Raw genomic sequence first — 56,878 nt, forward strand, 5'->3', positions numbered from 1 at the left:
TGTAATACCACATGGCAATAACGAACGCTAAAGAAAGAATCCAAAGGGCCAGATGCGTGCTGCTTTGTGCTTTTAACAGGCTCAGGATCTGCGGATTAAGCAGGGCGTTAACGAACATCAGCAATTGCAGACTGATGCTGAGCAGCGCAACTAACAACCACGCCAGCGGGCCGAGCAACCATCCACCAATTCGTTCTGCAGAATTTGACGACATTTCGTCTCCTGATTATCAGCGTCAGTTATAAATATGGCGGTGGAGTATAAGCAACTGACGCTGATGATAACAATAGTTACTGCACGTAATGCCAAACGGATTTTGGTACGTGGCCGATATCGAACAAACGACCGCCAGAAACCAGTTCTGCCCGACGGTGATCCGCAGCACGATACATATTGATTAATTCATGGGTGTCGGAAAGTGAATAGTTAAGATGGTCATAAAGTTTTTCGAGATTGTCCAACGAGCTGACTTTACGGAATTTCAATAAATAATCCAGGACGGTCATTTGTAGGTATCCATTTATAATGTTAAATCACGCAGGGCCTGAAGGGGCGCAAAAGCACAACACCGCAAGGGCGCATCGCTAAGTCTGAAAACCAGTTTATCGACACCTGTTTTCGTTAAGAGTTCAGCCCGCAACGGGCATACTCTCTTCAGGACGCCGTAATTATTTGGGTTATAAATGACAAATTCAAGAACAGAAAATGGCGTTATTGATATATCGCAGGAAATGACGTTATCACGAAAAGTGTTTGGGCGCCCCAGGGCGCCCGGAGCGGATTAGCGCACGTTGCCGTGGCTGTTAATCACTTCTTTATACCAGTAAAAGCTTTTCTTGCGCTTACGGGCAAGGTTTTGCTGATGATCGACATAAACAAAACCATACTGTTTTTTGTAACCGTTCAGCCAGCTTAGCAGGTCTATGAACGACCACGGATAATAACCGCGTACATCTGCACCCAACGCAATCGCTTTTTCCAGTGCATCAATATGCATCCTTAAATAATCGATGCGCGGTTGGTCAACGATGTTGCCGTCAACAATCGGATCTTTGGCGCCAAGTCCGTTTTCCGTAATGTAGATGGGGATGTCGCCGTAGCGTTCTTTAATCATCATTATGCCGTCGGTCAACCCTTGCGGCCAAATCTCCCAGTCCCAATCCGTATAAATGCCGTTGGGATTACGGACAAATTTGAACAAGCCTTTAAAGCCAAATTCGCCGCCGCTATTTTTTTCGCCACTATGATTGGACTGGGTAAGCGTCTCGCCCGAATTAGCGGTCACGGTCTCGCGACGGTAGTAATTCAGGCCGATAAAATCGCAGCGATAGTTACGCAATAACTCATCATCGCCAGGCACAAAGCGCGGAACGCCCCACAGCGCCTGCGTTTGGGCAAGAAGTTCCGCCGGGTAGGTGCCTTTCAGCACCGGATCGTAAAGCCAGTGGGTGTGAATGGCGTCAGCCAATTCGCTTGCGACGGTATCTTCTGGCGAATCAGAGAGCGGCGTATGCGGTTGCAGTACGTTAACAAAGCCAATTTGACCGTCAATGTTCATTTCACGGAAGGCTTTTACCGCCATGGCATGAGCGATAAAGACCTGGTGGCAAGCCTGAATAGCCCGGGCCGGGTCTTTCACCGACGGCGGATGGCTACCGGTAATATAGCCGTGACCGATAAAAACGATGGTTTCGTTAAACGTCGCCCAGAGTTTGACGCGCGAACCGAAGCGGGTGTAGCACAGACGAGCGTACTCTTCGAAGGCTTCCGCCGTTGAACGGACTTCCCAGCCGCCTTCATCCTGCAACGCCTGGGGTAAATCCCAGTGATAAAGCGTAATCATCGGCACAATATTGTGCGCCAGCAGGGCATCAATCAAATCGCTGTAAAATTTAACCCCGGCTTCATTAACCTCGCCACGACCATTCGGTAATAAACGCGGCCAGGAGATGGAAAAACGGTAGCTTTGCAGGCCCATCTCCGCCATGAGCGCGACATCTTCCTGCATACGGTGGTAGTGGTCTACGGCGACATCGCCGTTGGTTCCCTGATAAGTCGTTCCGGGCAGATGAGAAAACACGTCCCAGATAGACAGCCCTTTGCCATCTTCATCGTGCGCGCCTTCGACCTGATAGGCTGCGGTTGCAGCACCCCAGAGGAAATCTTTTGGAAAAGCAGCCATGAAACTCTCCTTATTTGTGCAATAAGTTGAGTGTAAAGAGGAGAAAGAGGGGGTTGCAACCGGTTTCAGAAACCGGTTACACAGTTGCGATCGCCATCACTGTTCAGCGCGCAGACTTATTTCTTTTGTACCGCCGTAATCGGCTCTGGCGGTTGGTAGTTATCAATGTGATGCGCAATAACAAGAAGAAGAACTGAGACGCTAAGTACGCCCCAACCGATCAGTTCAACGATCCGTGTAAAGACAATAGACATAGTAATTAAGACAATTTCGACAAAATTAATGATACGGACTAAGATCTTACCTCGCCTGGCGCACAACGCAAGTCTTCAGCCGAAACGATTCATGTCTTCAGCTTTTTTTCCGATAATTACCCCTCTCTGTACACCATACTGTTATTAATCTGTTGTTCATCACCGCAATATGTTGTGAAATAAGAAATCGATTACACTGCGACGGGTGCTTCTCCGGGTCGGACAAAAACAGCACAGTTAAGAGGCTATTATGAGTGACAGTATTCGTGTCGGATTAATTGGGTATGGTTATGCCAGTAAAACCTTTCATGCGCCGCTTATCAGCGGAACGCCGGGAATGGATCTGGCCGTGGTGTCCAGTAGTGACGCTGAAAAAGTGAAAGCCGACTGGCCCAACGTCAGCGTGGTCTCTGAACCTAAACATATTTTCGCCGATCCCACTATTGACCTGGTGGTGATTCCTACGCCGAACGATACCCACTTTCCGCTGGCGAAAGCTGCGCTTGAGGCGGGTAAACATGTGGTGGTGGATAAACCCTTCACCGTGACACTGTCACAAGCGCGTGAACTGGATGCGCTGGCAAAAAGCCAGGGTAAATTGTTGTCAGTGTTTCATAATCGTCGCTGGGACAGCGATTTCTTAACCGTGAAGTCGCTGATTAATGAAGGGCGACTGGGCGAGGTGGCTTATTTTGAATCCCACTTTGACCGTTATCGCCCGCAGGTGCGTAATCGCTGGCGTGAGATGGCAGGCCCCGGCAGCGGTATCTGGTACGATTTAGGCCCGCATTTGCTCGACCAGGCGGTGAATCTTTTTGGTTTGCCGGTCAGTTTGTCCGTCGATCTCGCGCAACTGCGTCCAGGCGCGCAGGCGACGGATTACTTCCATGCGGTGCTGGTGTATCCGCAACGCCGTGTGGTGTTGCATGGCACGTTGTTGGCTGCTGCTGAAACTGCGCGTTATATCGTGCACGGCTCGCGAGCCAGCTACGTGAAGTATGGCCTCGACCCGCAGGAAGAACGCCTGAAGAATGGTGAACGCCTGCCACAGGAAGACTGGGGCTACGACATGCGCGATGGCGTGCTGACGCGCGTTGGCGGTGAAGATCGTGTTGAAGAGACGCTGCTCACTATACCGGGCAACTACCCGGCTTATTACGCGGCGATTCGTGATGCGTTAAACGGCGCGGGTGAGAATCCGGTTCCGGCAAGCCAGGCCATTCAGATTATGGAATTGATTGAACTGGGGATTGAATCCGCGAAACATCGCGCGGTGCTTTCTCTGACCTGATGAAGGTAATAAAGAACGGGCGCGCAGCACACGCTGTGCGCCCGTTCTTTTATGCGCCTTGTACGCGTGCGCGCAGTGCGGCTTTTTCGGTTTCCGACAGGAAAGCGATTTCAAGCCCGTTGATTTGCGCCTGACGAATTTGCGCTGGCGTCAGCCCGGCTGCCGGTGCTGCAACGCGATATTCATGTTGAATATCAATGCCCTGAACTGCAGGATCATCGGTGTTGATGCTCGCCAGCACGCCATGTTCCAGGAAGGTTTTCAGCGGATGCTGGGCCAGCGATGGTACGGTGCTGGTCTGGATGTTCGATGTCAGGCAGGATTCCACGCCGATGCGCTGTTTCGCTAAAAATTCCATCAGCGCGGGGTCTTCGACGGCTTTGACGCCGTGACCGATACGTTCTGCGCCCAGCTCCCGAATGGCCTGCCAGATGCTTTCCGGGCCAGCGGCTTCGCCTGCGTGTACGGTAATGCGCAGCCCCGCATCGCGCGCGCGGTTGAAATGGCTAAGGAACAGGCTCCCCGGAAAACCAAGTTCGTCACCCGCCAGATCCAGCGCGGTAATCCCCTCGCGATGCGCCAACAGGGCATCCAGTTCGCGCAGGCAGGCGGTTTCACCAAAGGTGCGGCTCATAATGCCAATCAAACGTGCCTCAACGTTGAAATCGCGACAGCCTTCACGCACACCAGCGATCACGGCTTCCACTACGCCCTCAACCGGAAGTTGATGCGTCATCGCCATATAGCCCGGCGAGAAACGCAGTTCGACATAGTGCAGCCCGTTGTTGGCGGCATCTTCGATGTTCTCGTAAGCCACCCGGCGACAGGCATCGAGGTCGGCAAGGACTTTGACGCCCCAGTCGAGTTTGCTTAGAAAGCTTACCAGGTCAGGCTCATTACTGGTGACCTGCACATGTGGTATTAATGCTTCAAGGCTGGACGCAGGAAGGGTTAAGTTGTGCTGATGGCCAAGATCGAGAATAGTTTGGGCGCGAATATTGCCATCAAGGTGGCGATGAATGTCAGTGAGGGGGAGCGTAGTATCAATCATGGTCGCACTCTTTATTAGATTAAGTGCGCGCTATTATAAAAACATTTCACTGCAAAAAGCTATTTGCGCAACGAAAATTATCATTGCGCAAATTCGTTAACGTAACGTTTTGATCGCTGCGATCAAACGCTCGACGCCTTGCTCTAATTTGGAACGAGGGCAGCCGGCGTTAAGGCGAATAAAACCGTTACCTTCCTGTCCATAGGTATAGCCGGGCATGATCGCCACTTTTTGTTGTTTGATCAGCACATCCTGTAGCGCCTGGTCGTCAAGGTTTAATGGACGTAAATCGACCCATGCCAGATACGTGGACTCCGGCATCGCCCAGCTTAGCTCCGGGAATGCGGTATTCAGCGTCTTTGCGATGTAACGCATATTATCCTGTAAATAGCTGCGCAGAGCATCCAGCCACGGCTCGCCTTCGCGGTAGGCCGCGATGTGCGCCACCAGTGCCGGTACCGAAGGGGAAGAGAGGCCGTCGCGGCTTTTCAGTGCAAACAGATAATCGTTGCGCGCGGTTTCATCGGCTATCAAACCATAGGCCCCGGTAAAGGCCGGAATATTGAAGCTTTTTGAACCCGATGTGAACAGCGCCCATGGGCTTCGCGCCACGTCGCACCACGGAGTATGCTGGTGGTTGCCCCACACCATATCCATGTGGATTTCATCGCTAATGACCCGCACACCATGTTTCTCACACAGTTCAGCCATTGTGTTCAGTTCATCGCGCGTCCACACTTTCCCTGTAGGGTTATGCGGGCTGCACAGCAGCAGAATTTTGTTTTGTGACTGCGCCAGGGCCGCTTCCAGCTTTGCCATATCGCAGAACCACTGGTTATCGACTTTCTCCAGCGGTACGCCAACAATTGTTCGTTGATTACCGGAAATGGTTTTGAAGAAGGCGTCATACGCGGGTGTGTGTACCACAACGCCCTCACCAGGCGCGGACCACTGGCGAATCATCTCTGCCGCCATATAGATGACGGATGGCCCATAAACAATACTCTCCCGGTCGATCACGCTATGAAAACGGCGGGCGAACCAGTGCACGATGGCGGGGGGAAACTCATCGTTTTTCCAGCGACTGTAACCAAATACGCCGTGTGCCAGGCGTTGAGTCAGCGCATCAAGAATACAGGGGGCGGTGGCGAAATCCATATCGGAGATGGTGAACGGAAGGAGGTCGGCGTCACCAAAACGGTCGGCAACATAATCCCACTGGGTACACCATGTGCCATGCCGGTCTATCACCGTTGAGAAGTCAAACATGTGAAATCCTTAACTGTTAGCGAGGATGCTATTTTGCCCCTGCGAGCGGCAGGGGCAAAGGGCGTTTTATGCCTGAACGGTATTCATCAGCACCGCAATCTCATCTTTCACGGATTGCACCTGCGGCCCGATCACCACTTGCAGGTTATGCTGGTTAAGCTGTACGACACCAATCGCGCGGTTCGCTTTCAGCGCTTCAACATCGACTTTTGACATATCCTCGACGGACAAACGCAGGCGGGTGATGCAGTTATCAAGAGAGACAATGTTTTCAGACCCACCGAGTGCCGCAAGAATCGCCGGAGTGTTGTAACCGGATTTGCCGATAGTCCCGGTGACCGCTTTTTCGACGGCGCTGCTGCTTTCAATATCACGCCCCGGCGTTTTGATGTTAAAGCGGGTAATGGCGAAGCGGAAAATCGCGTAGTAGGCGACGAACCACACCGCAGCCACCACCGGTACCATATACCATTTGGTGGAGAGGCCGTGCAGAATACCGAAGACCACGAAGTCGATAACGTTGCCGTCAGTGTTGCCAATGGTGACGCCAAGAATCGCCATCATGGTGAAGCCCAGGCCAGTCAGCAGCGCGTGGATAACGTACAGCACCGGTGCGACGAACAGGAACAGGAATTCCAGTGGTTCAGTGGTGCCGCCCACGACGCAGGCAATGACGCCGGAAATCAACAGACCTTTAATTTTGTGACGGTTTTCCGGGCGAGCACAGTGGTACATCGCCAGTGCCGCACCCGGCAGGCCGCCGAGGAAGGCAGGCATTTTACCCTGCGACAGGAAGCGAGTGGCGCTTTCGGAGAAGCCGTGGGTATCCGGGCAGCTTAACTGTGCCTGGAAGATGGTCAATGCACCGCTGACAGAGTGACCGCAGACATCCATCGTGCCGCCAGCTTCGGTAAAGCGAATCAGCGCGACCAGAATGTGGTGCAGACCAAACGGCAGCAGTAGACGTTCGCCGGTACCAAAGATCATTGGGCCAAAGTCGCCCGCACTGTTGATAACGTGACCCAGCGCGTTGATACCCATCGCGAACACTGGCCAAATCAGCGGGATCACCAGGCCAACCAGCCCCAGGACGACGGTGGTGATAATTGGCACAAATCGGGTACCGCCAAAGAACGCCAGCGCATCCGGCAAGCGGATGGTGTGGAAACGTTCATGCAGCAGCCAGACGATGATCCCGGCGATCACTGCGCCAAGAATACCGGTGTCGATAGACTGAATACCCAGGATATTCTGGATGTTGTTGGCTTTCAGAACTGCGGCATCGGTGGTGGGAAGGATGCCTTTAGCCGTCAGCCAGAAGTTGACCGCCAGGTTCATGACCGCGTAGCCGACAAAACCGGCGAAGGCGGCAACGCCTTTGTTTTCACGCGCCAGCCCCAGCGGAATGGCGATACAGAACATCACCGGCAGGAAGCTAAACGCGAAAGAACCCACTTTGCTCATCCAAATAAAGAGCGCCTGCAGGAACGGGGTGTCGAGCCATGGCAAAAGCGTGAGGACGTCATGGCTGCTAAGGGAGCTGCCGATCCCCAGCATGATCCCACAGAAAGACAGCAGGGCGACAGGAAGCATGAATGTCTTGCCAAGCTGTTGAAAGAACTCCCACAATGTGACTTTTTGTGCTGCTCTGGTCGTCATCGAACGACTCCTTGTACAAAAAATGGGTTGAAGATGTTGTGGAGCGCAAGATAAAACGTTTTACCCAATTTTAGTGCGAGAGAAATCACATAATGAAATGATGATAACGTTTATAAAGTATCTTATTAGGTAAAACGTTTTATCGATCACTTAAAAGGAATCGCCAGTCCTTATGGCAATTGCAAAAAAAGTCACGATCAATGATGTCGCGCTGGCGGCTGGCGTATCGGTGAGTACGGTCTCACTGGTACTTAGCGGAAAAGGGCGGATCTCCAGCGCGACCGGTGAACGGGTATATCAGGCCATCGACCAGTTGGGCTTTGTGCGTAATCGTCAGGCGGTGTCTCTGCGCGGCGGGCAAACCGGCGTCATTGGGCTGATTGTCGGCTCGCTGTCGTCACCGTTTTATGCGGAGCTGACCGCCGGGCTGACGGCGTCGCTGGAATCACAAGGCAAAATGGTTTTTCTGACCCAAAGCGGCCGCAAAGGCGAGAACATGCTGGCGCGTTTTGATGCGCTGGTGGCGCAGGGCGTGGATGGCGTGGTGATTGCCGGGTCGGTGGATCAAGCCAGCGAGCTGCGCGAGAAAGCGGATGCGTCGAATATTCCACTGGTGTTCGCTTCTCGTGCGAGTTATCTCGATGAGGTGGATTTAATTCGCCCCGATAACATGCAGGCGGCGCAGGTGGTGACCGAAGATCTCATTCGCCGTGGGCATCAGCGTATTGCCTGGCTGGGTGGGCAGAGCGCGTCGTTAACGCGTGCCGAACGGGTGGGCGGCTATTGCTCAACGCTCATTAAGTACGGCCTGCCGTTTCACAGTGAATGGGTTGTTGAGTGCGAATCCAGCCAGAAGCAGGCGGCTGAAGCCATAACGTCGTTATTGCGCCATAACCCGACCATCACTGCGGTGCTGTGCTACAACAATGTGATCGCCATGGGGGCCTGGTTCGGCCTGATGCGCGGCGGGCGACAAAGTGGTGAAGGCAGCGTCGAGAGCTATTTTGACCAACGCGTTACACTTGCGGCGTTTGCCGAAGTGCCGGAAAGTGCGTTAGATGACGTGCCGCTAACCTGGGTGACTACCCCGGCGCGTGAGATGGGTGAAAGCGTGGCGGAGCGAATTTTACAGCGTATTGAGACCGGGCAGACGTCAACCCGCAATGTGATTATGCCGCCAAGGCTGGTGGCAAGAAAATAGTACGAAAATGCCTGATGCGCTGCGCTTATCAGGCCTACATGATTTCTGCAATGTATTGAATTTGCACTGTTTTGTAGGCCGGATAAGGCGTTTACGCCGCATCCGGCAAGAACAAAGTGCAAGCTGTTTACTGTGCCGGAGCCGGTTCACTCGGCGTGACTGGCGGCTGCGGTTCACTCTCCTGAATGGCTGGCGCCTGCAAACCAAACATTCCCGCAAAGTCGTCCAGCGGCATTTTATTGCCGTTCAGCGTCACCTGGCCGTTAGCGTACTGCAGGCTTGAGGTCACCTGGTTGTCATTCGTGGTGGTCAGACGGAACATCTGCCCCATCGCGGCAAAACCTTTCACCTGTTGGCTGGCCAGTTTCTCAGCTTCTTCCTGCTGATAACCTTCCAGCTTCGCAATCTGGGTCATAAATTCGGTCGCCATATCCATCGGGATAACCAGTTTGCCATCCAGCGATTTCACCAGTGTGTCCACTTGCTGCGCCAGCGTTTGCACCGGTTGTGTAGCCTGCGCGGGGTCTTTGAGCAGCAATGACAGATTCAGGCTGGTTTCACCTTTGGCGTTTTTCCAGCTCAGCGGCGCAACGGTAATGGACGGATCGCCTTTCAGCAGCAACGGAAGGGCACTGAAGAACGCTTCGGTAATTTTTTCCTGGTACAGTTCCGGGTTACTTTGCAGTTCTGGCTGAGCCAGCAGTGCCTGCGCCTGCGCATTATACTGTTGGCTGAACTGGTGCCACGCCTGACCATCGATATTGCCGACTTTCAGCGTCAGTTTGCCGCTCCCCATATCCTGACTTTGCAGCTTCAGGCTGTTAACGGCGTAATCGAGTTGGCTGTTCACTTTCTTGCCATCAGCAGAAAGGTCGGATTTGCCATCCAGCGTCATACCTTCCAGAACGGTCAGCTCTTTACCTTCTACAGAAACCGCCACTTTATCGAGGCTGATTTTCTGGTTGCCAATGCGCTCGTCGAAGCTCGCCAGTTTGCTGCTGCCTTCGGTTTTCAGGTTGTTAAAGGTGAGTTGAACCTTCTGATTATATTCGTTGACTGCATTGACGAGGCCGCTTTCGGCTTCGCCGGTAAGCGACACAACGTTACCTTCACGGTCTGCTGAAAGCTCAAAATCACCACCGCTGAAGGCCACTTTTTCAGCGTCTTTTTCATAGTTCAGCGGTTTGAGATTGATAGCTGAGTGGGTATCTCCGCCGTAACTGATACGGGTATCTACCACAAACGGCGTTTCACCTTTGGCGATATCAAACAACGGTTTGGTCACGTCATTGTTCACCAGAGTGGTATTCACCGAGGCCATAGACGGAACGAGATTAAATCGTTTTAACGCTGCCAGCGGGAACGGGCCGTGGTCAACATCTTCGTTAAACACGACACTTTGGCCCGGTTTGAGCAGGGCTTTATCTGCGCCGGCAATCGGCTTAACCACCATTTTCAGTTGGCTGCTAAAGATGCCGCGCTGGTAATCCTGATAGCTCAGCTCCAGGCCTGCTTCCGGTGCGGTACGTTTCAGTTGGGCATTAGCCTGCGCCACCATGTCCGCAAAACGACTTTCCAGCTGTTTCCCGGTGTACCAGGCCCCACCTGTCCAGATAACCCCTAACGCAACCACAACCCCAACAGCGACCAGCGATTTTTTCATAGTATTTATCCATAAAATGAAACCGGGCGAAATCATATCGCCCGGTTATGTCATAAGGCTGTGTTTAAGATTAGCAAGCCCACGCTAAAACTTCAGTATTTACTTCAGCTTATTATAGACCCGCGCCAGTTTGCCGTTGCCGCTCACCTGAACCGGTGATTCTGCCGCGCTGATAAACGCGGATTCGCCTGGCTTCAGGGTGAGGGATTCTTCGCCTTTACTCAGGACAGCTTCACCTTCCAGGCAGAACAGGATCGCGGCGCTCTGCTGGGCGATAGCCGTTGGCTGCGTGCTGAGATCGTGCAACGAAAATGCAAAGTCATCGACCGGGATCGGGAAGTCCAGTTCCGGACCATTTTTCACCGGTTGGGTGAGCAGCTCCGCCGCCGGTTTGGCCTCAAACTTCACGTTTGCCACCAGTTCCGGAATATCAATGTATTTCGGCGTCAGCCCGGCGCGCAGCACGTTATCGGAGTTGGCCATTACTTCCAGCGCGGTACCCTGAAGGTAGGCGTGCGGCGTTTCGGCAAACAGGAACATCGCTTCGCCCGGCTTGAGTTTCACCACATTCAGCAGCAGGGGTGAGAACAAGCCACTGTCGTCCGGGTAAAATTCTGAAATGACGCGGATGGTCTGCCACGGCTCGCCTTGCTGGCTCGCCAGCGCGGAGCGCAGGATTGCCAGTGCGCGTGTTTTCTCTTCGCCCTGCATATTCAGCAGGCTGGCGAAAAGGGCGCTCAGACGCTCGCCGCTTGGCTGTTCGAGGAAATGGGCAATGGCGGTATGCGCCCCGGCGACGGGTTGCAACAGTGAAACAATCTCGCTGAATTCGCGAAACGCGTTCATCGCCAGGAAAGGCGTCAGGGCAAAGACCAGCTCCGGCTTATGGTTCGGATCTTTGTAGTTACGTTCAGGCGCATCCATGGCGATACCCGCTGCATTCTCTTTGGCAAAGCCAATTTCCGAGGCGCGTTTATTCGGATGTACCTGAATCGAAAGCGGCTGCGCGGCGCACAGCACCTTAAACAAGAACGGCAGCTCGCCAAAACGATCGGCGACCTTCTGGCCTAAAAGCGTGGCTTTGTCGGCGTCAATCACGTCGCGCAGTGAACGTACGGTTCCCTGATTATCGGTGATTTTTGAGCTGCTCTTAGGATGTGCGCCCATCCAGAGTTCTGCCATGGGCAGATTGTCCGGGTTGGCGATGCCGTAGAGTTCCGTTAACGCACTTTTACTGCCCCAGGCATAGTTTTGCACTGAGTTGATGAGTTTTTGCATTATCAAGCCCTGTATCAATGTGGATTCTTTGGCGGTATTAAAGCAATAAATGCGCTATGGCGTCACCGGAAAAATAAAAAGTCGTACTAGTCTCAGTTTTTGTTAAAAAATTGTGTACGATAAGGTGACTCGCTTTTGAGCCGGGCAAATGGATATGTGCTCTGCATGTTTGCCCTACGAAAACATCACCTGAAGCAGTAAGTGAGAATACAATGTCGAATAAACCTTTTTACTATCAGGATCCTTTTCCACTGAAAAAGGATGAAACCGAGTATTACCTCCTCAGTTCCGATTACGTTAGCGTGGAAGAGTTTGCCGGCCAGGAAGTGCTGAAAGTTGACCCGCAAGCCCTGACGCTCCTCGCCAAACACGCTTTCCACGATGCCTCTTTCATGCTCCGTCCTGCGCACCAACAGCAGGTTGCCGATATCCTCAGCGACCCGGAAGCCAGCGGAAATGACAAGTACGTTGCGCTTCAGTTCCTGCGTAACTCTGATATCGCCGCTAAAGGCATTCTGCCAACCTGTCAGGACACCGGCACGGCGATTATTGTCGGGAAAAAAGGCCAACGCGTGTGGACCGGCGGCGGTGATGAAGCGGCGCTGTCGCGCGGGGTGTATGACACCTTTATTGAAGATAACCTGCGCTACTCGCAAAACGCCCCGCTGGACATGTACAAAGAAGTGAACACAGGGACCAACCTGCCGGCGCAGATCGATCTCTACAGCGTCGATGGCGATGAATACAAGTTCCTGTGCGTGGCGAAGGGCGGCGGTTCCGCTAACAAAACCTATCTTTACCAGGAAACCAAAGCGCTGATCACCCCGGCGAAACTGAAAAATTATCTGGTTGAGAAAATGCGTACCCTGGGTACGGCGGCCTGTCCGCCGTATCACATTGCGTTCGTCATTGGCGGTACTTCTGCCGAAACGACGCTGAAAACCGTGAAAATGGCCTCGACCAAATATTACGATGGCCTGCCGACGGAGGGGAACGAGCACGGCCAGGCGTTCCGCGATATCGAACTCGAAAAAGAGTTGCTGATTGAAGCGCAAAACCTTGGCCTGGGTGCGCAGTTTGGTGGCAAATACTTTGCTCACGACATCCGCGTGATCCGTCTGCCACGTCACGGCGCATCCTGCCCGGTGGGTATGGGCGTCTCCTGTTCGGCTGACCGTAACATCAAGGCCAAAATTAACCGTGACGGGATCTGGATTGAAAAACTGGAGAGCAATCCAGGGAAGTACATTCCGGAATCGCTGCGTAAAGCGGGCGAGGGCGAAGCGGTAAAAGTTGACCTGAATCGCCCGATGAGCGAAATCCTCAAGCAACTGTCGCAATATCCGGTTTCCACGCGTTTGTCGCTTTCCGGCACCATTATCGTAGGGCGCGATATCGCGCACGCGAAACTGAAAGAGCGCATGGACAGCGGTGAAGGCCTGCCGCAGTACATTAAAGATCATCCGATTTACTACGCTGGCCCGGCAAAAACGCCGGAGGGTTATGCCTCGGGTTCACTTGGCCCGACCACCGCAGGGCGTATGGATTCCTACGTTGACCAACTCCAGTCGCACGGCGGCAGCATGATCATGCTGGCAAAAGGCAACCGTAGCCAGCAGGTCACGGACGCGTGCCACAAGCACGGCGGTTTCTACCTGGGCAGCATCGGCGGCCCGGCGGCGGTGCTGGCGCAAAGCAGCATCAAGAGCCTGGAATGTGTGGAATATCCTGAACTGGGGATGGAAGCCATCTGGAAAATTGAAGTTGAAGACTTCCCGGCATTCATCCTTGTCGATGATAAGGGAAATGATTTCTTCCAGCAGATTCAGGCCTCACAATGCACCCGCTGCGTGAAATGAGTTAGCCGCCCTACGGGGCGGTGAAGCTGATGGCAAACGCAATATTGCCTGATGCGCTACGCTTATCAGGCCTACAGGTTTTCTGCAATCTGTTAAATTTGCATAATTTTGTAGGCCGGATAAGGCGTTTGCGCCGCATCCGGCAAAACAACGCGCACGTTGTCAGCAATCTGATCGCCACACGAGGCGGTTCTTTACCATCAAAGACGTAAAACCTTCCATAATTAAAACCTGGTTTGCATGAGCAATGTCACTTCACAATCACTTTGTAATCAAGGAGAAAGTAATGACAACGACACGCCGCGAGAATGATTCAATGGGCCCCATTGATGTGCCTGCTGATAAACTGTGGGGCGCACAAACCCAACGATCGCTGGAGCATTTTCGCATCTCTACGGAGAAAATGCCGGTCTCGCTGATCTCCGCTCTGGCGCTCACCAAGCGTGCAGCGGCGAAGGTAAACCAGGATTTAGGCCTGCTGTCGGCGGATAAAGCAGAGGCCATTATCCGCGCGGCGGATGAAGTGCTGGCAGGCAAGCATGTTGATGAATTTCCGCTGGCTATCTGGCAAACCGGTTCTGGTACGCAGACCAACATGAACATGAATGAGGTACTGGCTAACCGCGCGAGCGAACTGCTGGGCGGCGTGCGTGGTATGGAGCGTAAAGTTCATCCTAACGACGATGTAAACAAAAGCCAGAGCTCAAACGATGTATTCCCGACGGCAATGCATGTCGCGGCGCTGATTGGCTTGCGTGAACATCTGATCCCACAACTCAATGCGCTAAAAGAAACGCTGAAGCAGAAATCAGATGCCTTCCAGGATATCGTCAAAATTGGCCGTACCCATCTACAGGACGCCACGCCGTTAACGCTGGGACAAGAATTCTCAGGCTGGGTGGCAATGCTGGAACATAATCTGAAGCATATTGAGCTCAGCCTGGCGCACGTCAGCGAGCTGGCGCTGGGGGGTACGGCGGTCGGTACCGGGCTGAATACGCATCCCGAATATGCGGTACGCGTGGCGAAAGAACTGGCGGAGTTTACCCATCAGCCGTTTATCACTGCGCCCAATAAATTCGAAGCGCTCGCCACCTGTGATGCACTGGTTCACGCCCATGGCGCGTTGAAAGGCTTAGCGGCGTCGCTGATGAAAATCGCCAACGATGTACGCTGGCTGGCGTCTGGCCCGCGCTGCGGTATCGGTGAAATTGCTATTCCGGAGAATGAGCCTGGTTCTTCCATCATGCCGGGTAAAGTCAACCCGACTCAGTGTGAAGCGATGACTATGCTGTGCTGTCAGGTGATGGGCAACGATGTCGCCATCAACTTGGGCGGGGCATCGGGCAACTTTGAACTGAACGTCTATCGTCCAATGATCATTCATAATTTCCTGCAATCTATTCGCTTGCTGGCAGACGGCATGGAAAGCTTTAACGAGCACTGTGCGGTGGGCATTGAACCAAATCGCGAGCGTATTAATCAGTTGCTCAATGAATCGCTGATGCTGGTTACCGCGCTCAATACGCATATTGGCTATGACAAAGCCGCTGAGATCGCCAAGAAAGCGCATAAGGAGGGGCTCACGCTCAAAGCCTCCGCGCTGTCATTGGGTTACCTCACGGAAGCCGAGTTTGACAACTGGGTTCGCCCTGAAGCCATGGTTGGCAGCATGTCTGCGAAAGCTTAATCGGTCGCCAGCCACAGGTGCAGCCGAGGTATAATCAACTGCAGCGGCTGCGCCTGCGGTTTATGGCGATACTGTACGTTATCTGCATCATAGTTTAGCAACTCGCCTAAATCGGGCACGCTGACGGCACCTTGCCCGGAAACCAACGCAATCAGCGGTGCAGGGCAGGCATACTGCACCTGTTTTTGATCTCCCGCGTACCACACGCGGGCAATCGGTTGTACCTTCACTGGGCGTTTAATTTTGAGCCGTGCCTTTTGTGGCAGCGCCGCCACGTCCTGATACTCCCGCTCCAGCTTCGCCTGCCACTGTTCGCGCGTCCACGGCGGGACGGCGCGCGGCGATTGTAGGCTTTTTTCCAGCTGAGCCAGCACCTCATCGCGGGTTAAATTCTTGATGATATGTTTATTTGCCCAGCCGAATCGTATGGTGCTGGGGTCATCAAGCAAAGTCAGCGTGCGGTAGGCATTGAGGGTGATAAGCCCCGGTAGATGACGATGTACCCAGTCAAAGCGGGCGACAGAAGGGAGTCCGGAATCCACGGTTATGATCTTCTCAAACGCGGCTTTAAGGGCATTCACGCGCAAAATTCGCTCGCGCAGTGCTTCATGTTGTGACGTTGTCACGTGAAGGCAAATGGCACCCGGAAGCCGCACGGCGGCCTTACTGCTGCGGGTTTCCGACTGCTGCTGGATAAACATGTGCCCAAAGTGCGACAGCGCCATGGCCAGCGCCGTTTTACCAATATGCTGCACGACCTGAATTTCCGAAAGCGGGGCGTGCTCGTCCTGTTTACGGACCTCCGGCAGTTCAAAAATGCGGGCGGCCAGCAAACGGCATTCGGCGAGTTGTTCGCGCACTGCGATCAATTCACGCTCAAGCTGACGAAATGTGCTGGTCAGCCGTTCAACAAGATCATAGTCAGCCATTTTACCACCTTAGTTACAACATACTTTTTGATTTTAGCACTATAGCCGGGTATCAGGCTCCGTGCAAATCAGCGTCAGGCAGCGGGGGGAAAGGTGATGTGATGATAAACGGGCCAATGAAAGCTGAAGTTCGCGCCGCCCAGTTCGCTCGCGTCGCAGCGAACCTCACCGCCCATTGCCACCGCAATGGAGTGCACAATTGCCAGACCTAAACCGCAGCCGCCGGTGGCACGATCGCGGCTGGGGTCAAGGCGGACAAACGGCTCAAAAACACGTTCCCGTTCTGAGGGGGCGATACCGGGGCCATCATCTTCTACGCGTAAACAGGCACGGCTGCCCTCAAGCATCAGGCTGATGTGAATCTGCTTCTTGCTGTAACGCAGGGCATTGTTGATCAGATTATCCAGCACGCGCTCCACCAGGCGCATATCCAGTGCGCCATAGTCACCGGGCATCAGTTGCTTCACCGAAAGTGTACGCTCGGGCGTGACAGCCTGAACATCTTCTACATGCGATGCAATCCATACGGGCAGGTTAGGCGTGGTGAGAGACAGCTCGGTTTGTGGGCGGTCCAGGCGGGCGTAGGTCAGCAGTTCTTCAATCAGCGCTTCCAGTTGGCTAATATCGCGATTCAGCGCCTGAGATTCACTTGCGCTCAGGTTCTCACTCATCTCCAGACGATAACGCAACCGTACCAGCGGCGTACGCAGTTCGTGGGCGATCCCGTCGATAAGCTGTTTCTTACTGGCAATCAGCGCGTTGATATTATCAGCCATCTGGTTAAAGGCCACGCCTAAGCGCTCAAAGCTCGACGTACTGTCAAAATGGATGCGTTCGCCAAGATGGCCCTCGCCAAAACGCTGTGCGGCGCTCTCGAGGCGCAACATATCCTGCCAGTGCGGGCGCATCCAAATAAATACCGGGAAGGCCAGTGAGATGGCAATAAACGCCATTAGCGCCACATCGAACAGCCGCATCTCATGCAGAAAATAGAGATAGGGCACCGGGCCGACCGCCAACACATAATGGCTGCGAGGAATACGTTGAATGAAGGTGTACTGATCGTCGAGCGCGACGATATCGCCTTCGCGCAGGTGTTTCATCGATACTTCAGCGAGGTGGAATTTATTCAGTGGCTCAATGCGCAAATCAAAAGAGAGGTTAAGATCCAGCTCTTTTAACGTTTTACTCCAGTCACGCGGCGGGATTTCGCGCAGTTCGCTACGCATCAGATAAAGCGAGCTTTTCATCAAATCGTCCAGCGATTGTCGGCCTGCACGTTCCGCAGTGAATTTATACACCAGCCCAACCAGCATGGTCATCACCAGAAAGCAGACAAACAGTAGAAGGTAAAACTGCACGAACAGTTTTTTCACGATCGGTTATCCCAGGCGTGTGGGGCAAACAAATAGCCTTTATTGCGGACCGTTTTAATCCGATAAGGTTCTGTCGCGCTATCCAGCAACTTTTTACGCAGCCGTGAAATCGCCACGTCAACGCTGCGGTCCATGCCATCGTAGCTGACCCCACGCAGGTTTTTCAGCAGCGCGTCGCGGTCCATAATTTGCCCCGCATGTGTCGCAAGCTCCCACAGCAGGTCAAAATCGGCAGTAGAAAGCGCAATGGATTCACCACTCAGTTCGACCTGACGGTTAACCGGGTCGATGGACAACGTGCCAAAGCTCATCGCTTTATGCGCCGTCATGGCGGGTTGTGGGGCAATTCCGGCAGCGGAAGGCGCATGCTGGCGCAGATGCAGACGTACGCGAGCGAGCAACACGGCGGGCGGGGTCGTTTTCAGAATGTAATCGCTGGCACCCATTTCAAGCGCCAGAATGTGGTTCATATCGCTGTCGAGCGAGGTGAGCAAAACGATCGGGCCCAGATACTGACCGCGCAGGTCACGGCAAAGCGTCATGCCATCTTTACCGGGTAGCATAATATCCAACAGAACGAGATCGGGTTGCTCTCGGGCAATGGCTGCTTCGGCAGTATCGCCGCGCGGTTCGACCACAACATCCATATCGTGCTTTGCCAGATACGCGGCGATCAGGGCGCCAACGTCTGGATCATCCTCTACGAAAACGATCTTGTTCATGTGCTCAGATGTGCTTAAAAGAATTAACATACACCCGCAGTGCGTAGCCTTCCATTAATCATTCATAAACAACATAAATTCAGCTATGCTGCGAACACATCTTGTTGGTTGGCTGAAGAAAAATGGCACTGCTGATTAAGGCGCTGTTGGGGGCGCTGGTTGTCTTGCTGATAGGGATTTTGGCAAAAACAAAAAATTACTACATTGCCGGGTTAATCCCGCTGTTTCCTACCTTTGCGATGATCGCGCACTACATTGTCGCCACCGAGCGCGGCACAGAAGCGCTGCGCGCCACCATTGTTTTCGGCATGTGGTCAATCATTCCTTACTTTATCTATTTGCTGTCGCTGTGGTATTTCACCGGTTTTATGCGACTGCCCCTGGCGCTCGCCGGGGCGGTGGTGTGCTGGAGCCTGAGCGCCTGGCTGTTAATTTTGGTCTGGAGCCGCTTCCATTAAGCAAGCGGCCGACCGCCGTCGACGGCAAAGGTGCGCCCGGTCACGTAGCAACTGGTTAGCAGGTAATCGACCAAATCGATTATCTCTTTCTCGCCAGGGGCGATTTTCATCAGAGATTTATTCAGTGCCTGCTGGCGATACGCTGCGTCGTCGGTTTCATTAAACAGGATCAGCGACGGCGCGATGGCATTCACTTTGACTTCCGGCGCCAGTTTTTTGGCAAACGAACGGGTCATATTGTCGAGCGCCGCTTTGCTGGCAGCGTAAGCGATATGCTTATCGCTGCCGCGTTCCACCACGTAATCGGTAAAGTGAATAATATCGCTGGCGGCGTGCCCATGACCACGCAGCAGGCTTTCCAGCGCATGGTTCAGCAGATAAGGGGCATTAACGTGTACCTGCATCATGGCGTGCATCACGTCGCTTAGTGGCTGGCGAGGGCTTTCGGGTACCCATGCGCTGGCGTTGTGAATCACCGCGCGCAGGCCGCGACAGTTTTTTTTGACCTCTTCGGCAAAAGCGATAATACCGCCATCGGTCGAAAAATCAGCCTGGATACACTGCGCGCCGGCTTTCTCCAGCACATCAATGGCAGGAAGGTGGGTTCGGTAGCTGACAATCACCGGTTGCTGCTGATTGAGCAAATGGTGGGCCAGCGCCAGGCCGATGCGACGGCCTGCGCCGGTAATGAGAATGGGGCGCGAAAGCGTCTCTCCCATCGTCGTCTCCTTATCGTTTAACGATGAGGTACGTCGTTTACCCCACCAATAACCATGTCGCCGGGATAGCGGCAATCAGTAATAAGCCAATCAATGCCAGTTCGCGACGTTTCAACAGCACATTATCGACATGGGTGCGGCGTGCGTAGATAAATACCAGCAACCCCGGCGCGTAGAGCACAACGGATAACAGCAGATGCATCGGCCCTGAAGCATACAGTAACCATAAGCCATAAATGCACGCGCCGATACCCACGGCTTTATGCAGCGGTCGGGTGGCAATTTTCAGCAGAAACGCGCCAACGAGGAAATAGGGTACCAGAATCATCTCGGAGGCGATGGTCAGCAGTGTATTGTAATCAGAGCCTGTCAGCCAGATCAGCACCAGGCTGACCTGCACGCTGATGTTGGTCAGCCAAAGTGATGCCGACGGCGCATTGTTGGCGTTCTGACGGGCAAACACGCGCGGGAAAGCTTTGTGCGTCGCGGCCAGCAGCGGCACCTCCGCCGCCATAATCGTCCAGCTCAGATAAGCGCCGCAAACGGAAACAATCAACCCGGCGGCGATGACGATTTCGCCCCATGAGCCCATCATTTTTACCATCAACCCCGCCATCGATGGGTTACGCATCTCGGCCAGTTCCGGGCGCGCAACCACGCCCAGCGACAGCAGCGTCACCAGCAGATAAACCCCGAGAGCGGAAAGGACCGCCAGTAGCGTGGCGCGACCCACATCCTTTTTGTTACGCGCGCGCGCAGAAACCACCACTGCGCCTTCCACGCCGATGAACACCCACAGGGTGATGAGCATGGTATTTTTCACCTGCTCCCACACCGGTACGCCCAGCTCCACGCCGGTAAAATCAAGGGTGAACGTGTCCATTTTGAAGGCTATAGCGGCGAGAACGATAAATAGCCCGAGCGGTACCAGTTTTGCCAGCGTCGCGACAAGATTAATGCCCGCCGCCGTTTGTACGCCGCGCAATACCAGGAAGTGAACGATCCACAGCAGAACCGAGGCACCGACGATTGATTGCCAGGTATTGCCGTCACCAAAGAGGCGAAGTTCAGGGGTATCGGTAAAGAAACTCAGCGCAGAGAAGACGATAACCAGATAAGAGACGTTAGCGATGACCGCACACAGCCAGTAACCCCATGCAGAGCAAAAACCAATCAGTTCACCGAAGCCTTCGCGGGCGTAGGTAAAAATGCCGCCATCCAGGTCAGGGCGAATACGGGTCAGAATTAACATCGCAATCGCCAGAAACAGGATCCCAACGCCGGTAATGGCCCAGCCAATAAGCAGCGCAACCGGACTGGCGACGCCCGCCATATTCTGTGGAAGGCTGAAAACACCCGCGCCGAGCATGGAGCTTAAAACGAGGGCGGTCAGGGCGCTAAGGCCGAGTTTCTTTTCCATGAGGATCCTGTTGTAAACGACATCAAAGCAGAATATTTATTTGGCGAAATCGCATAAACATGGAAGATTGCGCCAGGCGCGGGATTTTACGGAGTGTGGGGAATGCATGCAATGAGTTCAGACGTAAAAGCGTAAAAAAGGCGGCAAGCGCCGCCTTTCTGCACAACCAGGTTTATTTGTAGAGGTCGGCGCTGATGGTGACGTTACCACCACGTTCCTGCCACTGACGCGTAATATGGTAGTACTTCGCGCCTTTTTTGGCTGCGCGTTTGGCAACCTGATAGGAGACTTCAGACATGTTGCCGTAGTTGCCGGTAAACTTCACGCTATCGAACGGAATCATCTGCGCGGCCGTGATTTTATTCAGCTCTTCAATTTTAGTGCCATCCGGCAGCGTGACAGTGTAACGTCCACCTTTTGATGACTGGGTTTCGAAGAAGCGGCCTACGCCGGTACCTGCGCCCACGGAAGCAGAGGTTGCCACGCCTGGAATTTCCACCGTTTTGGCTTCTTCACCGCCTTTAGCCAGTTTTTCACGCCCGGCTTCAGAATCAGCCGGGATGGCATCCGGGCTTTGCAAAACGCGTTTCTTCGCATCTTCTTTATAGATGAATGCGGTGATGCGCTGGTTGCCGCCCTGGTTGGCATCAACCTGACGCACGATATAGAAGGAATACGCCCCTTTGGCTTTCGCCGCTTTGGTGATGGCGTCGTTCACTTCCGGCTGGCTGCGATAGAAGCCCTGAATAGTGACGGTATCGTACGGTTCGAGGGTGACGGCCTGATCTTTTGGTAGTTCCATCACACCGTTAATGATGCGATTTTTCGGGGCATCGGCTTTGGCGGCATCGTCTTTATAGAGATCTGCCGTCACACGCAAATTCCCCCCATTACCGTAGTCTGAGGTATCGACCACATAAAAAGAGGCTGCGCCTTCTTTATCTGCTTTACGGGAAACAGCCTGAACGGCATCGCCAATGGCATTAAAGCGGCCGGTAACCACGACACGGTCGTAAGGTTTCAGTGCGGCTGCTTGCTCCGGCGTCAATTCTGTCGCTGCGTGAGCGGACACAGCCGCGGCAGACAACAGAGCGGACACGAGGAGAGTGTTCTTAAGCTTCATAAAAATAATCCTTCGCCTTGCGCAAACCAGGTACTGGTGTTGTTGTTGACTGAAAACCCGATGATTATTGCATTTAATTCGACTCACTGTCTGCGTGATTTTTCACATCAGTCGTAAAGCGGATAACGGATTTGCATAACTTTTTGCGATATGTTGAAAAAACAAGCTGTTGACCGGAAAAGCGGGTCATCGATATCACTTTTTCAAGTTAATATATTGTTAAATCGCTTCATCATTGTGGCGAAAAATCATGTTTTGCCGCTTCGCTTAAGCGAATTATCAGGCCTGGCTATCAATTTCAGGTAAATATCCCTGACCTGCGTATGCAAAGTAATTTTTCCTGCATAAAATCAAAAATAGTGTTTTCAGGTTGTAGATCACAACGGGTATTTTCAGTAGGTTATAGAAAGTTTGTTACTGTTTTATTTTTGGGTTGGTGAACCACTGTATGTTTATTGCGCCAGTGGTTCTGGCCTGGTATGACGGCAAACCATCATTAAAAACCGATGGAAGGGAAAACTATGCGTATTGGTGTACCAAAAGAGAGGTGGCCCCAGGAGACGCGAGTGGCGGCAACACCGAAAACGGTGGAACAACTGCTAAAACTTGGCTTCAGCGTGGCGGTGGAAAGCGGCGCGGGTAAACTGGCGAGTTTTGAGGACGATGCGTTTACTCAGGCGGGCGCGGAAATTGTCGACGGTGATAACGTCTGGCATGCCGACGTTATTCTGAAAGTCAACGCGCCGCTGGAAGAAGAAATTGCGCTGCTTAATCCTGGCACGACGCTGATTAGCTTTATCTGGCCGGCACAGAATCCGGAATTAATGGAAAAACTGGCCGCCCGCAGTATTAACGTGATGGCGATGGACTCCGTGCCACGTATTTCGCGCGCGCAGTCGCTGGATGCCCTGAGCTCGATGGCGAATATCGCCGGGTATCGCGCGATTGTCGAAGCTGCGCACGAATTCGGTCGTTTCTTTACCGGGCAAATCACCGCTGCAGGTAAAGTACCACCGGCAAAAGTGATGGTGATTGGTGCAGGCGTCGCGGGTCTGGCGGCAATTGGCGCAGCCAACAGCCTTGGCGCGATTGTGCGCGCCTTCGATACTCGTCCTGAAGTGAAAGAACAGGTGCAGAGTATGGGCGCAGAGTTCCTTGAGCTCGACTTCAAAGAAGAAGCGGGCAGCGGGGATGGCTACGCCAAAGTGATGTCTGAAGCGTTTATCAAAGCGGAAATGGCGCTCTTCGCCGCACAGGCGAAAGAAGTCGATATTATTGTCACCACCGCATTGATTCCAGGCAAACCGGCACCCAAGCTCATCACTCGTGAAATGGTTGACTCCATGACGCCGGGTAGCGTGATTGTTGACCTTGCGGCGCAAAATGGCGGTAACTGCGAATATACGATCGCGAATCAAGTGGTGACCACTGCAGGCGGCGTAAAAGTCATTGGCTATACCGATCTGCCAGGCCGTCTGCCGACGCAATCGTCTCAGCTTTACGGAACTAACCTGCTGAACTTGTTGAAACTGCTGTGCAAAGAGAAAGATGGTTCCATTACCATCGATTTCGAAGACGTTGTCGTGCGTGGCGTGACGGTGATACGCGAAGGTGAAGTTACCTGGCCTGCGCCGCCGATTACGGTGTCTGCTCAGCCTCAGGCCGCCACGAAAACCGTGGAAGCGCCAAAAGAGCCGGAAAAACCTGTCTCCCCGTGGCGAAAATACGCCCTGATTGCCCTTGCGATTATTCTGTTTGGCTGGCTGGCCAACGTCGCGCCAAAAGAGTTCCTCGGCCACTTTACCGTCTTTGCGCTCTCCTGCGTGGTGGGTTACTACGTGGTGTGGAACGTCTCGCATGCGCTGCATACGCCACTGATGTCGGTGACGAACGCCATCTCGGGGATTATCGTTGTCGGCGCGTTGCTGCAAATTGGCGACGGTGGTTGGGTAAGCTTCCTGAGCTTTATCGCGGTGCTGATCGCCAGCATTAATATTTTTGGTGGATTCACCGTCACTCAGCGCATGCTGAAAATGTTCCGGAAGAACTAAGGGGTAACACATGTCTGGAGGATTAGTTACTGCTGCATACATTGTTGCCGCAATCCTGTTTATTTGCAGTCTTGCCGGGCTTTCAAAGCACGAGACATCCAAACAGGGAAACACGTTTGGTATCACGGGGATGGCGATTGCGTTGATCGCCACTATCTTCGGGCCGGACACACACAATGTGGTGTGGATTATTATCGCGATGGCGATCGGCGGGGCGATTGGTATCCGTCTGGCGAAGAAAGTCGAAATGACCGAAATGCCAGAGCTGGTGGCGATTCTGCACAGCTTCGTAGGTCTGGCTGCGGTACTGGTGGGCTTTAACAGCTACCTGCATCACGATGCCGGTCAGGAACAGATTCTGGTGAACATTCACCTGACGGAGGTGTTCCTGGGGATCTTTATCGGTGCGGTAACGTTCACCGGTTCGGTGGTCGCTTACGGTAAACTGTGCGGCAAAATCTCGTCTAAACCGTTGATGTTACCGAATCGCCATAAGCTGAATCTGGCGGCACTGGTGGTCTCCTTCCTGCTGCTGGTAGTCTTTGTTCGCACGGAAAGCGTCGGCCTTCAGGGGCTGGTGCTGGTTATCATGACCGCTATCGCGCTGGCTTTTGGCTGGCATCTGGTGGCGTCCATCGGCGGGGCGGATATGCCGGTTGTGGTGTCGATGCTGAACTCCTATTCCGGTTGGGCGGCAGCGGCGGCGGGCTTCATGCTCAGCAACGACCTGCTTATCGTTACCGGCGCGCTGGTCGGTTCTTCCGGTGCGATTCTGTCGTACATCATGTGTAAAGCGATGAACCGATCGTTCTTTAGCGTGATTGCAGGCGGTTTCGGCTCCGACGGGTCTTCTACCGGTGGCGACGAAGAGATGGGTGAATACCGTGAAATTAACGCGGAAGAGACGGCTGACATGCTGAAGAATTCGCATTCAGTTATCATCACCCCGGGCTATGGTATGGCAGTGGCGCAGGCGCAATATCCGGTGGCGGAAATTACCGAAAAACTGCGTGCGCGCGGGATCAAGGTTCGTTTTGGTATTCACCCGGTTGCCGGCCGTTTACCTGGTCACATGAACGTCCTGCTGGCGGAAGCCAAAGTGCCGTATGACATCGTGCTGGAAATGGACGAAATCAACGACGACTTCAGTGACACTGACACCGTGCTGGTCATCGGCGCTAACGACACCGTTAACCCGGCGGCGCAGGACGATCCGAAGAGTCCAATCGCGGGCATGCCAGTTCTGGAAGTCTGGAAGGCGCAGAATGTTATCGTCTTCAAACGCTCTATGAACACCGGTTATGCAGGCGTACAGAACCCGCTGTTCTTTAAAGAGAACACGCACATGCTGTTTGGTGATGCGAAAGCCAGCGTCGATGCGATTCTGAAATCTCTGTAAATATCATCTCTGGTAAGCCGTCCCTTACGGGGGTAATGCTGGTCAGTTAAGGGTCGATTCACTTTTCAGAGCATCTTCCCGTTGCGCTCCTGTCTGGCTCCATGCCATATAAATCGTGCAGGCGCAGGGAGCACGCAGGGGGCGGCCAATCGCCGCCGCCCCCTGCACCCCCGGGCTTTGGCGGAAAAATCGCCGCTTCGCGGTTCCCTCAGCTTATCCCTTACGGCTTTCGGGGCGGGCGCGAGGTAACATCCCTGTAAAGCCGCGCCCTCAGCCCACATCCATGTGGGCTGCCCCGGCCTTCAGGGAACGCTTCGGCGATTTTGACGCCACCAACGGCGGTGCGGCCTTTAAGTTAACAGCAAAAACCAATGTATCTGAAACCGACGAGTCCCCGCTGGAAATCGGCGAGCCGGAGAATGGAAGACAAGGTCAGTCCGCCATGGATGGCGGACTGAGGCGAACCGAGACAGGACGTCGAGTTTCGCCGTGCCGCAGGCTGGAGTTCGGAGGAGAGCGTAGTGCGAAGCACCGATTTCCCCGCGGGGCCGCGGGGATTGCGAAGGGGGTCGCGGTTGACCCCCTTTGCCCGTTCACTGATGCTGATGTTACATGTAGCGCAAAACGTAAAGTGAACGGAACTTTACGCTTAACTGACCAGCATTATCCCTTACGGGGGACGGTTTTTTTGCTCAGGATTGCTTTTGGTCAAAAAACAGACACTGCAATGTGATATACTTCACAGGTTCATTCAAAAACAGAGGCTTCTATGGATACCGAATTGACCCCCGCACAGTTGGCTATTGAATATCTTCGTCGTGATACCGCTGTGCTCACGCCCGCGCAATACCTCAAAAAACTGAAACAGCTGGAATTAGAATTTGCCGACCTGATGGCGCTTTCTTCCCTCGAGCTGAAAGAAGAGATCGACCTTGCCTGGCGTTACGGTATTCATTAATGCAGCGTAACTGCAAAAAATAAACCCGCCGAGATGGCGGGTTTATTGTTTCAGACCACAACGTTATCCATTAATCGTCTTCGTCGTCATCCAGTTCGACAGGTGTTTCATAGTCGTTCGGTTTTATCGCCAGCAAATCACAGCGCAGGTGATCGATAACCTGTTCCGCTGTATTGCCAAGGAATGCCGCAGAAAGTCCTGTACGACCAACCGTACCCAATACGACCACACCGGCTTCAAGATGCTCCGCAAGATCAGGGATGACTTCCTCCGGCAGCCCTTTTTCGACGTGGGTAAACTTCTCATCGATACCATATTTCTGACGCAACGCTTTCATTGCCAGCAGATGCTGACCGCGAATCGCATCGTTATATACGCTCGGATCAAAATCGGGCAGTTCAATGGCAATGTTGATAGGCGTAACAGGATAGGCACCAATTAAATGCACTTCGGTATGGTTAACCAGTTCCGCCAGCTCCAGCGTCTCTTTAACCAGTCTGTCGTTGAGGGCGTTGTGGTAGGGCTCTTCGCTGGCCAGATTGACCGCCACCAGCGCTTTACCGCCTTCAGGCCACGGTTGGTCTTTTACCATCCACACGGGGCATGGGCATTTACGTAGCAGGTGCCAGTCGGTTGGGGTAAAAATAACAGATTCGAGTTTGTCGTGCTGGTGCGCCATCTTCAGCAGTAAATCGTGATTGCCGCTAATGACTTCCTGGATGATGGCTTCAAAGGGACGGTTGTGCCAAACCACTTTGATCTCAATCGGCACGCCTGCTTCAATATAGTATTTCGCCTGTTCGCGGATCCATGCGGCACGTTGGCTAATGACCCCCTGGCGCATCGCTGTTCTCTCATCGGGGGACAGCAGCGTCGTCATCTCATACGAAAAATCATAGATAGGCAAAAATGCCTTTATGGTGCCACCAATCCGTTGATGTAGATAAACGGCACGCCGCAATGCGGGCTGATCGTCCTGGTTAGGATCGATGGCTACCAGCATGTTTTGATACTTGGCCATACAGGGTCTCCTTACAACTGTAACCTCAGTTCGTCTTTAAAAGATAACTCATATGGAGTGAATGAAACAGGGGAGAACCTTCGCAAGATCAATAAATCAGGAAAATTTAATAAAGACGGGAGGATAAATCTGAAGGGAATTAATGCAGTGAGAAAAAACGCGATCATCCTGGAGAAACAAAAAGGCCGCATCGCTGCGACCCTGATATTTCCGCATTTACGCGTGCAGAAACGCTCTCATTACCCATGCGACCGCGATGCAACCGAGGGTCCATTGCACAACAAAACTCATATCCACAACCAACTTTTTATTTTCCGGCCCGGCGGCCCAATGACTATTTCTGCGTGTAACGCGCAGATACAGCGGGTTAAGGTACTGCTGACTGTGATCAAGATCCACTTTTTTGGCATGTTTTCGGAAACATAAACATGAATTTTCCTCATGTATGCTGAATTTTCCTCGTTTGTCAGTCAACGCCGTCTGTGTGAAGGTGGACGTATGGCCATCCAGAAGTCTTTATTTATAATATCAATAATCACGTTCAGCAACGGTTAACTGGACGTCATGGAGATCACATGCACAAACAACACGCTCCCTTCCGCGCCGATGTCGTGGGTAGTTTTTTACGTCCGGATACCATTAAGCTCGCTCGCCAGCAATTTGCGCGGGGTGAAATCAGTGCACAGCAGTTACGGCAGGTGGAAGATGAGGCGATTCGTCATGTAGTCGAACAACAATGCTCATGCGGTCTGCACATAGTTACCGACGGGGAATTCCGTCGCGCATGGTGGCACTTTGACTTCTTCGATGGCCTTCAGGGCGTCGAACGTTATGACTCTCAGCAGGGCATTCAGTTTAATGGCGTGCAAACCAAAGCGCACGGGGTTCGCGTGATTGGTAAACTGGGTTTTGGTGAGCATCCGATGCTCAATGATTTCCGTTATCTGAAAAGCGTCAGCGGGCGCGCAACGCCAAAAATGACTATTCCAAGCCCCAGTGTGCTTCATTTCCGTGGTGGTCGTAAGGATATTGATGCCACTGTCTATCCTGACCTCGAGGCTTATTTCGACGATTTGGCGGCCACCTGGCGCGACGCGATTCAGGCGTTCTATGCTGCCGGTTGTCGTTATTTACAGCTTGATGACACGGTATGGGCCTATTTATGTTCAGACGCGCAACGCCAGCAAATTCGCGAACGGGGGGAAGACCCGGACGAACTCGCACGTATTTATGCTCGCGTGATTAATAATGCGCTGGAGAATAAACCGTCTGACCTGATAATTGGCCTGCATGTTTGTCGGGGTAATTTCCGTTCAACCTGGATTTCAGAGGGTGGCTATGAGCCCGTTGCGGAAATATTATTTGGCAGCGTCAATGTTGATGCTTTTTACCTGGAATATGACAATGACCGCTCCGGGGATTTCGCACCACTGCGTTTTGTCCGTCCAGGACACCAGCAGGTCGTGCTGGGGCTGGTGACGACCAAAAATGGTGAGCTGGAAAACCCGGAAGGAATTAAGGCTCGCTTAGAGGAAGCATCTCAGTATGTGGCGAAAAATCAACTTTGCCTCAGCCCGCAGTGTGGTTTTGCTTCAACGGAAGAAGGGAATAGCCTGACGCAGGCGCAGCAGTGGGACAAAATTAAATTGATTACTGAAATTGCAGAACAGGTCTGGTAATTGTCTCTTGTATATCATGATGCCGCACAGCGATGCGGCTTTTTTATTTTTAAGAAATACCCTATAAAATATTATGCGGTTGAAATAGCCATGCAACTAATATAACAGACATAGTTCGAGTTGGTTAAAATAATTATTCCGATAGTTATTTACGAATATACAGAACGGCGGCTGCAAGATAACTTTGTTCCAGACCCACAGAGGTTGGCACGATAAAAGAGATGGCAGAGAGCCTAACAACGTATATCCCATCGACTATACTGCATCTGACCTGAACGCTTTCCCGCTACTTTTTGCAACGGGCAAACGCGAGTATTAATAGACAATACCTTCATCTTCCCGCGTACCACTTTATTTTAACGGCAGTTAATCGACACAAGGGGTTCATTTATGGCATTCGTAACGACTCAAGATGGCGTCAACATTTTCTTCAAAGATTGGGGCCCGAAAGAGGCACAACCGATTGTTTTCCATCATGGTTGGCCGTTAAGCGCTGATGACTGGGACAACCAGATGCTGTTTTTCCTCGCCGAAGGGTTCCGGGTTATCGCTATCGACCGTCGTGGGCATGGCCGTTCTGACCAGGTGAGTGAAGGGCACGACATGGATCACTACGCTGCTGACGCTTCAGCTGTCGTTGAACATCTTGATCTGCATAATGCTGTGCATGTTGGGCACTCAACCGGTGGTGGTCAGGTGGCGCGTTATGTGGCGAAGTTTGGTCAGCCTCAGGGACGTGTAGCGAAAGCCGTTCTGGTCAGCGCGGTTCCGCCGTTAATGGTGAAAACCGCGGCGAATCCGGGCGGTACGCCTGTTGAAGTTTTTGATGGCTTCCGTAAAGCACTGGCAGCGAACCGCGCGCAGTTTTATCTCGACGTCGCATCTGGCCCGTTCTACGGTTTTAACCGTGAGGGCGCGCAAGTGTCTCAGGGGACAATCCAGAACTGGTGGCGTCAGGGGATGATCGGTAGCGCCAAGGCGCATTATGAAGGTATCAAAGCGTTTTCAGAAACCGATCAAACGGAAGATCTGAAAGCGATCACCGTACCGGTGCTGGTGCTTCAGGGCGATGACGACCAGGTTGTGCCGTATAAAAACGCGGCTATTTTGCAGGACCAGCTGCTGAGCAACAGCACGCTACGCATTTATCCAGGTTACCCGCACGGTATGCACACCACGCATGCGGATGTGATTAATGCGGATATCCTGAAGTTTATTCGCGGCTAATTGCCTGATGGTGTTGCGCTTATCAGCGTTTGCTGGCTGAATAAAAAAAGGGAAGCGAAATGCTTCCCTTATTTAATGCGTAAAACAAAACACATCAGGCGACGTTACGTGTGTGCCCCGCGAGAACCGCCAGCGCATCGCTGTTCTCAATGGTGATGTATTTCCCTTTTACCGCCAGCATACCGCTTTTCTGGAAACGACCCAGCAGACGGCTGATAGTTTCAACGGTCAGACCAAGATAGTTACCGATATCACCACGCGTCATGGTCAGACGGAATTCTCGCGGAGAAAAACCACGCTGTGCAAAACGGCGAGAAAGGTTATAGATAAACGCCGCCAGGCGCTCTTCTGCATTCTTTTTGGAAAGCAGCAGAATCATGTCTTGATCGCCTTTGATCTCGCCGCTCATTAAACGCATCATCTGTTGACGCAGGTTCGGCATTTTCCCGGAAAGATCGTCAAGCGTCTCAAACGGAATCTCGCAGACCATTGACGTTTCCAGCGCCTGGGCAAAACTTGGGTGATGCCCGGTACCAATGGCGTCGAAACCAACCAGATCGCCCGCAAGATGGAAACCAGTAATCTGCTCATCACCTTGTTCGGTGATGGTGTAGCTCTTGATCGTGCCTGAACGGATCGCGTACAGAGACTTCAGCTCGTCACCCGCTTTGAACAGGGTCTGACCCTTCTGGATGGGCTTTTTACGCTCGATAATATTATCCAGCTGATCAAGCTCATGTTCATTAAGAGTGAACGGGATGCAAAGCTGGCTGATGCTGCAATCCTGACAGTGGATAGCACAACCGCCAGATTGAATGCGTCGTATAATTCGCTTTTCCGGGATCATAAGTCTGCTCAAGCCGTAATTGATATTGGTCAATTTTAACATCTTTTTGGTGAGCAGGTAAGTGGCGAAGTCCTGATTCACCCAATATTAAAAAGGTAAATAGTTTACGCATTTTATCTTATTGATAATTAGTATGTTATTTGGAGCTTTTAGGCTCTTATGCAATTAATGCTTCCTGAAAACGGCACAGAAGATCAAAGAAGGAGATAGCCTTCGTGGCGCAAAAGCCACTCTTTACGCTGAACCCCCCCCGCATATCCGGTCATGGTGCCGTTTCGCCCAATCACCCGATGGCAGGGAACCACAATACTGACCGGATTCGACCCATTGGCGGCACCTACCGCCCGGGCCGCGCCCGGACGTCCTAACTGCTCCGCCAGTTGACCATAGTGCATAACCTGGCCGCATGGGATGCTGCGTAGCGCCTGCCACACTTCGTGCTGAAATGCGGTTCCTGCTGTGGCAGTGGGTAAGGTTTCGATGACGCTCAGGTCACCCTCAAAATAGTCTGCCAGTTTACGACTCATCCCGCCGGGGTTTTGCGCCGCAATTCGCGTGTAGCCTTCGGCGCGATAGTGAATGTCGAGCAACTGCTCCATGCGATCGCTGTGTTCTTCCCACTCAATGGCACGCAGGTGAAATGTTTCGTCACAGAGGACCCACAGTGGCCCAAGCGGTGTGGCGATTTTATCTTCAAGCAAGGTTAGCATAGGGTATCTGCCTGTTGTTAAAGCATAAGTTGAGTCCACAATATCATGTGGTCTGAACGAGAGGTATACCTCTGAATTGTCAATTGCCAGGAAAGGTTGGGGGGCTAAGGGCGGGGAAGAAAAACAGGGATTCGATGACATCCTCGAACCCCACAGTAAACAGCCGGGTGTCTCCAACCGGTCTCCGCATTTTTATCCGTATTGCAGATAATCTAGTTATAGCGTTTTTTTTCTCAATTGCGAGCTAATTTAGAGTGATTTTATTCACACATATGCAACAAAAACAAAACATTAGCATCATTAAAGTATTCCTTTAGCCGCGCTGGATATTTCGACGGATCAGTCAACGTATCATCACTTAAACGCTCCCGAACCTTCATGACGGCAAAACGCATTGAGAGGCGTGTTCTGCATCGCTATAGTAGGGCGTCCGATGCAAACTGGGAGATTCTCATGAACCTTGACGACAAATCGTTGTTTCTTGACGCCATGGAGGATGTCCAGCCGCTGAAACGCGCACAGGATGTACACTGGCAACCTGCCCGCAATGCACGAGCGCCACAGCGCATTGATACTCTGCAACTTGATAACTTTCTGACGACCGGCTTTCTTGACATCGTCCCGCTCTCCACGCCGCTGGAATTCAAACGCGAAGGGCTACAAATTGGCGTACTCGACAAACTCCGCCAGGGCAAATACAGCCAACAAGCGAGCCTTAATCTGCTGCGCCAACCGGTAGAGCAGTGCCGGCAGAACCTTTACGCGTTTATTCTGGCAGCGCAAAAAGAGGGGCTACGTAATCTGTTGATTATTCACGGTAAAGGCAAGGAAGAAAACTCACACGCCAATATTGTGCGTAGCTATCTGGCGCGCTGGCTGACGGAATTTGATGACGTCCAGGCCTTCTGTAGCGCACTGCCGCATCATGGCGGCAGCGGGGCGTGCTATGTGGCGCTGCGTAAATCGGAAGCCGCGAAACAGGACAACTGGGAGCGCCACGCCAAACGCAGCCGTTAGCGTAGCAGCAAGGAGAGTTCTGTCGCGGCTTTTTGCAGCTCCGGCAGAATGCGCGACAATAACTCCTCCGCTGACACCTGTCCGGCGTGCACGCCGACATTCAGCGCGGCTTCTACCTGGCCTTGTGGGTTGAACAGTGGCACCGCCAGCGAACGTAGCCCCATTTCCAGCTCCTGATCGTTCAGTGCGTATCCCTGCTGGCGCACCCGTTTTAGCTCGCTTTTCAACTTACTCACTGAGGAAATCGTCTGCTGTGTATAGCGGATCATAGTGACTCGCGCCAGCATATCATTGAGTTTCTCTTCGGGCTGGTAGCTTAATAGCACGCGCCCCATTGATGTAGACCAGGCGGGCAGGCGGCTGCCGATATCCAGATCAATCGTCATGATGCGCGAACTGGATGCCCTGGCGATATAAAGGATGTCGTCACCGTCCAGCGTGGCAATGGAGCATGATTCATTGAGCATGTCGCTCAAGTGTTTCAGCACCGGCTGCGCTGAACGTGCCAGCGGTGTCGAGGCCAGCCAGGCGTGGCCGAGCGACAAAATTCGCGGACGCAGCTGAAAGTTTTTGCCATCTTCGGCATAGACAAACCCCAGCTTACCCAATGTATACAAACAACGACGCACGGCGGCGCGTGGAATGCCGGTTTTCTGGCTAATCTGGGAAATGGACATCAAACGCCGCTGCGGGGTAAAAGCCTGAATCACTTCCAGGCCGCGTGCCAGCGACGCCATAAAATTCGGATCGCCCTTAAACGGATCGCTATCGCCCGTCAGAATATCGTCTGGATGTTTCTCCATTTTTCTCTCCGTATTTGCCATCGATCACATTCTTTCGCTAAAGATACATGATGTTCGATTATCGCACCATATTTCGATTATCGCCCTTGACCGACATCGTTAAGCGGGTCACATTTTGTTCGAACAACGAATACAAGTGCGATAACCGCACATCAAGGAGCAACCTGATGATTGATAAAAGTGTATCGACACTGATCGATGCCGTGGCGGGGATCCCCGATGGGGCGACCATCATGATTGGCGGTTTTGGCCCCGCCGGACAACCGACTTACCTGATAGACGCGTTAATTGAACAGGGCGCGCGCGACCTGACCATCATCAACAACAACGCGGGTAACGGTGAAATTGGCCTCGCGGCGCTGCTCAAAGCGGGCCGTGTACGCAAAATGATCTGCTCATTTCCGCGCCAGGTCGATTCGCAGATTTTCGATGACCTTTATCGCCGTGGCAAAGTGGAACTGGAGCTGGTGCCGCAAGGCAATCTGGCGGCGCGCATTCAGGCTGCAGGTTCCGGTCTGGGGGCGGTGTTTACCCCAACCGGTTATGGCACACCGCTGGCCGAAGGCAAAGAAACGCGTGAAATCGATGGGCGCCACTACGTGCTGGAATATCCGATTAAAGCGGACTATGCGCTGATAAAAGCGCATCAGGCGGATCGCTGGGGCAATCTGGTGTATCGCAAAGCGGCGCGGAATTTCGGGCCAATTATGGCGACGGCGGCCAAAACCACCGTGGTGGAAGTATCGAATCTGGTCACGCTCGGTGAACTGGACCCGGAAAACATTATCACCCCGGGGATTTTTGTTCAGCGCGTCTTCTCGCTGGAAAATCTTACCACCCACGCGCAGCGCGCATAAGGAGCCTTCAATGCAAAAATTGTCTCGTGACGATATGGCGAAACGCGTCGCTCAGGATATCCCGGAAGGGGCTTACGTGAATCTCGGTATTGGCCTGCCAACGCGTATCGCCAACTATCTGCCGGCAGATATAGAAATTTTCCTGCACAGCGAAAATGGCCTGCTGGGCATGGGGCCAAAACCGCAGCCGGGTGAAGAAGATCCTGAGTTGATTAATGCGGGCAAAGAGTATGTCACGCTTTTGCAGGGCGGCTGCTTTTTCCATCACGGCGACTCGTTTGCCATGATGCGCGGTGGGCATCTGGATATTTGCGTACTTGGCGCGTATCAGGTTTCGGCCAGCGGAGACCTCGCGAACTGGAGCACCGGCGCTCCGGATGCCATTCCGGCGGTAGGGGGGGCGATGGATCTGGCTATCGGTGCGCGTCAGGTCTTCGTCATGATGGATCACCTCACGCGCGAAGGTGAGTGCAAACTGGTACAGCACTGTACTTATCCGCTAACCGGTGTTGGTTGCGTCAGCCGCATTTATACCGACCTCGCGGTCATCGATATCACCGCAAAAGGCCCGGTGGTACGAGAAATTTTCAATGACCTCTCTTTTGACGAGCTGCAGCGCGTCACCCCGGTCAAACTGATTAACCAACAAGTGGCGGAAACCGCGTAAGGAACTATGATGAATCAAGCATTTATCTGCGATGCGGTGCGCACACCGTTTGGTCGTTTCGGTGGTACGTTAGCCAGCGTTCGTGCGGACGATCTTGGCGCATTACCACTAAAAGCCCTGCTGGAACGCAACCGTGGCCTCGACCCGGCACGTATCGACGATGTGATTTACGGCTGTGCTAACCAGGCGGGGGAAGATAACCGCAACGTAGCGCGAATGGCGTTATTGCTGGCCGGTTATCCCGAAACAGTGCCGGGCAGCACGATTAACCGTTTGTGTGGCTCAAGCCTTGACGCCATTGGTGTGGCGGCGCGCGCCATTAAAAGTGGTGAAACGCAGCTAATGATCGCAGGGGGTGTAGAAAGCATGTCGCGCGCGCCTTTCGTAATGGGCAAGGCGGAAAGCGCGTTCAGCCGCAGCATGAAAATGGAAGATACCACAATTGGCTGGCGCTTCATTAATGCTCAGATGAAAGCGCTTTACGGCGTGGATTCGATGCCGGAGACGGCGGAAAACGTGGCGACGGAGTTTGGTATATCTCGTGCCGATCAGGACGCCTTCGCGTTACGCAGCCAGTTGCGCACCGCACAGTCACAGGCGAACGGTATCTTTACCGACGAACTCATTGCGGTTTCCATTCCACAGCGCAAAGGCGAGCCGCTGAGTTTTACCCAGGATGAACATCCGCGCAGTACTTCACTGGAGGCGCTGACAAAACTGAAAGGCGTGGTTCGCGCAGACGGTACGGTGACGGCGGGGAATGCCTCCGGGGTCAATGACGGAGCCTGTGCACTGCTGCTGGCAAGCGAACAGGCGCTGGCGCAGAACGATTTACAGCCACTGGCTCGCGTGGTTGGCGTGGCAACGGCAGGCGTCGCGCCACGGATCATGGGCTTTGGCCCGGCTCCGGCGGTGCGTAAAGTTCTCGCACAAACCGGGTTAACGCTTGACCAGATGGATGTGATAGAACTGAATGAAGCTTTTGCCGCACAGGCCCTGGCGGTACTGCGCGATCTGGGTTTACCGGACGATGCGCCACACGTTAACCCGCATGGCGGCGCGATTGCGCTTGGTCACCCGCTGGGCGCATCTGGCGGTCGTTTGGCGATGACTGCGGCGTATCAGTTGCGTCGTACCGGTGGGCGCTACGCACTGTGCACCATGTGTATTGGTGTCGGTCAGGGGATTGCGCTGATCATTGAACGCGTTTAAGGAGCAGGAATGAGTTTGTTGACCCCGTTATTGCGCTCAGGCGCGATAACGTGTCTTTTCAGCGATGAACAGGTGGTGCAGGGGATGCTGGAGTTTGAGGCCGCGCTGGCGCGGGCTCAGGCCCGGTGCGGTGTGATTCCGGCTTCTGCAGTAGCACCTATCGTTACTGCCTGTCACTTCCACAACATCGACTTTCCGTCGCTGGCTGCTGCTGCTGCCAATGCCGGAAATCTGGCGATTCCCCTGGTTAAACAACTCACTCAGAAGGTGAAGACGCAGGACGTCGATGCGGCTCGCTATGTGCACTGGGGGGCAACCAGTCAGGATGCCATTGACACCGGGCTGGTGCTGCAATTACGTGCGGCGTTAACGCAAACCGACCACGATCTCGCGGCGCTTATCGCCATTCTGGCGCAGCAGGTCGAGCGCCATCGCACCACGATTATGCCAGGGCGCACCTGGATGCAGCACGCGCTTCCCATCACTTTCGGGCTGAAGCTCGCCGGAACCCTTGATGCGCTATTGCGCTGGCAGGAAAGATTAACTCAGCTCCGACCACGTGTACTGGTCCTTCAGCTTGGCGGTGCGGCGGGAACGCTCGCATCGCTAAACGCCGCGGGGCCACAGGTGGGCGACGCGCTGGCGCAAACACTGGATTTGGCGCTTGCCGACACCCCGTGGCACAGCCAGCGCGACAGATTGTTGGAAGTCGGTGCATGGTACGCCGGGCTTTGCGGCACGCTGGCAAAATTCGCTAACGATTTCTCTTTATTAATGCAGACTGAAGTGGCAGAAGTGAGCGAGCCCATTGCTGAAGGGCGCGGCGGCTCATCGGCGATGCCACATAAACGCAACCCGGTAAGCTGTGCGGCGATCCTGACGGCGGCGCAGCGCACACCGGGTCTGATGGCGACGCTCTATGCCAGCCAGATTCAGCAGCATGAACGTGCGCTCGGCGGCTGGCAGGCGGAGTGGGAAGTGCTTCCTGAACTCATTTCACTAGCGGGTGGGGTGATGGCGCAAAGCGATTACCTGTTGCGCGGGATGCAGGTCAATGCAGACAAAATGCGTGCCGACCTTGACATCACCCATGGCCTGATTATGGCGGAAGTCGTCACACTGGCGCTGGCTGAATTTATGGGTAAAGCCGATGCGCATCATCTAGTTGAAAAGCATTGTCATCAGGCTATCGATCGGCATCAATCGCTGATTGAGCTATTACAAAATGACCCACTGATAAGCCAACACCTCTCTGCGTCAACGCTGGCGCAACTGCTTGACCCGGCCACTGCGCTGGGCAGCAGTGACCATTTTGTGCGCCAGGTGCTGGCGCGTTACAAGGAGCAGTATCATGAACATTCACTATCAAATTGACGGGCCACAAGATGCGCCTGTGATTGTCCTTTCCAACTCCCTGGGTACCTCGCTTTCTATGTGGGAGCCGCAGCTCGCCGCATTAACACAACAGTTTCGCGTGCTGCGTTACGATACACACGGTCACGGTCAGACGACAAAACGCGGGAAAGTGACCCTCGCGCAACTGGGCGAAGACGTGATATCGCTGCTCGATCATCTCAATATCGCGAAAGCCCATTTTTGCGGCATCTCAATGGGGGGGCTGACGGGCATCTGGCTGGCGCGTTTTGCGCCGGAGCGTTTTTACTCCGTGAGTGTGGCAAATACTGCAGCGAAAATTGGCGAACAGTCAGCCTGGCTTTCACGTGCGCGTACGGTGCGGGAAGAGGGCATGGATGTGGTGGCGGCCGGTTCAGCGGACCGCTGGTTTACCCACGCGTTTCGCCAACATGAACCTGAAACGGTCGAGCAACTGGTGCATCAACTCGCCCGCTCGGAAGCGGAAGGCTACGCCGAATGCTGTGAAGCGTTGGCCGCTGCCGATTTGCGCGGTGAAGTGGCAGAGATTCGTGTGCCGATGCTGATTATCGCCGGTGAGCACGATCCGGTGACGACCGTGGCCGATGCGGATTTTCTGCATCAGCATATTTCCGGCTCACAAGAAATCACGCTTGCTGCATCACACCTCTCTAACGTCGAAGCGGCTGCGGCGTTTACAGAATCCCTGGCGGCATTTGTACGGGGGCAGAATGGACGATAAATCACGTTACGACCAGGGGATGAACGTGCGGCGTAAAGTGCTGGGCGATGCTCACGTTAATCGTTCTCTTGAGAGCCTTCAGCCCTTAAACGGTGAGTTCCAGGACTTTATTACCCGCTACGCATGGGGTGATATCTGGACGCGCGAAGGGCTGAATCATCACACACGCAGTATGATAACCATTGCCATGCTGATTGCGCTTAACCGTGAGGCCGAGCTTAAAATGCATCTTCGCGCCGCGTTCAACAACGGCGTGACGCGTGATGAACTTAAAGAGTTGATTATGCATTCTGCCCTCTACTGCGGTTTGCCAGCGGCCAACGCCACGATGCACCTGGCGCAGCAGGTGTTCGATGAACTCGACGCACAGGTTCGTTAAATGGCGTAAAAAAGCCAGCCCATAGTGGCTGGCGTTATCATGGCGTGGGGATTATTCCCTGCTATGACCGTGCAATTGATGCTGCGTCGTGGCGCTTTTGCTATCAGTGGCGATGGTCAGATAATGGTCCGCGACGCCCGCAACCACAATCAGTAGTAAAAGTACTATTGATGCTGCTTTTAACCGCCTCCGTTCCCTGATTCGGCGTTGATGTGTCACGTTAATAACCGGTTCCGCCAGACGCACGTGGAGCGACGCTCCGCAAGTTGGCAGATAACCGAGTGCTCATGCTAATCATTACTTCATTAAACCCAGTTCGTAATGCGATGGTGCAGGTTTGCTCTATGGCAATTCATTAGTCTTGTGAATGCTCCATGAAAACTGACGCGATGTCCATATTTAGCTTAAGTATCATTGCCACTCCTCTTTTAATTGCGCAGTAATCAGGCACTTTTCCTGGTTATCACGTGCTGTGTGGTTTTGTGATCGTCCAGGAGTTGCGATGGGAAGGAATAACGCATAGTACGCGCGACAGTCAGCAAGGAGGCACGAACAAAAATGACGGTATTTGAAAAAATGATGATGGTATATCTGGCGATCGGCGTCGTGAGTGGCGTTACAACCTGGTATCTGGCCCGCGATAAGCCAGGTATTCGCCTGATTTGCGCGCTGCTCATTGGCGCAACCTGGCCGCTGAGCTTCCCCGTGGCGCTGCTATTTTCAGTCTTTTAGGCTTGAACCGCTGTTTTGACATATCAGGAACAACGTGCGAGGATCTGCGCCGTTATTAATTCTGGTATTCGAATTTGTTATGAATAAGACGGTATTTTGCGCCATTGCATTGATGGTGGTTATTGGGGTTGGAACACATGTTTCCGCTCATCGCGCGGTAGATTGTACACAACAGGGTGGCGCTGAAGCAGCTTGCGTGGCCTCGGTATGGGATATGGAAAAGGTCAATCCTCTTCCACAGTACAATCCGGATAATGGCGCACTGGAATCCACGTCAAAAACCGTATATACCTCTGCTTTTTCAGTCCGTTAAGCAGCAAAAATCAAAAGCAGACAGCACACTGCTTTTGATTTTTTGCAGCTAAACCCTTAAGACAGCCAGCTAAAGCGTGCGAGCAGCAACGAAGCCAGACCGACTGCTGCGACGACATTAATCAAGACAACGGTTTTGCTTGAGACGTCCATTATTATGCCCTTTGTGAGTTAACCAGAGGATTTATAGTCCGCATTTATCAGTTTCGCAATACTATTAAATGGTGGTTATGTATATAAAGCGGTGAACGAAACGGCAAATACTCCGTCTGTACTCCGTTAGTCGAACTTGATCTACATCAAAAAAAATAGCATATTGCGCGCGGTTGTTAATTTATTATGTGGGCAATTTGGATGACGCTGTACCAGAATATGCTGATTTTCTACGCCGTGATGGCGACTCTCTGTGCTTTTATCACCTGGTTCCTGACCAAAGAAACTCCCACCGTTCGTCTGATGGCAACCGTATTGATCGGCGCGACCTGGCCATTTAGCTTCCCCGTTGCCCTGATGCTCTCATTGTTCTGATTCCGGACAACCTGCTGGTAACCTAATGCGTGGTACTGTATAAAATTACAGTCATCCATCAGGAGGTTACCCATGAAGTCTTTTTACTCGATCATTGCCGGTGCCACCGTTCGCTTTCATGACTTACCGGGTCAAGGCGTTCCTGTCGTTTTTATTCACGGCCTCGGCTGTGCTTCTTCCTACGAATATCCCCGTATTGTTGCTGATGAAGCCTTCCGCAACCGTCGCGCGTTGCTGATCGATCTTCCCGGTAGTGGTTACAGTGACAAACCGGCGGATTACTCGTTCAGCGTCAGCGCGCAGGCTCAGGTTATAGCTGAGCTTCTTACCCATTTGCACATCGATGACTGTTATCTCTATGGCCACAGTATGGGGGGCAGCATTGCGATTGAAGTGGCGCAGCTATTAGGAGACCGGGTGCGTACCCTGGTGGTTTCTGAGCCCAATTTTTATCCCGGAGGCGGTATGTTCAGCTGCAAGATTGTTGAACAGACGGAAGCTGCATTTATTGCTACCGGTTTTACCCGGTTAGTCGCGGCAGAAACCACGCCGTGGGCCGGCTGTGTGCAGAACACGGCTCCCTGGGCGTTATGGCGTGCGGCGAAGAGCCTTGTCGACGGTGTATCGCCTGACTGGATGTCACGTTTTCTGGCGCTGAAGTGCGCAAAAGCGCTAATTTATGGTGCGCATTCACTCCCCGCTTCGGATGCGGATGAAGTAGCCGCTGCGGGTATACCGTTGCACATTATTCCTGATGCCGGGCACTGTATGTCATGGGAAAACCCGTCCCTGTTGGCGGAGTCGCTGGATGCTATCTTCTCAGCGACGCAGAACAAACACTCCGGCCCGTAGGCCGAAGTAAGGGCATAATCAGAAAGGTAACTGCCGTGGCTGGGTTTGCATTGTTATCCAGCGCAGTTCAGTAAATTCATGAATACCTGCCCGGCCGCCAAAGCGCCCATAGCCCGAGTCTTTGCAGCCGCCGAAGGGCATCTGCGCCTCATCATGAACGGTTGGCCCGTTGATGTGGCAAATGCCGGTTTGCAGGTTCTGCGCAACATTCCACGCGCGGGCGGTATCGCGGCTGTACACGGCAGAAGAGAGGCCGTAGGGGCTATCGTTAGCAATACTGACAGCCTCATCGATATCACGCGCGCGAATAATGGCTTTTACCGGGCCAAAGGATTCCTCATGCCATAAACGCATGTCCGGGGTAACGGCATCGATTAGGGTTGCTTTCATCAACGTTGAATCCGCTTTGCCGCCGGTAAGCAGACGAGCACCTTTTGCCAGCGCATCGTCTATTAATGCATTGCAACGCTCAACCGTTTTCATGTCGACCACGGAGCCGAGCAGCCCTTTCGGGAGCCCGTTTACCCGGTTGACCAGCGCATCAATAAACGGGGCCGCAATGGCGTTATCAACAATAATGCGCTCGGTTGACATACAAATTTGTCCGGCGTTGGCAAATGCGCCAAAGGTGGCTCCGGCGGCGGCCTGCTCAATATCGGCATCATCAAGAACCAGTAGCGGTGCTTTGCCGCCCAGTTCAAGCACGACGGGTTTCAGATAGCGGGCACAGGTTTGCGCGATAATTCGGCCAACGGCGGTAGATCCAGTGAAGTTAACGCGGCGTATTGCCGGATGAGCGATAAGTTGTTCGACGCAGGCGGGGGCAGATTCTGGCGTGAAAGTGAGGTAGTTCACCACTCCTGGTGGGATTCCAGCGTCAGCCAGTGCGGTAATGATCAACCCCTGTGTGGCGGGTGATAGTTCAGATCCTTTAAGGATCACTGTATTCCCGCAGGCCAGCGGCGTGGCGATAGCGCGTGCGGCCAGAATAACCGGCGCATTCCACGGTGCCATGCCGAGTACCACCCCCGTTCCCTGACGCGTAGCCAGCGCAATGTTACCTGGGGTGTTAGAGGGAATGACCTGGCCTTCAATCTGGGTCGTTAGCGCTGCTGCTTCGCGCAGGATCTCCGCGCCAAAATGGACATTAAACCCGGCCCACTGTTCGGTGGCTCCGGTCTCTGCGTGCAGGGTAGCGACAAACTGTTCGCGGCGATGCTCAAGCGCATCAGCGGCGGCAAGCAGTAAACGGCGGCGCTCGCCGGCCGAGGTGTCGCGCCAGCCAGGGAAGGCCGCGGCAGCAGATTGTGCCGCGCGTTCGGTGTCCTGTTGCGAGGCTGCCGATGCCACGCTTGCCGTGTCGCCGGTAACGGGGTTCAGTCGCGTGTAAGTTGCGTTATCCGCAGCGGTGCAAGCTTCGCCGTTAATAAAAAGGGGGCTGGTTATTGTCATGTTGACCTCATATGCACGGAAGACGCGTTGAGTGTAGAGTCCGGCTGTGAGGCTGCCCATGTAGCATACGGATTTCGCACACTTTTTTTCTGTCTTACTACATGGCTCACACCACCTTAAGAATGTGCTGAAGCGCCAGGCGGTCGGGTGTTGAGAGCTCAAAAATATCGTCCTGACATTCCCCTGCGCGGGTGTAAAGCGCCACCAGCCAGTCATACACGTAGCGGCTGGCGGCGTGTACAGGCTGCTCAGTAAGCTGCGTCAGGCGATGCGATGTTCGGGCTGGCGGGTTGGCAAATATAGCGAGCCCAACAGCCGCACGGCTGGCGGGTCTTTCGGCAGTATTGTTCCCGGCATAACCGAGCCAGGATATGAAATTACCTATCATGGCGCGAAGCTGCGCAGGGTTCGCCTGATGCTGTGTGGCCGCGTGGCGCAATTGCTCTGCCAGGTTAAGTTGGGAACTGATGGCAATCAGCGTATCGCAAAGTTGCTGCAACGTAGCCGGAGATATTTCCAGTTGTGTAGCGCTGGCCTGCTGGCGGCCCCAGTGGCGAACATGTTGGCACCATAATCGGAAAGCCAGCGTGCCAGCGTCGTGGGTTTGCTTTTGTGGCAATGCCAGTGATTTGGGTTCGGCAAACAGATCGACCTCGGCGTGGATCTGAGTTGTTACGCGGGCTTCACGTGAATGCTGTACTTGAGTGATGGCATTAAAACGTTCGAGAGAAGGGAGCAAGCCTGCAAGCAACTCGCCGTGATGCGCCGCCTGGCCCTGAAGAGCGCGGATCATCGATTCGCATTGCACAGAATGATATTTCTTCCCATTAAATATTGGGCTGAGAAGCATCTGGATGGCTTGCTGGTGTTGTGACATTAACGTATCAAAGCGGCGATTTCGCGTTGAACGTAACGTGGCGCGTGAAAGCCATTCGATCAGGCGCGCCAGACTATTGCTGTCAAAGGCGTGTAGCGCACCCCAGCGCTGGCCAGGTTTACCGACTAAATGCTGGACAGCTTCATCATGCTGCACGGTATGTGCGGCGCGATCGTCTTGCGGGGTAATTGCCCATACCAGCCCCGGCAAGCCACCATCCTGCTGTGGCTGGGTAGCCTCAACCCATTGGATCAGGGCGTTGGCGATACGTGGGATGGCGCTTCGCTGAGGAGTGGCATTACACACAACCAACACATCAGGCTGACGCTGTTGGCGATATGCTTCCAATAACCAATGACACTTGCTCGCCCACAATGTACCTGACTCGTCGAACGGCGACGCAGGAATATCGAGGATATCGACATCGTCCAGCACCTTGCAGGGGCTGCATAAAACCAGTTCGTTGGTCAGGATCGCCAGCGTGGAACGAGAAATATTGACAGTTTGTTGGCCAGGCAGTTGCACCAGAACAGACGAATCGTCCTCGCATCCGGCGGCTAAAAATTCTGCTGTCGGCAGCAAGAACGCATCAACCAACAGACTCAGTGGGGCATAGATATCGGTCGCATTTCCCAATATACGCAAGGCATGCGACAGCATTTGCCACTGCTGCGTGAGATCCTGGTGGTCGCCCCACAGAAGAGACCACGCATGGGTTCTGGCGTTGAGGTCCAGTGATGGCAATAGTTCGACAAACGTATACCATTCGTGATCGCTGACCTCCTGCACTCTGGCGGGTACCCGCGATTGCCAGTAACGCACCACGGTTGCGACCTCTTCAGCGGTAACCGTCGGCGTTGTCTGAGGCTGACGCAGGTTTTGCAGTAAGGTCAGACGTTCACGAAACGTCTCTGCCCGAAAGGCGCAGTTTTCAGCGTGGGTAATAAAGACCTGCGCCAGCTGCGCCTCCCGCAGTACGCGTAAACGCAGCGGAAATTCATCGTGGGGAGAGGGGGTATCACGCGTAAAGCGCAGTGCCAACTGGCAAGGTTGATGGCCCGGATTAATGTGGTTGAAATAATCGAGACGCTTTTCGCCAATCGCAATTGGCAGGCGAGCATCACTCTCGCCACACAGCGCGTTCAACAGCCAGTCTTTGGATGCCCGTGAATGGCCGAATAATGCCAGTGTGCCGCGTTGCTGCCGTGATGCCTCCAGTGCTTGCTTTTGTGCGCTCAGACCCAGCAGATGAAACAGCAGCGCATCCGCATCCATGTCCAGCCCTGGTGCTTTTTTACGCGCAGTGGAAAGCCATGCCATTACCGCCTGTTCTGTATTCATGCTAAATAAACGCTCCCACTATCAATCCAGTAATGGCTTCCGCGATGTCGGCGGTCGGCCAGGGTATTCAGTTTCAACGTCAGGGCCTGGGGCGATACCGGCGTGCCGTCGGCAAGCCACGCATCGCTCAGGCTAAATGAGAGAGCGCCTTCCGTGTTGGTGCCTCCCTGAAGGGCCAACCGTACCTGCAACACGCCGTCCCCGGCGATGACTTTCGCAAGTTCAGGTGAGTTGATGCTCAGGGTATACAGCGGCGTGGCAGGCCAGCGCGCATTGGCCAGTTGGCGGAATCCCAGTGTGACACTGCCGCGTAGCGGGAAATTGAGACGTGCATCCAGCGTCGCGCCAGGTTTGTCGAGATCAAGATCCCGATACCAGATGTTTTCATCGCTCAGGGTATTCACGGTTTTATCCAGTACGCCAAGATAGCGGACGGTGGAATAGGCCCCGATATCCGCAGCCTTGAAGTTAAAGTGCGGCAGACGTAAATCGAGTGCCAGGCTGCATAGCATTGCGCCTACCGCAGCGGTAGATTTTGGATTGCCAATGCGCCCTTGCTGGCTAAAGGGATACCACTCCTGTACCGGATAGCGGTCGAGCCAGACCATGCGGCTAACCGGTACGGGTTGCAAATAGCGAATCAGCGCCTGCACACCGGGCAAACAACCCGGACGACCGGTAATCAGCAGCACATCGCAGGTATAATGGGTAATGGCTTCACACAAGGCGTGCAGCGGCGCGGCGAGGGTAAATTCACCCGCCAGCATCGCGTCCTGTAGGTTGCGGAATGTCACCGCCAGAGGAACTGACATCAGATCAAAGGTGTTGCTTTCAGCAGGTAATGCATGCTCTACCGCCTGATTAATGTAATTCAATACACTGCGGGTAAGCGGTTGCTCAAGCAGTTCACCGAACGTCGCGTGCAGCCCGGCTAATGGATCGGCAGTATCGCTCTGCTCCCAGGCGGCGAGAATGGCATGCCCAATGGGGATAAACAGCTGCAGTGTGGTCTGCTGGCGCAGGACAGCGAGCGCATCCAGTCGCCCTGAATCACCAAACAGTGTCGCCATCAATGCAGGGGCGTCGTTCACCCCGGCTCGTTGCAGATGTGTTTGCAGTGCCGGAAGAATGCAGCGCTGAATGATATCCAGCAGGACATCGTCTCCAGCCACTTTGAAGCCTTCGCGAAACAGCAACTGGGGCGTAATTTTGACGTTGCAGCCCGAACCATCATCCAGTTGGTACTGAGTAATGGCCATGTCGGTGGTTCCACCACCCAAATCGATAGAAGCAACGCGTAGCGTACGCTCACGGGCAATATCGGGATCTTCAGTACGATCCGGGCGAGCGAGCGCCGCAAACAGCGCCTCCGTTTGACCGCAATAATGGGCAATCGCTTCGTTGTACAGCCAAACCAACTGACCACAGCTGGCTTCGTCCCACGCCATTTGAATCTGTGGCAGCGGAATCCGGCACAGGCGAGCATCAAACTCATCGCTTTGCGGATGCCAGCCTAACGCTTTCCACACCAGCGCCAGCGCGTCTGACATCCGGCGGCGGAAGATTTCACGCTCCTGTTTTGGCATCGCCGAGGGGAGCGTGAGGATCAGCGTGCGCAACTGGCGTGGCGATGCCGGAAAACCGAGGCGTAGTCGGGTGGCGACACTGTTGATCTGACCCAGGGACTGCGCCAGTAATTCACAGAGCATATGTGTCATCAGCGTACTGCGGCTGTAATGCGGCGTAAACACCGGCATCCGCTCATCCAGAGGAAGATTAAACAGCGGTTCGCCGTCGTCATTCATCAGATTCATCAATGGTGAGGCTGTCGCCAGCGGTTCACGTTGTGATTTACCGTTTAACTGGCTGAAGCGCCAGCTTTGTACGGTCGGTGTTTCATCCCACAGATAGCGTCGTGGGCTGGACAGGCCGCTATAGCCTTCCGTACCGGTACGCTGCATGGCCAGCCTGCGAGCTTCGTCGCCAACGCGGACCAGTGATGGCCAGATAAACGCATTTTCTCGCCCGCTTTCAACGGAAAAATGCTGCTTGCCAAACCGCGTCTGTGCAAACTCCACCCGGCTGGTAAACATCGGCGCATTCAAAAATTGCGGCTGGCTCAGCGAGCGAACCAGGACTTCAGCTGTCTGCCGCAGTCCATCATTGGCGTCACCATGATCTTCAATCAAGACGCCGCAGGTGTGCGTGTTGCCGACATCCAGAATCAGATCAACAGGGATAGCGGGGGTACTGAGCGTAGTAGTGACTAACTTTACTTCCGGAATGACTAGCTGTTCGCCGAGCATCGCGACAATGTTTAACCAGTGACCCTGATATTCAAACATCCGCATCGCGTGGGCCAGATCCTGTTCGTTGCGCGCTTCATGTTGATAGAGCGACTGGATAAAGGCCTCGCGCAGCCAGCCATCTATCCATGTCTGATCGAGAAAATCGGTCAGTTCATCATCATGCCAGGCCAGCGCAAAGCGTGTGCCGTTCAGAACGTCATTTTCGACTGGCGCAAGTGTTGCAGAGTCGTTACTTCGGGTCTGGCTATCAAACGCTATCGTCACGCGATGGCTATTACCAGCGCTGTCGGGCGTTTCAAGCTTACGAATTTGAACGCGCGCCCAGTTATCAGGCCCCTCAACGAAGGTGCGCGGCGGGTTGAAGCGGAAAAAAGGCAGGGGAAGCCATACGCCGTCCAGCAAGCTGAGCGAGTGATGCAAATCCAGCGTGCTCTCCGGTTTGACTACCTCTGGTTGATTCGTACCCTCGACCGCCAGCGTATAGCGCAGATGCGCGGCATCCCAGCTCAATCGCAGCAGGGGGCCATTGGCGGTTTTACGCACAAAGCGGCCAACGGCCGGTGAGCTTTGCGGCGTTAAACCAAAATCAAGAAACTGCACGCCGCTGTCGGCAATAAGCGTAACGCTTTGTTTATAATCGCAAAGAGTGACAAGCATCGTCAGGCTCCGATCTTCTTAAAGGTGACAGGCACAATCTTTTCTGCGCTATAGCGCGCGGTACAGGTGGCAACATCAAAGCTGTTCGCTTTACAGCTAATTTCTGGCATTGGGAAGCGAGAACCATCGCTACAACGCGCCGTACCCCGGCTTTTAATCAGCAGTTCACCGTTCTGATGCAGCCCGGAAAACAGTGGCACCCGGCAGATAATGTTGTCGCCGTGTACCAGACGCGCCGTGCCTTTGTTGTTTTCAATCTGATAGCGCAACGATGGGGCATTTTTCATTTCAAGCAACAGCCGCCAGTTGCCATTCAGGAAACGTGTCGTTCCGGCGCGCAGCTGGTTGGGTTCCATCACCAGCGCATCTTTAGCAATGGGAGCCAGTACAATGTCTTTAACCGGGGCTGGTTGTTCCGTATGGCTGGCAAGCTGTAGGGGCAGTTTGCGGGTAAGTGTCGGCCATGTCGGGGAGATAACCGCCGTGGGTTGCGCCACGGCGGGCGTTGGCGCTGATGGCCAGAACAGCGTTGCAGCTATCGCAATCATGATCGCAGCCGCGAAGGGTAATACCCAACGCCAGCGTCCTTGCGCAGTGGCGGCTCGGTGAATGATAGGGGCGACGCTGGGAGCCGATTCCTGTTCGTAAAGCAGCGGAATATCCGCCTGAGCGAAGGCTACTATCGGTTCAGTGGGGGAGTCATCGACAGGAAGATGTTCAATGAGCGGCGCTGCCTCAGCGATACGCAGGCAAGCAAAAGCATCACTACGTGGGCTTTCGTTGAGATTAACAAATCCCCAGAAGCAAATAACGGGTTTGTCATTGACCAGAAAAAGATGGTTCTCGCCCGGGAACTGCAATGTGTTTTCCAGCAACGCGCCGAAGAGCTGTTGCGCAGGTTTACCTGATTGCTGACAGTTGCCGGAGAGTGTCCACACCGTTTGCTGGAGAGCGTCAAGATAGCGCAGGGCAGCGTCGCGCTGAGCCGCGCTGGCGGCGTTCCAGCTGACTACGCTGCCTTCAACAGGCGAATACCAGTCAACGCGATCGCCTTCATCATTTAACTGCGGAATCGCCAGGCTGTCACATACGGCGAATTGTTTACGCAGGCGAAGGGTTTCGCGCACCTGATTTGCCGAATCAAACACGGCCTGCCCGCCGCCGCCCACCGCCTGAAAATCATCAAGATTTCCGCTGCGTAAGAGAATTTTTGCCACATTATTGCCCTTTAGACTTCTTCACGGCATTACTTTACGCAATGGGATATGACAACAAACGCTGAATGAGAGGGCTAAAAGGGGCAATTCTCAGCGTATTGAACCTCGGCATCCTAAGTAAAATCCGCTGCGAAGTCGGTGGGAAATTAGCCAGTGCGGGTAACGCCACGCCGAGCTATTTCTCGGGGTGATAACAACTCAAAAAGTATTTGTAGTATGTTATGATCTAGCCTGCAAATTCATTTTTCAGGCAGATTATGAACTATCGAGCAGATATTGTTGGGTTGAGAGGGATTGCTGTTTTATTAGTCATTCTTTTTCATGCGGGGGTTACGCTTTTCCCGTCAGGGTTTGTGGGCGTTGATGTTTTCTTTGTGATATCCGGTTTTTTAATATCAGGCGTTATACAGACAGCCATTGTTAATAACACGTTCTCATTTAGCCAGTTTTATGCCCGACGTCTCTGGCGTTTGCAGCCAGCAATGCTCACAATGCTATTGTTGTCACTCCTGGTGGCATCAATTTTTTATTTGCCTGACGATTATGCCGACTTCCTGAAAAGTGGACGTAAAGTTATTCAGGCCACAGCAAATCAATATTTTGCTCATGAAACCACAGGGTACGCAGCGCCAGATGCAGATAAAATGTTGTTGCTGCACATGTGGTCATTATCAATTGAATGGCAATGGTATCTGTTTTTTCCTGTAATCTATACTGTTGGCGCAAGGTTTTTAAATAAGCAGAAGCTGTTTTTAGTTGTCAGCTTATTTACCCTGGTCGCCATTGCTTATTCACTGTTTTTCGGAATAAAGCATCCGGTTCAAACATACTATGCCTTTCTTTCTCGGGTGTTTGAGTTTATGCTGGGAGTATTGGCCTTTGAGATGTCTAACAAGAAAAACATCCTCAAGGCTCAGTGGCAGAAAATTGTTACAGTAGTAGCACTGATAATTATTATTTTTGTTGCTACCCAAAATGATATCCTCAAGGCATATCCTAATTATTGGACATGGGCTGTTGCCATCAGTTCCGCCGTGTTACTTGCCTGGGGTGCAAAAGAAAAAGATACACTCTACACAAAACTAATCTCGTCTAAGCCGCTGGTTTACACTGGCGAAATATCTTACTCCCTGTATCTCTTTCATTGGCCGTTACTGGCTGCCCTGCATTATGTCGGTTATGAGAGTATGCCTGCCCGAGCATTGGCAGTGGCGTTAGCCTTTACGCTGGCATCTCTCACTTATTTTTATATCGAGATGCCGTATCGTAGGAGTAAGACCCCGTTATTAAAATCGCTTTTATTGCTGGTTATTGTTCCTTATTTGCTTGTTTATAGTATTTATACCATTGGAAAACATAACGACCAGTTCAGTGGTTTACGATTTGGTTCCGAAATGACAAGAGTCAATAAGACTCTCGCAGAATCACGTTTAAAACAACGAGAAGATTGCATGAATGTAAACGTGGAGGGTACGGATGCAAAATGTGTTGTTGGCGATAAAACATCAACGAATAGTGTTTTATTGATGGGGGACTCTCATTCCAATCAATACTGGAATTTCTTCGATCGCCTGGCGAAAGATGCCAATCTTGCAGTTGATATTAAATCGACCTCCTTGTGTCTCGCACTCCCCGGCATTTATCAATATGACTTTTGGAATTATCCGGGTATGGCCTACCAGCAATGCCACGATAATGTTAACGAATACTATAAGGCGATTGATTCAAAGAAATACAAGTTTGTCGTCATTTCCGAAGTATGGGAAAACTATGCCAGTTTTAATATTTACGAACATCCGGATGATAAAAAGTCACGTGATTTATCGATTGAACGCATCAACAAGGCAGCACGGGAGGGGATTAAGCGAATCATTGCCTCTGGCGCTACACCTGTCATAGTTAAATCTATGGCGCCAATGCCGGCAGGCTTTTTGACCTGTTTCTATGAGCACTTTAAAACACGCCGACCTTATTCAGCGAATGAGTGCAATCCGCATGCACAGGTAAATGATGCTCAGTGGTGGACAACTAAAATGTTTGACTCATTGCAGCAGGCGTTTCCACAACTCATCATCATTGATCCGAAAAAGGTACAGTGTGACGGTCAGCGTTGTGAGACCGAAATCGACGGTATTCCTTTGTACCGTGATGTCGGACATCTTAACGATTATGCGACCGGTATTTTTGCTGAACGGTATCTCAAGAAGATGGGTAATCCATTGAAAAATAAATATTAAAATGCGAATGCGCGGTATAGGGTAAAATCTGCCGCGCATTGCCTCATTGGTACATTAACGCATTGATAGTTTGAAAGTTTATGCCTTATGGTTTCTTGTTATTTGCCAGTTCGCGCCCCCTGTGCTGTTATTAAACCCCATATAATAAAATCGTAAGGCTTATAACCATGTCTACAGGGAAAACGCTTCTCGCGCTGGCGTTGAGCGCATTATTACCGGCAGGTGCGGCGTGGTCCGCGAATAACGACACGCTGATTTACTGTTCTGAAGCGTCACCGGAATCTTTTAACCCGCAAATTGCCAGTTCTGGCCCGTCATTCGTTGCCAGTTCGCAGGTGTTGTATAACCGCTTGATCAATTTTGATCCGGTGAAAAATATGCCGATACCGTCGCTGGCAACCGAGTGGAAAATTTCACCTGACGGGCTGACCTATACCTTTACCCTGCGTCAGGGAGTGAAATTCAACAGTAATAAATTCTTCAAACCTACCCGCGACTTTAACGCTGATGATGTGGTGTTCTCTGTCCTGCGCCAGAAAGACGCCAGTCATCCGTACCATAATGTTTCGCAGGGCAGCTACGAATATTTCCATGATGTAGGCCTGGATTCGCTTATTAAAGAGGTGAAAAAGGTCGATGATTATCACGTTCAGTTTGTCCTGAATGAACCGAACGCCGCGTTTCTGGCTGACTGGGGAATGGATTTCGCATCGATACTGTCCGCTGAATATGCTGATGCAATGCTGAAGAAGGGTACTCCGGAAAACGTTGATAACTGGCCGATTGGCACCGGGCCATATGCGTTGCAGCAGTACAAGGTGGATTCGCTCATTCGCTACATTGCCAACCCAAACTATTGGGATGGCGAAGTGCCGACCAAACACCTTATTTTTTCTATCACGCCAAATGTTCAGACCCGTCTGGCAAAACTGCAAACCAACGAGTGCCAGATTATCCCGGCACCGTCGCCTGTCCAGTTTGCCGAAATTACCAAGAATAAAGATCTGACCCTGCATAAAGTCGATGCGCTGAACGTGGGGTATCTGGCATTTAACACTGAAAAGAAACCGTTTGATAATGTGCTGGTGCGTCAGGCGTTGAACTACGCTACCGACAAGCAGGCTATTATCAAGGCCGTATTTTTGGATTCCGGTACAGTGGCGAAGTCGCCGATTCCGCCGAATATGTTGGGCTTTGATAAAAATTTGAAGGACTACACATACGACCCGGAAAAAGCGAAAGCGCTACTGAAACAGGCAGGCCTGGAGAAAGGCTTTGAAGCGACGTTATGGTCGATGCCGGTACAGCGGCCGTATAACCCAAATTCGCGGCGTATTGCGGAGATGATCCAAAGCGATTGGGCGAAAGTGGGCGTAAAAGCCAACATTGTGTCGTATGAGTGGGGCGAATATCTTTCAGGGATGCGCAAAGGCGAGCATGATACCGCGCTGTTTGGTTGGATGTCGGACAACGGCGATCCGGACAACTTCGCCGGCACGTTGCTGGGCTGCGGCAGTATTAAATCCGGCTCCAATGCCGCGCGCTGGTGTAATAAAGAGTATGATGGGGTCGTGAAAAAAGCACTGCTTGCCAGCGATCCTGCGAAACGCGCTGCGCTTTATGGTAAGGCGCAGGCGATTTACTTCCAGCAAGCACCGTGGATCGCGCTGGCGAACGGCAAAACGTTTTACGCTACGCGCAGTAATGTGAAGGGGTACAGCGTCAGTCTGATGGGCAGTGATTTTTCGAAAACGAAAATCAATTAAGGAGTGTGTATGTCACATCTGGATGACGTCATTGCGCGGGTTGACGCCGCGATCGATGAGAGTGTGATCGCTCATATGAATGAACTGCTGGTGGTGCTCAGCGATGACGCCGAGCTTAGCCGGGACGATCGCTATACGCAGCAACAGCGCTTGCGTACAGCGATTGCGCATCATGGTCGTCAGCATAAAGAGGATGAGGAGGCGCGTCGCGACCAACTTACCCGTAGCGGCACCATTCTGTAAGGCTCAAAACTGGCGTCTGGCTACCAGCCAGGCGCCGATCACCAGCATTATCGCGCCGCAGACCGGGCCGACAAGCGCTCGCCATGCAATCCCTTCACTTTTCACAATATCCATCACCAGCCCGCCAATTAACTGGCTGGCGACCAGCACCGCAATAGTTGTCGCCGCGCCCACGTATTGATAGCCGCTGATACTGGCAAAAACAAAAAACGACCCCAGCAGGCCCGGAATCAATGTCCACCATTTTACCGCAGATACCAGCTCACTTGCGCCCGCCAGCCCGTACTTCACCAACAGAATACTGACAAACAGCACGATGCCGACCAGTGAATTCAGCAGCATGGCGATCAGAATCGTCGAGGCGCTTTGAGTAATGCGCACCATGAGCGTATTTTGAATCACCAGGCCAATGCCTGCGGCAACCAGAAACGCCAGGGTGAGGGTATTGTTCATGCTTTTCCATCCGGATCGGTGCGGGTATCGAGCTGTAGCTGCATGAAGGTGAGATCCAACCAGCGGCCAAATTTGGTGCCGACCTGGGGCATCTGCCCCGTGGTGATAAAACCTAAGGTTTCATGCAGATGTAAAGACGCCGAGTTTTGCGCCTCAATACCCGCCACCATCACGTGCTTACCGCGACAACGCGCTTCTTCAATCAACGCTGTCAGCAGCGCGCGGCCAAGACCTTTTCCCTGGTGATCCGGATGAACGTACACAGAATGCTCCACCGTATGGCGGAAGCCATCGAAAGCCCGCCAGTCGCCATAGGAAGCATAGCCGGTCACCACGCCGTTTTCTTCGCTCACCAGCACCGGAAAATGGGCGAATTGACGGGCTTCAAACCAGGCGATACGGTTGTCGGTATCCACGGTTTTGTCGTTCCAGATAGCCGCAGTATGCACGACGGCGTGGTTATAGATTTCGGCGATCGCCGCGCAATCTTCTTTCGTCGCAAAACGAATGCTCATAACTTGAACCTCAGAGGATGTTCACTATAGTATTACGATATGAATACTATTGAAGACAATTTAAATCAACGGATCGGTGCAAGAATTCGTATCGAACGTGAATCACGCGGATGGTCATTAAGCGACCTCACCGAGCGTGCGGGCGTCTCTCGCGGCATGATCCATAAAATCGAACGCGGCGAGAGCAGCCCGACGGCGACGCTGTTGGCACGTTTGTCTGGTGCTTTCGGTATTAGCATGTCGACGCTGATCGCGCGAGCCGAAATGCAGGAGGGAAAACTGCTGCGCTTTGCCGATCAGCCCGTCTGGCACGATCCGCAAACGGATTATTTACGTCGGCATGTTTCACCACGAAGCGATATGCCGATTGACCTCGTTCAAATTGAGCTACCTGCTGGGAGTGATATCCCAATGCCCGCCTCGGCTTATGCCCTGGCGCGGCAATTGATTTGGCTGACCAAAGGCGAGCTGGTTTTTGTCGAGGGCGATACGCGCCATGAGATGAAGGCGGGTGATTGCCTTGAACTGGGCCCGCCAAACGACTGCCGGTTTATTAATGAGACGAAAGAAGCCTGTACCTATTTGGTGGTCAGGCTTAACACGCCTCCAGCCTGATGCGCCGCATATTGTTAAACGTATAGTGTGAATCAACGCTACGCTCTTAACAGGTTTTCAAACAAAGGCACAGGTTATGACCAAAGACACATTACGTCAGCGTCGCTGGGTTCTGGCATCACGTCCGCACGGTGAGCCGGTGGCTGATAATTTCCGCTTCGAAGAGGGAAGTGTTCCTGACGTTGCAGAGGGCGAAGTGCTGCTACGCACAATCTATCTTTCACTTGATCCCTACATGCGTGGCCGAATGAGTGATGCGCCGTCTTACTCACCGCCGGTCGAACTGGGGGCGGTGATGGTGGGCGGCACCGTCAGCCGTGTTGAGCAGTCGCGTCATCCGAACTTTAAAACAGGGGAATGGGTGCTGGGTTACAGCGGTTGGCAGGTTTATGACGTTTCCAACGGTGACGGGTTAGTGAAACTTGGCGAGGCGCCGGAACATCCTTCCTGGTCGCTCGGTATTCTCGGCATGCCGGGCTTTACCGCTTATATGGGGCTGCTCGATATTGGTAAGCCTAAGGCGGGTGAAACGTTGGTGGTGGCTGCCGCCACGGGCCCGGTTGGGGCAACGGTGGGGCAAATCGGTAAGCTCAAAGGCTGCCGCGTGGTGGGTGTGGCGGGTGGGCCTGAGAAATGCCGTCATGCGGTAGAGGTATTAGGATTTGATCTCTGTATCGATCACCGGGCGGAGGATTTTACTGAACAGCTCGCCAATGCGTGTCCGGCAGGGATTGACGTATACTACGAAAACGTCGGCGGAAAGGTCTTTGATGCCGTATTGCCGCTGCTGAATACCTCGGCACGTGTACCAATTTGCGGTCTTGTGAGTGGCTATAACGCCACCGATCTTCCAGCCGGCCCGGACAGATTGCCGCTGCTGATGGGCACCTTGTTGAAAAAACGGATCCGCATGCAGGGCTTTATTATTGGCCAGGACTATGGTCATCGGATTGGTGAGTTTCAGGAGGAGATGGGCCGCTGGGTACAGGAAGGAAAAATAAAATACCGTGAACAAATTATTGATGGCCTGGAGAATGCACCTGCGGCGTTAATCGGGTTGTTAAAAGGGGAAAATTTCGGCAAAGTCGTTATTAGTCTCGACGACGATAAGTAAAGTGTGTAACGGCGTAGTCAATACGCCGTTTTTTTTCGTGCAAAAATATCATAAACCGCTTTAATATAGAGTAACAGAAGCGTTGATATAAAACGCTCACCAAAAAGTATGATTTTTACGTAATTGTTCTTCTCGCCATCATCAGGAAATGCAACACCATCAGGTAGTCAATAACCGTATTTGAGATATGGCCTTGTGCTGGGTCATGACGATGAGAGCGACCATTATTATGTTTGATTTTGCCAAAGCGCAAAGATTGAGTTTGACTCAACAGGTAGAACAAAATTTAAAAAATGCATTAATTATCGGTGCGCTAAAACCTGGCGCGCGTCTGGTGACGAAAGATATTGCCGAAAGTCAGGGGATTAGTATTACGCCTGTGCGAGAAGCCTTGTTGCGACTGGTCTCGTCTGGTGCGCTGTACGCGGCACCTGCGCAGGCTTTTTTAGTCCCTGAACTTAATCTACAGCGTTATAATGAAATTCAGATAATCCGTAAAAAGCTGGAAGGTATGGCGGCAGCGGCGGCATCTCAAAAGATGACCGCAGAAAGAGTAAGCCAATTGCAGCAA

The 56,878-nt window shown here is 53.0% G+C and carries 54 protein-coding genes (2 of these 54 only partly in view); 28 read left to right on the plus strand and 26 right to left on the minus strand.

The window, feature by feature from the left end; all coding sequences use genetic code 11:
• The 4 genes from NMC31_RS15950 to blr all read right to left on the minus strand — a co-directional run.
• Nucleotides 1-214, minus strand: the start of a protein-coding gene (locus NMC31_RS15950; RefSeq protein WP_149462612.1) for a DUF2569 domain-containing protein. It extends 227 nt beyond the left edge of the window; 214 of the gene's 441 nt are visible here — the first part of the coding sequence; its start codon is at nucleotides 212-214; its stop codon lies off the left edge, out of view.
• A gap of 76 nt (nucleotides 215-290) precedes the next feature.
• On the minus strand, nucleotides 291-506 hold the full coding sequence (gene ydgT, locus NMC31_RS15955) for a transcription modulator YdgT (protein WP_149462611.1): 216 nt from the start codon (nucleotides 504-506) through the stop codon (nucleotides 291-293).
• A gap of 275 nt (nucleotides 507-781) precedes the next feature.
• Complete coding sequence (locus tag NMC31_RS15960; RefSeq protein ID WP_253898448.1) at nucleotides 782-2,182, minus strand: GH1 family beta-glucosidase; 1,401 nt, start codon at nucleotides 2,180-2,182, stop codon at nucleotides 782-784.
• Nucleotides 2,183-2,298: 116 nt separating this feature from the next.
• The gene (gene blr, locus NMC31_RS15965; protein ID WP_253898449.1) at nucleotides 2,299-2,436 is read right to left on the minus strand and encodes a division septum protein Blr; all 138 of its coding nucleotides are present in this window, start codon (nucleotides 2,434-2,436) and stop codon (nucleotides 2,299-2,301) included.
• A gap of 250 nt (nucleotides 2,437-2,686) precedes the next feature.
• Between blr and NMC31_RS15970 the strand changes: the two genes are divergently transcribed.
• Complete coding sequence (locus NMC31_RS15970; protein WP_253898450.1) at nucleotides 2,687-3,727, plus strand: oxidoreductase; 1,041 nt, start codon at nucleotides 2,687-2,689, stop codon at nucleotides 3,725-3,727.
• Between the two features lie 49 nt (nucleotides 3,728-3,776).
• Here the strand turns inward: NMC31_RS15970 and add are convergent, their stop codons facing one another.
• The 3 genes from add to malX all read right to left on the minus strand — a co-directional run bounded on the left by add (nucleotide 3,777) and on the right by malX (nucleotide 7,706).
• Nucleotides 3,777-4,778, minus strand: coding sequence for an adenosine deaminase (add, locus tag NMC31_RS15975; protein WP_253898451.1), 1,002 nt, complete (start codon nucleotides 4,776-4,778; stop codon nucleotides 3,777-3,779).
• Between the two features lie 96 nt (nucleotides 4,779-4,874).
• Complete coding sequence (locus NMC31_RS15980; protein WP_253898452.1) at nucleotides 4,875-6,047, minus strand: MalY/PatB family protein; 1,173 nt, start codon at nucleotides 6,045-6,047, stop codon at nucleotides 4,875-4,877.
• 66 nt (nucleotides 6,048-6,113) lie between these two features.
• Nucleotides 6,114-7,706, minus strand: a complete 1,593-nt coding sequence (gene malX, locus NMC31_RS15985; protein WP_149462606.1) for a maltose/glucose-specific PTS transporter subunit IIBC — start codon at nucleotides 7,704-7,706, stop codon at nucleotides 6,114-6,116.
• Nucleotides 7,707-7,878: 172 nt separating this feature from the next.
• Between malX and NMC31_RS15990 the strand changes: the two genes are divergently transcribed.
• The gene (locus NMC31_RS15990) at nucleotides 7,879-8,907 is read left to right on the plus strand and encodes a Mal regulon transcriptional regulator MalI (RefSeq protein WP_253898453.1); all 1,029 of its coding nucleotides are present in this window, start codon (nucleotides 7,879-7,881) and stop codon (nucleotides 8,905-8,907) included.
• A 127-nt stretch (nucleotides 8,908-9,034) separates the two neighbouring features.
• Here the strand turns inward: NMC31_RS15990 and NMC31_RS15995 are convergent, their stop codons facing one another.
• Together NMC31_RS15995 and manA are read right to left on the minus strand one after the other, a co-directional pair.
• A complete protein-coding gene (locus tag NMC31_RS15995) occupies nucleotides 9,035-10,570 on the minus strand; it encodes a YdgA family protein (protein ID WP_253898454.1) in 1,536 nt (511 codons plus the stop codon).
• Nucleotides 10,571-10,669: 99 nt separating this feature from the next.
• A complete protein-coding gene (manA, locus tag NMC31_RS16000; protein WP_253898455.1) occupies nucleotides 10,670-11,848 on the minus strand; it encodes a mannose-6-phosphate isomerase in 1,179 nt (392 codons plus the stop codon).
• 212 nt (nucleotides 11,849-12,060) lie between these two features.
• Between manA and fumA the strand changes: the two genes are divergently transcribed.
• Nucleotides 12,061-13,707: a class I fumarate hydratase FumA gene (gene fumA / locus NMC31_RS16005; protein ID WP_253898456.1), complete on the plus strand. Its 1,647-nt coding sequence runs from the start codon at nucleotides 12,061-12,063 to the stop codon at nucleotides 13,705-13,707.
• Nucleotides 13,708-13,993: 286 nt separating this feature from the next.
• The gene (gene fumC / locus NMC31_RS16010; protein ID WP_253898457.1) at nucleotides 13,994-15,397 is read left to right on the plus strand and encodes a class II fumarate hydratase; all 1,404 of its coding nucleotides are present in this window, start codon (nucleotides 13,994-13,996) and stop codon (nucleotides 15,395-15,397) included.
• Here fumC and tus read toward each other — a convergent pair.
• The 3 genes from tus to rstA all read right to left on the minus strand — a co-directional run bounded on the left by tus (nucleotide 15,394) and on the right by rstA (nucleotide 18,424).
• Nucleotides 15,394-16,326, minus strand: coding sequence for a DNA replication terminus site-binding protein (gene tus / locus NMC31_RS16015; protein ID WP_253898458.1), 933 nt, complete (start codon nucleotides 16,324-16,326; stop codon nucleotides 15,394-15,396). The genes fumC and tus overlap by 4 nt on opposite strands.
• Before the next feature lie 74 nt (nucleotides 16,327-16,400).
• The gene (rstB, locus tag NMC31_RS16020; RefSeq protein WP_253898459.1) at nucleotides 16,401-17,702 is read right to left on the minus strand and encodes a two-component system sensor histidine kinase RstB; all 1,302 of its coding nucleotides are present in this window, start codon (nucleotides 17,700-17,702) and stop codon (nucleotides 16,401-16,403) included.
• Nucleotides 17,699-18,424, minus strand: coding sequence for a two-component system response regulator RstA (rstA, locus tag NMC31_RS16025; protein WP_253898460.1), 726 nt, complete (start codon nucleotides 18,422-18,424; stop codon nucleotides 17,699-17,701). Before rstA ends, rstB begins: the two co-directional genes overlap by 4 nt.
• 122 nt (nucleotides 18,425-18,546) lie before the next feature.
• Here rstA and NMC31_RS16030 point away from each other — a divergent pair, with 122 nt between their 5' ends.
• Nucleotides 18,547-18,882 (plus strand): GlpM family protein, encoded by a 336-nt coding sequence (locus NMC31_RS16030; RefSeq protein WP_149462597.1) that lies wholly within the window; start codon nucleotides 18,547-18,549, stop codon nucleotides 18,880-18,882.
• Here NMC31_RS16030 and folM read toward each other — a convergent pair.
• The 3 genes from folM to ydgH all read right to left on the minus strand — a co-directional run bounded on the left by folM (nucleotide 18,879) and on the right by ydgH (nucleotide 22,144).
• Nucleotides 18,879-19,601: a dihydromonapterin reductase gene (folM, locus tag NMC31_RS16035; protein ID WP_253898461.1), complete on the minus strand. Its 723-nt coding sequence runs from the start codon at nucleotides 19,599-19,601 to the stop codon at nucleotides 18,879-18,881. The genes NMC31_RS16030 and folM overlap by 4 nt on opposite strands.
• Before the next feature lie 37 nt (nucleotides 19,602-19,638).
• Nucleotides 19,639-21,021, minus strand: coding sequence for an amino acid permease (locus tag NMC31_RS16040; RefSeq protein ID WP_253898462.1), 1,383 nt, complete (start codon nucleotides 21,019-21,021; stop codon nucleotides 19,639-19,641).
• A gap of 172 nt (nucleotides 21,022-21,193) precedes the next feature.
• Complete coding sequence (gene ydgH / locus NMC31_RS16045; RefSeq protein WP_149462594.1) at nucleotides 21,194-22,144, minus strand: DUF1471 family protein YdgH; 951 nt, start codon at nucleotides 22,142-22,144, stop codon at nucleotides 21,194-21,196.
• Between the two features lie 521 nt (nucleotides 22,145-22,665).
• On the opposite strand from ydgH, the gene pntA reads away from it, so the two are divergent.
• The 3 genes from pntA to NMC31_RS16065 all read left to right on the plus strand — a co-directional run bounded on the left by pntA (nucleotide 22,666) and on the right by NMC31_RS16065 (nucleotide 26,552).
• Entirely contained in the window at nucleotides 22,666-24,195 is a 1,530-nt protein-coding gene (pntA, locus tag NMC31_RS16055; protein WP_253898463.1) for a Re/Si-specific NAD(P)(+) transhydrogenase subunit alpha, read from the plus strand.
• A 10-nt stretch (nucleotides 24,196-24,205) separates the two neighbouring features.
• Nucleotides 24,206-25,594, plus strand: a complete 1,389-nt coding sequence (gene pntB / locus NMC31_RS16060) for a Re/Si-specific NAD(P)(+) transhydrogenase subunit beta (RefSeq protein WP_253898464.1) — start codon at nucleotides 24,206-24,208, stop codon at nucleotides 25,592-25,594.
• Nucleotides 25,595-26,363: 769 nt separating this feature from the next.
• Entirely contained in the window at nucleotides 26,364-26,552 is a 189-nt protein-coding gene (locus NMC31_RS16065) for a YdiH family protein (protein ID WP_149462591.1), read from the plus strand.
• 70 nt (nucleotides 26,553-26,622) lie between these two features.
• Here the strand turns inward: NMC31_RS16065 and uspE are convergent, their stop codons facing one another.
• Complete coding sequence (uspE, locus tag NMC31_RS16070; protein ID WP_149462590.1) at nucleotides 26,623-27,573, minus strand: universal stress protein UspE; 951 nt, start codon at nucleotides 27,571-27,573, stop codon at nucleotides 26,623-26,625.
• Nucleotides 27,574-27,630: 57 nt separating this feature from the next.
• On the opposite strand from uspE, the gene NMC31_RS16075 reads away from it, so the two are divergent.
• The 3 genes from NMC31_RS16075 to NMC31_RS16085 all read left to right on the plus strand — a co-directional run bounded on the left by NMC31_RS16075 (nucleotide 27,631) and on the right by NMC31_RS16085 (nucleotide 30,479).
• On the plus strand, nucleotides 27,631-27,999 hold the full coding sequence (locus NMC31_RS16075; RefSeq protein ID WP_253898465.1) for a hypothetical protein: 369 nt from the start codon (nucleotides 27,631-27,633) through the stop codon (nucleotides 27,997-27,999).
• A 149-nt stretch (nucleotides 28,000-28,148) separates the two neighbouring features.
• On the plus strand, nucleotides 28,149-29,252 hold the full coding sequence (locus NMC31_RS16080; RefSeq protein ID WP_253898466.1) for a cobalamin-independent methionine synthase II family protein: 1,104 nt from the start codon (nucleotides 28,149-28,151) through the stop codon (nucleotides 29,250-29,252).
• 390 nt (nucleotides 29,253-29,642) lie between these two features.
• Complete coding sequence (locus NMC31_RS16085) at nucleotides 29,643-30,479, plus strand: alpha/beta fold hydrolase (RefSeq protein WP_253898467.1); 837 nt, start codon at nucleotides 29,643-29,645, stop codon at nucleotides 30,477-30,479.
• Nucleotides 30,480-30,573: 94 nt separating this feature from the next.
• Here NMC31_RS16085 and fnr read toward each other — a convergent pair whose 3' ends face one another.
• Together fnr and ogt are read right to left on the minus strand one after the other, a co-directional pair.
• A complete protein-coding gene (gene fnr, locus NMC31_RS16090) occupies nucleotides 30,574-31,326 on the minus strand; it encodes a fumarate/nitrate reduction transcriptional regulator Fnr (RefSeq protein WP_015964308.1) in 753 nt (250 codons plus the stop codon).
• Between the two features lie 194 nt (nucleotides 31,327-31,520).
• A complete protein-coding gene (ogt, locus tag NMC31_RS16095) occupies nucleotides 31,521-32,036 on the minus strand; it encodes a methylated-DNA--[protein]-cysteine S-methyltransferase (protein ID WP_253898468.1) in 516 nt (171 codons plus the stop codon).
• A gap of 453 nt (nucleotides 32,037-32,489) precedes the next feature.
• Between ogt and smrA the strand changes: the two genes are divergently transcribed.
• Complete coding sequence (gene smrA, locus NMC31_RS16100; RefSeq protein ID WP_149462585.1) at nucleotides 32,490-33,053, plus strand: DNA endonuclease SmrA; 564 nt, start codon at nucleotides 32,490-32,492, stop codon at nucleotides 33,051-33,053.
• Here smrA and NMC31_RS16105 read toward each other — a convergent pair.
• Nucleotides 33,050-33,856 carry an IclR family transcriptional regulator domain-containing protein gene (locus NMC31_RS16105; protein ID WP_149462584.1) on the minus strand — a complete coding sequence of 269 codons (807 nt, stop codon included), beginning with the start codon at nucleotides 33,854-33,856 and terminating at the stop codon, nucleotides 33,050-33,052. The genes smrA and NMC31_RS16105 overlap by 4 nt on opposite strands.
• Nucleotides 33,857-34,023: 167 nt before the next feature.
• Here NMC31_RS16105 and NMC31_RS16110 point away from each other — a divergent pair, with 167 nt between their 5' ends.
• The 8 genes from NMC31_RS16110 (at nucleotide 34,024) to NMC31_RS16145 (ending at nucleotide 40,132) form a co-directional block, all read left to right on the plus strand.
• Complete coding sequence (locus NMC31_RS16110; RefSeq protein WP_253898469.1) at nucleotides 34,024-34,713, plus strand: 3-oxoacid CoA-transferase subunit A; 690 nt, start codon at nucleotides 34,024-34,026, stop codon at nucleotides 34,711-34,713.
• Nucleotides 34,714-34,723: 10 nt separating this feature from the next.
• Nucleotides 34,724-35,380 carry a 3-oxoacid CoA-transferase subunit B gene (locus NMC31_RS16115; RefSeq protein ID WP_253898470.1) on the plus strand — a complete coding sequence of 219 codons (657 nt, stop codon included), beginning with the start codon at nucleotides 34,724-34,726 and terminating at the stop codon, nucleotides 35,378-35,380.
• Between the two features lie 9 nt (nucleotides 35,381-35,389).
• Complete coding sequence (pcaF, locus tag NMC31_RS16120) at nucleotides 35,390-36,592, plus strand: 3-oxoadipyl-CoA thiolase (RefSeq protein WP_253898492.1); 1,203 nt, start codon at nucleotides 35,390-35,392, stop codon at nucleotides 36,590-36,592.
• Between the two features lie 9 nt (nucleotides 36,593-36,601).
• The gene (locus tag NMC31_RS16125; protein ID WP_253898471.1) at nucleotides 36,602-37,966 is read left to right on the plus strand and encodes a 3-carboxy-cis,cis-muconate cycloisomerase; all 1,365 of its coding nucleotides are present in this window, start codon (nucleotides 36,602-36,604) and stop codon (nucleotides 37,964-37,966) included.
• On the plus strand, nucleotides 37,944-38,708 hold the full coding sequence (pcaD, locus tag NMC31_RS16130) for a 3-oxoadipate enol-lactonase (protein WP_149462580.1): 765 nt from the start codon (nucleotides 37,944-37,946) through the stop codon (nucleotides 38,706-38,708). Before NMC31_RS16125 ends, pcaD begins: the two co-directional genes overlap by 23 nt.
• Nucleotides 38,698-39,087 (plus strand): 4-carboxymuconolactone decarboxylase, encoded by a 390-nt coding sequence (gene pcaC, locus NMC31_RS16135; protein WP_253898472.1) that lies wholly within the window; start codon nucleotides 38,698-38,700, stop codon nucleotides 39,085-39,087. The genes pcaD and pcaC overlap by 11 nt, the downstream gene beginning before the upstream one ends.
• 558 nt (nucleotides 39,088-39,645) lie before the next feature.
• Nucleotides 39,646-39,819 (plus strand): GhoT/OrtT family toxin, encoded by a 174-nt coding sequence (locus NMC31_RS16140; protein ID WP_253898473.1) that lies wholly within the window; start codon nucleotides 39,646-39,648, stop codon nucleotides 39,817-39,819.
• 79 nt (nucleotides 39,820-39,898) lie between these two features.
• Nucleotides 39,899-40,132 (plus strand): hypothetical protein, encoded by a 234-nt coding sequence (locus NMC31_RS16145; protein ID WP_253898474.1) that lies wholly within the window; start codon nucleotides 39,899-39,901, stop codon nucleotides 40,130-40,132.
• A 56-nt stretch (nucleotides 40,133-40,188) separates the two neighbouring features.
• Here the strand turns inward: NMC31_RS16145 and yncL are convergent, their stop codons facing one another.
• Nucleotides 40,189-40,284, minus strand: a complete 96-nt coding sequence (gene yncL / locus NMC31_RS16150; protein WP_015964321.1) for a stress response membrane protein YncL — start codon at nucleotides 40,282-40,284, stop codon at nucleotides 40,189-40,191.
• Between the two features lie 201 nt (nucleotides 40,285-40,485).
• Between yncL and NMC31_RS16155 the strand changes: the two genes are divergently transcribed.
• Together NMC31_RS16155 and NMC31_RS16160 are read left to right on the plus strand one after the other, a co-directional pair.
• Nucleotides 40,486-40,659 carry a GhoT/OrtT family toxin gene (locus tag NMC31_RS16155; protein ID WP_071843511.1) on the plus strand — a complete coding sequence of 58 codons (174 nt, stop codon included), beginning with the start codon at nucleotides 40,486-40,488 and terminating at the stop codon, nucleotides 40,657-40,659.
• Between the two features lie 72 nt (nucleotides 40,660-40,731).
• Nucleotides 40,732-41,511, plus strand: a complete 780-nt coding sequence (locus tag NMC31_RS16160; protein WP_253898475.1) for an alpha/beta fold hydrolase — start codon at nucleotides 40,732-40,734, stop codon at nucleotides 41,509-41,511.
• An 18-nt stretch (nucleotides 41,512-41,529) separates the two neighbouring features.
• On the opposite strand, the gene NMC31_RS16165 is transcribed toward NMC31_RS16160, so the two are convergent.
• The 4 genes from NMC31_RS16165 to NMC31_RS16180 form a co-directional block, all read right to left on the minus strand.
• On the minus strand, nucleotides 41,530-42,963 hold the full coding sequence (locus tag NMC31_RS16165) for an aldehyde dehydrogenase (protein WP_253898476.1): 1,434 nt from the start codon (nucleotides 42,961-42,963) through the stop codon (nucleotides 41,530-41,532).
• A gap of 106 nt (nucleotides 42,964-43,069) precedes the next feature.
• Complete coding sequence (locus tag NMC31_RS16170) at nucleotides 43,070-45,181, minus strand: virulence factor SrfC family protein (protein ID WP_253898477.1); 2,112 nt, start codon at nucleotides 45,179-45,181, stop codon at nucleotides 43,070-43,072.
• Nucleotides 45,178-48,147 (minus strand): virulence factor SrfB, encoded by a 2,970-nt coding sequence (locus NMC31_RS16175; RefSeq protein WP_253898478.1) that lies wholly within the window; start codon nucleotides 48,145-48,147, stop codon nucleotides 45,178-45,180. The genes NMC31_RS16170 and NMC31_RS16175 overlap by 4 nt, the downstream gene beginning before the upstream one ends.
• Before the next feature lie 2 nt (nucleotides 48,148-48,149).
• A complete protein-coding gene (locus tag NMC31_RS16180) occupies nucleotides 48,150-49,364 on the minus strand; it encodes an SrfA family protein (protein ID WP_253898479.1) in 1,215 nt (404 codons plus the stop codon).
• Between the two features lie 257 nt (nucleotides 49,365-49,621).
• Here NMC31_RS16180 and NMC31_RS16185 point away from each other — a divergent pair, with 257 nt between their 5' ends.
• The 3 genes from NMC31_RS16185 (at nucleotide 49,622) to NMC31_RS16195 (ending at nucleotide 53,610) form a co-directional block, all read left to right on the plus strand.
• A complete protein-coding gene (locus NMC31_RS16185) occupies nucleotides 49,622-51,601 on the plus strand; it encodes an acyltransferase family protein (RefSeq protein WP_253898480.1) in 1,980 nt (659 codons plus the stop codon).
• A 167-nt stretch (nucleotides 51,602-51,768) separates the two neighbouring features.
• Entirely contained in the window at nucleotides 51,769-53,367 is a 1,599-nt protein-coding gene (locus NMC31_RS16190; RefSeq protein ID WP_253898481.1) for an ABC transporter substrate-binding protein, read from the plus strand.
• A 9-nt stretch (nucleotides 53,368-53,376) separates the two neighbouring features.
• Complete coding sequence (locus NMC31_RS16195) at nucleotides 53,377-53,610, plus strand: YdcY family protein (protein ID WP_253898482.1); 234 nt, start codon at nucleotides 53,377-53,379, stop codon at nucleotides 53,608-53,610.
• Nucleotides 53,611-53,613: 3 nt separating this feature from the next.
• On the opposite strand, the gene NMC31_RS16200 is transcribed toward NMC31_RS16195, so the two are convergent.
• Together NMC31_RS16200 and NMC31_RS16205 are read right to left on the minus strand one after the other, a co-directional pair.
• A complete protein-coding gene (locus NMC31_RS16200; protein ID WP_253898483.1) occupies nucleotides 53,614-54,063 on the minus strand; it encodes a DMT family transporter in 450 nt (149 codons plus the stop codon).
• Nucleotides 54,060-54,578, minus strand: coding sequence for a GNAT family N-acetyltransferase (locus NMC31_RS16205; protein ID WP_253898484.1), 519 nt, complete (start codon nucleotides 54,576-54,578; stop codon nucleotides 54,060-54,062). Before NMC31_RS16205 ends, NMC31_RS16200 begins: the two co-directional genes overlap by 4 nt.
• A 39-nt stretch (nucleotides 54,579-54,617) precedes the next feature.
• Between NMC31_RS16205 and NMC31_RS16210 the strand changes: the two genes are divergently transcribed.
• The 3 genes from NMC31_RS16210 to NMC31_RS16220 all read left to right on the plus strand — a co-directional run.
• A complete protein-coding gene (locus tag NMC31_RS16210; protein ID WP_149462567.1) occupies nucleotides 54,618-55,193 on the plus strand; it encodes a helix-turn-helix domain-containing protein in 576 nt (191 codons plus the stop codon).
• Between the two features lie 76 nt (nucleotides 55,194-55,269).
• A complete protein-coding gene (curA, locus tag NMC31_RS16215) occupies nucleotides 55,270-56,307 on the plus strand; it encodes an NADPH-dependent curcumin/dihydrocurcumin reductase (RefSeq protein WP_253898485.1) in 1,038 nt (345 codons plus the stop codon).
• Between the two features lie 229 nt (nucleotides 56,308-56,536).
• Nucleotides 56,537-56,878: the 5' portion of a GntR family transcriptional regulator gene (locus tag NMC31_RS16220; protein WP_149462865.1), read on the plus strand. It continues 318 nt past the right edge of the window; the window shows 342 of its 660 coding nt (coding positions 1-342); the start codon lies at nucleotides 56,537-56,539; its stop codon lies off the right edge, out of view.

Origin of the sequence: Pseudocitrobacter vendiensis, from assembly GCF_943590815.1 — a bacterium.
Taxonomy (GTDB): domain Bacteria; phylum Pseudomonadota; class Gammaproteobacteria; order Enterobacterales; family Enterobacteriaceae; genus Pseudocitrobacter; species Pseudocitrobacter vendiensis.

Excerpts from the sequence above, each read along its gene's own strand:
- NMC31_RS16145 (WP_253898474.1), top strand. The coding sequence starts at position 39,899 with ATGAATAAGACGGTATTTTGCGCCATTGCATTGATGGTGGTTATTGGG.
- smrA (WP_149462585.1), top strand. The coding sequence starts at position 32,490 with ATGAACCTTGACGACAAATCGTTGTTTCTTGACGCCATGGAGGATGTC.
- yncL (WP_015964321.1), bottom strand. The coding sequence starts at position 40,284 with ATGGACGTCTCAAGCAAAACCGTTGTCTTGATTAATGTCGTCGCAGCA.
- NMC31_RS16195 (WP_253898482.1), top strand. The coding sequence starts at position 53,377 with ATGTCACATCTGGATGACGTCATTGCGCGGGTTGACGCCGCGATCGAT.
- NMC31_RS15990 (WP_253898453.1), top strand. The coding sequence starts at position 7,879 with ATGGCAATTGCAAAAAAAGTCACGATCAATGATGTCGCGCTGGCGGCT.
- NMC31_RS16140 (WP_253898473.1), top strand. The coding sequence starts at position 39,646 with ATGACGGTATTTGAAAAAATGATGATGGTATATCTGGCGATCGGCGTC.
- NMC31_RS16155 (WP_071843511.1), top strand. The coding sequence starts at position 40,486 with ATGACGCTGTACCAGAATATGCTGATTTTCTACGCCGTGATGGCGACT.
- NMC31_RS16160 (WP_253898475.1), top strand. The coding sequence starts at position 40,732 with ATGAAGTCTTTTTACTCGATCATTGCCGGTGCCACCGTTCGCTTTCAT.
- NMC31_RS16165 (WP_253898476.1), bottom strand. The coding sequence starts at position 42,963 with ATGACAATAACCAGCCCCCTTTTTATTAACGGCGAAGCTTGCACCGCT.
- NMC31_RS16065 (WP_149462591.1), top strand. The coding sequence starts at position 26,364 with ATGGATACCGAATTGACCCCCGCACAGTTGGCTATTGAATATCTTCGT.
- NMC31_RS16175 (WP_253898478.1), bottom strand. The coding sequence starts at position 48,147 with ATGCTTGTCACTCTTTGCGATTATAAACAAAGCGTTACGCTTATTGCC.
- NMC31_RS16085 (WP_253898467.1), top strand. The coding sequence starts at position 29,643 with ATGGCATTCGTAACGACTCAAGATGGCGTCAACATTTTCTTCAAAGAT.
- pntB (WP_253898464.1), top strand. The coding sequence starts at position 24,206 with ATGTCTGGAGGATTAGTTACTGCTGCATACATTGTTGCCGCAATCCTG.
- NMC31_RS15995 (WP_253898454.1), bottom strand. The coding sequence starts at position 10,570 with ATGAAAAAATCGCTGGTCGCTGTTGGGGTTGTGGTTGCGTTAGGGGTT.
- ydgH (WP_149462594.1), bottom strand. The coding sequence starts at position 22,144 with ATGAAGCTTAAGAACACTCTCCTCGTGTCCGCTCTGTTGTCTGCCGCG.
- NMC31_RS16170 (WP_253898477.1), bottom strand. The coding sequence starts at position 45,181 with ATGAATACAGAACAGGCGGTAATGGCATGGCTTTCCACTGCGCGTAAA.
- ogt (WP_253898468.1), bottom strand. The coding sequence starts at position 32,036 with ATGCTAACCTTGCTTGAAGATAAAATCGCCACACCGCTTGGGCCACTG.
- fnr (WP_015964308.1), bottom strand. The coding sequence starts at position 31,326 with ATGATCCCGGAAAAGCGAATTATACGACGCATTCAATCTGGCGGTTGT.
- NMC31_RS16185 (WP_253898480.1), top strand. The coding sequence starts at position 49,622 with ATGAACTATCGAGCAGATATTGTTGGGTTGAGAGGGATTGCTGTTTTA.
- NMC31_RS16200 (WP_253898483.1), bottom strand. The coding sequence starts at position 54,063 with ATGAACAATACCCTCACCCTGGCGTTTCTGGTTGCCGCAGGCATTGGC.
- NMC31_RS16125 (WP_253898471.1), top strand. The coding sequence starts at position 36,602 with ATGAGTTTGTTGACCCCGTTATTGCGCTCAGGCGCGATAACGTGTCTT.
- fumA (WP_253898456.1), top strand. The coding sequence starts at position 12,061 with ATGTCGAATAAACCTTTTTACTATCAGGATCCTTTTCCACTGAAAAAG.
- fumC (WP_253898457.1), top strand. The coding sequence starts at position 13,994 with ATGACAACGACACGCCGCGAGAATGATTCAATGGGCCCCATTGATGTG.
- NMC31_RS16115 (WP_253898470.1), top strand. The coding sequence starts at position 34,724 with ATGCAAAAATTGTCTCGTGACGATATGGCGAAACGCGTCGCTCAGGAT.
- add (WP_253898451.1), bottom strand. The coding sequence starts at position 4,778 with ATGATTGATACTACGCTCCCCCTCACTGACATTCATCGCCACCTTGAT.
- pntA (WP_253898463.1), top strand. The coding sequence starts at position 22,666 with ATGCGTATTGGTGTACCAAAAGAGAGGTGGCCCCAGGAGACGCGAGTG.
- NMC31_RS16190 (WP_253898481.1), top strand. The coding sequence starts at position 51,769 with ATGTCTACAGGGAAAACGCTTCTCGCGCTGGCGTTGAGCGCATTATTA.
- NMC31_RS16080 (WP_253898466.1), top strand. The coding sequence starts at position 28,149 with ATGCACAAACAACACGCTCCCTTCCGCGCCGATGTCGTGGGTAGTTTT.
- NMC31_RS16210 (WP_149462567.1), top strand. The coding sequence starts at position 54,618 with ATGAATACTATTGAAGACAATTTAAATCAACGGATCGGTGCAAGAATT.
- tus (WP_253898458.1), bottom strand. The coding sequence starts at position 16,326 with ATGGCTGACTATGATCTTGTTGAACGGCTGACCAGCACATTTCGTCAG.
- ydgT (WP_149462611.1), bottom strand. The coding sequence starts at position 506 with ATGACCGTCCTGGATTATTTATTGAAATTCCGTAAAGTCAGCTCGTTG.
- folM (WP_253898461.1), bottom strand. The coding sequence starts at position 19,601 with ATGGGAGAGACGCTTTCGCGCCCCATTCTCATTACCGGCGCAGGCCGT.
- pcaC (WP_253898472.1), top strand. The coding sequence starts at position 38,698 with ATGGACGATAAATCACGTTACGACCAGGGGATGAACGTGCGGCGTAAA.
- rstA (WP_253898460.1), bottom strand. The coding sequence starts at position 18,424 with ATGAACAAGATCGTTTTCGTAGAGGATGATCCAGACGTTGGCGCCCTG.
- NMC31_RS16040 (WP_253898462.1), bottom strand. The coding sequence starts at position 21,021 with ATGGAAAAGAAACTCGGCCTTAGCGCCCTGACCGCCCTCGTTTTAAGC.
- pcaD (WP_149462580.1), top strand. The coding sequence starts at position 37,944 with ATGAACATTCACTATCAAATTGACGGGCCACAAGATGCGCCTGTGATT.
- NMC31_RS16205 (WP_253898484.1), bottom strand. The coding sequence starts at position 54,578 with ATGAGCATTCGTTTTGCGACGAAAGAAGATTGCGCGGCGATCGCCGAA.
- blr (WP_253898449.1), bottom strand. The coding sequence starts at position 2,436 with ATGTCTATTGTCTTTACACGGATCGTTGAACTGATCGGTTGGGGCGTA.
- NMC31_RS15970 (WP_253898450.1), top strand. The coding sequence starts at position 2,687 with ATGAGTGACAGTATTCGTGTCGGATTAATTGGGTATGGTTATGCCAGT.
- uspE (WP_149462590.1), bottom strand. The coding sequence starts at position 27,573 with ATGGCCAAGTATCAAAACATGCTGGTAGCCATCGATCCTAACCAGGAC.
- pcaF (WP_253898492.1), top strand. The coding sequence starts at position 35,390 with ATGAATCAAGCATTTATCTGCGATGCGGTGCGCACACCGTTTGGTCGT.
- malX (WP_149462606.1), bottom strand. The coding sequence starts at position 7,706 with ATGACGACCAGAGCAGCACAAAAAGTCACATTGTGGGAGTTCTTTCAA.
- manA (WP_253898455.1), bottom strand. The coding sequence starts at position 11,848 with ATGCAAAAACTCATCAACTCAGTGCAAAACTATGCCTGGGGCAGTAAA.
- NMC31_RS16105 (WP_149462584.1), bottom strand. The coding sequence starts at position 33,856 with ATGGAGAAACATCCAGACGATATTCTGACGGGCGATAGCGATCCGTTT.
- NMC31_RS15960 (WP_253898448.1), bottom strand. The coding sequence starts at position 2,182 with ATGGCTGCTTTTCCAAAAGATTTCCTCTGGGGTGCTGCAACCGCAGCC.
- NMC31_RS16110 (WP_253898469.1), top strand. The coding sequence starts at position 34,024 with ATGATTGATAAAAGTGTATCGACACTGATCGATGCCGTGGCGGGGATC.
- NMC31_RS15980 (WP_253898452.1), bottom strand. The coding sequence starts at position 6,047 with ATGTTTGACTTCTCAACGGTGATAGACCGGCATGGCACATGGTGTACC.
- NMC31_RS16030 (WP_149462597.1), top strand. The coding sequence starts at position 18,547 with ATGGCACTGCTGATTAAGGCGCTGTTGGGGGCGCTGGTTGTCTTGCTG.
- curA (WP_253898485.1), top strand. The coding sequence starts at position 55,270 with ATGACCAAAGACACATTACGTCAGCGTCGCTGGGTTCTGGCATCACGT.